The sequence below is a fragment of the Ketobacter sp. genome (assembly GCF_003671495.1).
Taxonomy (GTDB): domain Bacteria; phylum Pseudomonadota; class Gammaproteobacteria; order Pseudomonadales; family Ketobacteraceae; genus Ketobacter.
This window is the reverse complement of the sequence record NZ_RCHN01000036.1, coordinates 1-57,264: the sequence shown is the minus strand read 5'-3', so window position 1 is coordinate 57,264 and position 57,264 is coordinate 1. Positions and strand designations below refer to the sequence as shown.

Genomic DNA, 57,264 nt, shown 5'->3' with positions numbered 1-57,264 from the left:
ACTTGGTGTAGCGCTTCATGTACTTGAGGCGGCGTGGGTCCCGATACAGGTCGCGCCACTCCCGCGACAACGGTTGCAATTGCTTGGGCAGGTGGTTTTCCAGGTAGCGGGCCAGTTGGATTTTGCTGTTGGCCATGGCCAGGGCGGTGCGTTCCCAGGCCAGATCCCCGTACATTTCACCGGTGGTTTTCCAGACTTCAAACAGCGGGTCGCAGGCGTTGTCCTGGGAGGCCCCCACCAACCACAACTGGCGGGCACCGGCGAAGGCGGTTTCCCGGTCGCCCACTTTGTAGTGCGCCCAGTAGTAGTAGCAGTCGTATTTGGTGTCGTACTGGCCGAGGCGATATTCCTGCAGATAGGTGTCCCAATCTTTCTGCGAGGCCAGGTTGTTGATCCAGCGACGTCGCAACCAGCCGGAAAGGGGTGAGTCGGAGAATTCATCCATAAACTCATCCAGCTCCTCTTTACTCACGGAGCTGATGTAGCGGCTGTATTCCCGATACTTGAGATAGGGATACAGTGGGTAGTCCCGTAACGTTTCCGCCTGCTCCCGGAACCGTTCCCGCTGGCCTTTGGTCAGCAGTTTGAGGGTGTCGTTATAGTGTTCCCGCTGGGCTTGCCAAAGCTGTTCCTGATTGGCTTGAAAGGAGAGGGCGTAGTTGGCCTGGCTGATGCCGGCACTCAGACCTGTTGCCAGCAACAGGCAAAGACGAATCAATTTGCTCACACTGGGGTACCGCGAAACTCTGTTATCCGTATTCTATAGTTAATAGCAGATAAGGTCAGAATTTTCAGGTGGTTAAGGGGCTTCGCCTAAATCTTTTTCTGGTTTGAACAAAAAATATTCTAGTTGGTAAGTTTTTGATCTGAAGCGATTCTTCAAATTATCTCGGGGTTGCTGTTGAGGTCGTGTCAATGAAGGCTAAACTTACCTATTACCAGAACCAAATTTAGCTGTGAAAATTAACAGCACCAGAACGAAAAAATCGGGGATTATGGAAAAGCGAATCAGAGAAAAGCGTGTCATACAACGGCACCACTTAAAGTACTACCTCAGCGTATACAACCGTAAAACGGGCAAGCCCATCGGTTATATCGTGAATATTTCTACGGAGGGTTTACGCCTGGTGAGTCACATTCCTTTGCTGACCCACAGCGTATTCCAGTTCCGCATCAAGCTACCCCGGGAGATCGAAGGGGCCAGCAACATCGATTTTGACGCGCTGAGTTGCTGGTGTCGCCCGGATGTGAGCCCGGACTGCTTCGATACCGGCTTCAAGCTGATTGACCCACCCCAGGAGCTGATGCAGCTGATTGAGGGGCTCACCAGCTACTTCAGCTTTAAACTCGATTGATTCACAGATCCGCAGTTTGCGCAGCAGCGGATGGTTGCCCGCCGGCAGGGATGCTGTCAAACTCTTCCAGTGAAACTAACTCACTGATACGACTATGATAAAATCTGCCGCCTCCAGTATTGTATTGTCTTTGCTCTCATTGTCACTTCTGCTGTCCCTTTCGATCCGTCCGTTGTGGGCGTTGCCCGCGGATATGGAGGCGGACCGCTTGCTGCTGGCCGCGCAGGAGAAACTCTCGGACCAGAATTACGAGGCCGCCCGCACCTACCTGGGTCGTATCGACGCCCTTAAAGTCACACCCGCCCCCAAGTTTTACTACCTCTCCGGCCTGATTGCCCTGCACTATGGTGAACTGGGCAAGGCCAGTGACCTGTTGTCCCGCTATGTGGAAGAAGCCGGCCGAGAGGCCGAATTCTACGAGCCGGCCCTGCGTCGGATAACCGAAATTGAAGAGCAGCTCCAATCCCAGCAAGCGGTTTCCCAATCCCGGGACCAGATGCGGGAGATCAAGGCCAGCGGCGGCATTGAGCGGGATGATACAGCCGGCAAAGCCTATGATGATAAGGTTAGGAAACTCTATATCGCCCCCAGCCTTAAAGATTCACTGGTGCTGCACATCAATAGTCTGCTGACCTCCTACGAATACCTGGAAGGGCGTATCAAGAATCGCAGCACCTCTCCACGGCTGGAATATCAGGTGTCCGTACAGGCCCCATCACAGCTGTCTGTGGTGCGTAAGCAGGTTGACCCTGGGGCCGGTGGCCAGGCTTCCCTTTCCTCCTCCAGTCTCGATGCCTTTGGCGTCAATCCCTTTGTCAGCTACCGCTGCAGTGCCCCCTCTGATCAGTGTGTGATTCGCCACCCGGTGACCGGCGGGGATTGGATTGTCATTGCCCGGGATGAGTCCGCTGCCAAGGAGCTGGCACAAGCCCTGACTCGCCTGATCAAAGCATTACAAAGATAGTTTTGGCCATCGACTGATCGTTCACGTCATTGGAAAATACCGCAAAATAACTTCTAACTTGAGCCTTTTCCAGAAGGTTCAAGCCAGTTTTGGATTTTAGAAGCAGCCATTTTTGTTGTTTCCCAGAGGTGAATATGGATCTGTCTGTGAAGCCGGAATACCGGCAGTTTCGCGAAGAAGTTCGTGATTTCCTCAATGAATCGTTGACCGACGATATCCGCGAAGCGGGTCGGTTGGGCACCAGCGTGTTCCATGACAAGGAACGGGCCATGGCCTGGCAGAAAATTCTGCATGCCAAAGGATGGGCTGCGCCCCATTGGCCGAAGCAGTATGGCGGCACTGGATGGGATGTTGTGCAACGCTCCATCTTCGCCGAAGAGTGCCTCAAAGCCGATGCCCCGCAACTGATTCCCATGGGGCTGCACATGTGCGGCCCCTGCATCATCGGTTGCGGCACCGACGAGCAAAAAGCATATTACCTGCCGCGCATTCTCTCCGGCGAAGATTTCTGGTGTCAGGGCTATTCTGAGCCCGGTGCTGGTTCCGACCTGGCGGCGCTGCAGACCACTGCTGTTTCCGATGGCGACGATTACATCGTGAACGGTACCAAGATCTGGACCACCTACGCCCACTACGCCAACAAGATTTTCTGCCTGGTGCGCACCAACAAGGACTGCAAACCCCAGGAAGGGATCACCTTCCTGCTGATGGACATGGACGCCCCTGGTGTCACAGTGGAGCCCATCATCGGCCTGGACGGTGTGCGGGAACAAAACACGGTATTCTTCGACAACGTGCGCGTGCCCAAGAGCAATCGCATTGGTGAGGAAAACCAGGGTTGGACTGTGGCCAAGTTCCTGCTCACTTTCGAGCGCGGTGGACAGGAATACGCCCCTGGCCTGTATCACTATCTCAAGCAGATCAAGGCCATCGCTGAACAGGAAGGCGACGGCTTTGGTGGTCGCCTGGCGGATGATCCTCATTTCATGCGTCGTGTACACGAGGCTGAAATCGAAATCAGCGCCCTGGAATTCACCGAAAACCGCATCAAGGCGGCGCTCGGCAGCGGCCAAAGCCCTGGCGCGGTGGCGTCCATGACCAAGATCGTTGGCACGGAACTGAGTCAAAAGCTCACCGAACTGGCCATCGAGGCCGTTGGGGTTGCGGGTCTGCCCCTGCAACTGGACGCTTTGGAACCCGGTTCCGGCGTAGCACCCATCGGTCCGGAATATGCCCTCACGGCCATGCCCCGCTATCTCAATACCCGGGCCACCAGCATCTACGGTGGTTCCAATGAGATCCAGCGCGGCATCATCGCGAAAATGGTTTTGGGCTTGTAATTCCGGGTTAACAGGAGCGCATTATGAATTTTGAGTTATCTGAAGAACAACAAATGCTGGTGGACAGCATCAGCAAATTTCTGCAAAACGACTACGACTTTGAAACCCGGCGCAAGCTGGCGGTCAGTGAATTAGGCTACAGTGCCGACAACTGGAAAACCTTTGCCGAGCTGGGCTGGTTAAGTGTGCCGTTCGCCGAAGAGAATGGCGGCTTTGGTGGTACGGCCATTGATGTGATGCTGATGATGGAAGCCTTCGGCAAGGCGCTGATCACCGAGCCCTTTATACCCACCGTGATTCTGGGTGGCCGCCTGGTGGAGGTGCTGGGCAGTGCAGAACAAAAAGCAAGCCTGCTGGCGTCCGTGATTCAGGGTGAGCTGCAAATGGCCTTGGCCTATGATGAACCCGGTGCCCGGGGCAACCCAGCCTGTGTGGCCACTCAGGCTGAACAGAACGGTGAGGGCTACAGCCTCAGCGGCCAGAAAGTCATGGTGTTGAATGGCCATGCTGCAGACAAAATTCTGGTAACGGCCCGCACCAGTGGTGGCCTGACTGAGGCAGATGGCGTCAGTGTATTTGTAGTGGATGCGAAGGCTGCCGGCGTGACGGTGACGGCGTTCCCTTCCATGGAAGGCGGTCGTGCTGCCAACATCCAGCTGAACGGTGCCAAGGGTGAACTGCTGGGTGTGGCCGGAGCGGCGCTGCCAGCGCTGGAAACGGTGCTGGACGAAGCGGTGATTGCCCTGGGGTCGGAGGCTGTGGGCGCCATGGAAGTGCTGTACAAAACCACGGTGGACTACTGCAAAACCCGCAAACAGTTCGGCATCCCCATCGGCAAATTCCAGGTGCTGCAGCATCGCATGGTGGAAATGTTCATGGCCCACGAATTGACCCAGTCCTCCATGTATATGGCCGGACTGCGCAATCTGGAAGGGGGCGATGTGGCGAAAAAAGCGGCGTCTGCCTTTAAGGTACAGGTTGGCAAGGCGGGTCGCTACATTGGCCAGCAGGCAGTGCAATTGCACGGTGGCATGGGTATGACCGATGAACTGAACGTTGGCTTCTACTTCAAGCGCCTCACTGCCATTGATGCACTGTTGGGTAATCCAGATTATCACCTGAACCGGTATGCCACCGTCGCATAATCAGGATCGGGACAAAAAACCCGGCCAGCGAGCCGGGTTTTTTTTGGCTGTGTGGTACCGGCGGCTTGGCTTCTTCAGGCATTACCCTGTTTCAGGGATTTCGCCAGGGATTCGATGCTGGCCTCCAGCTCTTCTATTTCTTTGTTCAATTCGATGATGCGGGTGATGTCCTTCAGTGGCACGCCGATGAGTTCTTTGCGCAAATTGGTCAGTTTGCGTTTGGCCACCGCCAGCAGATCCAGATTTTTCACAATGTCGCTCTGATCATCGAACACATAGTGGGCCTGATCAAACAGGTCTTTCTGCGGCGAAGTCCCTTCGCTCTTACCAATAAAGACCCCTTCCTGATTGTAATAATGGTATTCCCGCACCGCGTCGGACTCGGTATCCCACATGGGTCACCTCACATTGTTAACCGGGTAATATTTCTTGTTAGCTGCGGATGACGAATAAGGCAAGTCAGCAGGGGGGCTTAGAAGGGATGGGTCTTTGGATCGCCACCGTTACTACCGGCGGCGATCAAAAATGGGGTTAAAACTCCAGTCGGGCGCCGGCGGATAGGGTGGCCAGGTCGGTGTCGGCGTAACCCAGCACCTGCTCATAACTGATAAAAGCGGAAATACCGTAGGGGAACACGGCGGAGAGACCGGCGCTGACTTCAAACCAGGAGGAATCCGGTTCATCAGGGGTGATGGTGAAGTCTTCGCCCGGGTTGACGCTGAAGCGGCCAACAATCAAGTCGCGTTCGTCTTCCAACTCATAGCGCCACACACCTTGGGCGTAGGGTAATACCACCCCCCAATTGAAACTGTGGGCGTAGGCAACCTGGCCGCCCATGGTGAAAATACTGGATTGGACATCCTGATCATCGAACTCCGCTTTCCAGGCGCTGTCACCTTGCTCTGCAAAGCCGTCGATCTGCCCATCCAGGTAGTCGAACTTGGCCAGGGGACCATAGGTCCAGCCGCCCTGGCTGAAGTCATAGGCCCCGGAAAGACTAACGTACATCATGTCGTTGTCGGTTGTGCCAGTGGCCAGGGCATCGGGTAGCTGGCGCTGGGTTTTGAACTCGCCGTTGGAATAGCCAACGGTCATATCCACAGCGAAGTTCCTTCGATACCAGCTGGCGTAAAGCAAGTAGTGGTCGGAGTCGTTTTCAGTGCGGTCATCAAACTCGCTGCTGTATTTCAGTTCTGTTTCTGTGGTCCCATAGGCCAGGCCCAGCAGCCACTCTGGATTCAGTTGCAGGTCCACTCCCAGGGTGTAGTGATCGGTGCTGAGGTCGTAACCCACTTCATAGTCGGTGTGGTCCTGATCACCGTCCACGGTGGAAGCGCTGAAGAATGCGCTGAGACGACTGTTGGCGAAGAGCTCACCACCAGCTGCTCCGCCGTAGTAGTTGGGCAGAATAGCCGCGGAGGACGCGCTGTTGGTGCTGCTGGCGTTACGCTGTCGACGCAGTCCCACCAGGTGATTGCTGACATTGCTGACCTGGTCGCCGCTGATCTGCACCAGGGACGTATAGAGCGCAGACTCTTCCTCCGGGGTCACTTGCGCGGTCACCGTGGAGTCACCGTCGGTGCGTGAAAAGCACACGTCGTCCTCGTTCTGGAACACTTCGTCGCAGACTGTGTCAATTTCCTGCTCGAAATTGTCCTGGTTCTGGTTGGCCTGGACGGTCTGGCTGAAGGTAAGAATCCCTAACAGGGCACACAGGGCGGTACGTGTGGTCATGGTGAAGTCCATTGTTCTCCCCGAAAAACTGTAGGTAAGTTGGTGGGGCGATTCTAGCGGGTTTTACCGGGGCTCGAAAGCTGGGTAGAGAAAAGCAGGGTCTGAAGTCGGGTATCGAAACCAGGGCGTCAAGAGAAGGGGGCGTTGCCCCCTCACCATTACTGAGCCGTGATGGTAAACATGAAATAGTGGTCTACCAACAGCACAATGAACAGGCACATCAGGTACACAATGGAGTAGCCGAAGGTTTTCATGGCGATACCAGGTGTTGGCGCGAATTTCAGGCGGATGGCGTAGTACAGGAACAGGGCGTTCAGGGCCAGGGTGCAGCCCAGGTAGATCAAACCGCTCATGCCGGTGAGATAGGGCAGGAGTGTGCACAGTGACATCAGAATGGTGTAGTGCAACACGGCCGATTTGGTGTACTCAATGCCGTGTGTCACCGGCAACATGGGGATGCCCGCTTTGGCGTAGTCGTCGCGGCGGTGGATGGCCAGGGCCCAGAAGTGCGGCGGTGTCCACACAAATACAATCAACACCAGCAACAGGGCATGGGGATCAATGCTGTTAGTGACGGCCGTCCAACCCAGTAGCGGTGGAATGGCCCCAGCCAGCCCACCGATCACAATGTTCTGGGGGGTGGCTCGTTTCAGGTACATGGTGTAAATAAACGCGTATCCGACGATGCCGAAGAGGGTCAAAAAAGCGGTTAGTGGGTTGATGAAGAACGACAGGATGAACATGGAGGCAACAGACAGGCCTGCCGCAAACAGGATCGCCCGTTGGGGACTGATTTTGCCTCGGGCAACGGGACGGTTCTCGGTGCGGGCCATGATGCTGTCAATGCGCTGATCCACCACATGGTTGACGGCTGCGGCGGCCCCCATGGCGAAAGCCATGCCCACAGAGCCCAATATAAGCACATCCAATGGCACCATTCCCGGAGTAGACATGAACATGCCCACAATGGCGGTCAGCATTAACAGCATCACCACCCGAGGCTTGGTCAGCTCCATATAGTCACGCCAGGATACGGCGCTGGTGAATTCCTTGCTGATGGCTCGACTCATGGTTTGATCCCCCTTGATCGATACAGGCTAAGGTTAAGAAACATTAAACTCATCATCAGAATGGCAGCGACCCCATTATGGGCCACCGCCACCAGCAGTGGCAGGTCCAGGACCACATTGGATATGCCGAGGGCCACCTGCAGGGCCAACAGCGACAGGGCAGCCAGGGCTGCCTTCCTGACCAGCGGTGTGGTACCGGATCGGGTCAGCAGCCAGATGAACAAGCTACCCAGGTACAGGGTTGTGATGATGGCCCCAATCCGGTGAGCCACATGAATGGTGATCTTGGCGTCTGCTGCCAGGTGCGTGGCAAACTCATAATCCTCCACCCCATGTCCCCAGAATTGAAAGGCATCCTCCAGATTCACATGTTGTTGCCAGCCACTTTGGCAGATGGGTAATTCACTGCACACCGTGGCCGCGTAGTTGGCAGCGGTCCAACCGCCCAGGGCGATCTGGAAAGCCAGCACGGCCATGCCGATGATGCCGAAGCGCAGGGCGGCCCGGCTGGGTGCTGGCGCGGCTGTGGGGGCCGCATCCGCTGGCGCATGCAGCTGCACTGCCAATAGAAACAACAGACACAAAGTGGTGAAGCCACCCAGCAGATGGGCCATCACAATGGTGGGGAACAGGCCCAGAGTGACCGTCCACATGCCCAGCAAACCCTGGAATACCACCAGGATGGCCAGAACAGCAGGAATACGGATGGGGATGTCGGGGTCGCGTTTTCGAGCCCTTATACACATGAACAGAATACTGAAGATCACCAGGCCCAATGTGGAGGCGAAATATCGGTGGATCATTTCAGGCCAGGCTTTGTGGGATTCCAAAGGCCGTTCCGGATAGGCCGCATTGGCGTTATTAATGGCCTCGCTACTCTGGGGTACCACCAGATGGCCATAACATCCCGGCCAGTCCGGGCAACCAAGGCCAGCATCCTTGAGGCGGGTATAAGCCCCCAATGCCACTACGCCACAGGCCAACAGAACCGCAAGAATTGAGAGTCGTTTCAGCCACATCTGCGCTTACCCGATCTTGGACAGCTTCAGAACTTTCTGTAGATCCTTCAGCATATCCCGTCCTTTTAGAATGGATTGTTGTTCATCGGCATAGGTGGGGTAGTACATGAACACAGCGCCCATGGTATCCACCAGATAAATAAAACCACTTTGCTCAGAGCGCAGCGCGTTGTTCTCGGTTTCCCGGAACCAGTTCTGCAGATCAGCGGGATGGGCATAGGCCACGGTCAAGTCCGGAAACTCCTGCTCAACCAGCGTCTGGTATTTTCCGCTCAAGGGCTGCGTCACAATCAGCATGGTGGCCACCCGGCTTTGCTCCGGCCCCAGCGCGGAGTGGATCTGGCGAATCTGGTAAAGGCTGTTCTCGCAGGACTCGTTGCAGGTTTCCGGCATGACGTAGACCATCCACCACTTTTTCTTCAGGGCGTCAGCGGGTATTGCTTGCGCATCTGCTGTGGCAAGTTCAAGGGATTCAAACGGAACCGGAGGTTGAATCAGCTCGCCCCGATTGGTGGTGCCAACGGATTTATACAGGCCGGTTTTATGCAGCATCAATGCAGCCAGGAACGGAATAACAAAAATGGCGAGGGCGATGAGGAATGTTCGGCGATTGGTATCCATACTAGACAACTGCATTTTTATTGTTTTCGTTTCGTGTTGACCACGAAATAGATCACCAGCAAAGCGGCAGCCAGGGAAAACCACTGTACTGCATATCCGTAATGCTTTTCTGGCCCCATTCGTTGGCTATGCCATTCGCGCACAAATTGTGAGGATTCGTCCGGTGACAAACGCAACACAAAAGGCATCAATGGATAATCAAACAGCTGGGCTGATTTTTCAAGGTCTATTTTCTGGATCAGGAAAGGCCAGCGTGCATGGCTGTAATCGTCTTCCTTGAGGACAAAAAAATCGGGGTTGGGGGTGTGGGCGTTGCCGTGCAGGGTGAGTTCGCCTGTCTCCTTCGGAATCGTGGGCGCTATCCGACGATCCGGGCCCTGGGCGATCCAGCCCCGGTTGATCAGCACTATCCGGCCTTCAGTCAAAAAGGCGGTGAGCACTTCATAGCCCGGCTGGCCTCGATATGGCCGGTTGTCCAGCAACAGGCTGCGATCATTCAGGTAGTGCCCGGTCATGTGTACAGGAAAATCCGTCATATCCGCGGCTAGCTCTGTTGCTGTGAGCGCATTGATATTGCGACTGGGTTGTTGGCTTCGGCTTTCCAGGCGTTCCACCATCTGTGATTTGAGTTCGGCTCGTCGCAATTGCCAGAATCCCAGGTTCATCAGCAGGGTAAGCACCAGGAGAGTGGCGATGGTGGGGATCAGGGTGGGTGTGAACAGGAACCCGGCGATGACAATCCCTTTGCGGCTATGTGCTATGGATTTGGTCATTGTTATACTGCATTCACTTCTGGTCCCATGGATATAGTTATGCTTGTTAAAATCGCGGTTATCGCTGTCTTGGTCGTTATTGTGTTCAGCTTGTTTGGTGCACTGAGATCGTTGGTGCGAAATCAGGAGGGGGACAAACAGCGTACCGTTAAAATGCTGGCCTACCGCGTCGGGTTTTCCGCACTGCTTCTGGTCATGTTGGGCGTTGCTTTTGCCCTGGGCTGGATTCAGCCCCACGGGTTGAAAGGCTGAGCTGCTGGCAGCTCAGCCAGTATGCCGGTTAGAGCCAGTACACGCACACAAACAGGAACAACCACACCACATCCACAAAGTGCCAGTACCAGGCAGAGGCCTCAAAGGCAAAGTGGTTATCCGGCGTTAGATTACCCTTTAAGGCCCGCAGGAACATGATGGTGAGCATCGTTGCCCCGATGGTAACGTGCATGCCGTGGAAACCGGTCAGCATGAAGAAAGTGGAACCGTATATGCCGGCGTCCAGGGTTAACCCCATCTCTGTGTAGGCGTGCACATATTCTTCCACCTGGAAAAAGAGGAAGGCAAAGCCCAGTACCAGCGTAATGAACAGGCTGACCAGCAACCGATTGCGCTGGCCCGCCACCAGTGCATGATGGGCAATGGTCAGCGTGATGCTGCTGCTCACCAGCAACACCGTGTTCAGGAACGGCAGTCCCCAGGCCGGCATGGCCTCCGTGGTGGCGCCACCGGGTGTCAGGGTCAGTGGCCACATGGCCTGGAAGTTGGGCCAAAGCAACTCGTGGGTCATGGCTTCTTCGCCGGCACCGCCCAGCCAGGGCACTGCCAGTATGCGGACATAGAACAGGGCGCCGAAGAACGCACCAAAAAACATGACCTCAGAGAAAATAAACCACAGCATACCCATGCGGTAGGAGCGGTCCATCTGGGCACTGTTCATGTTGGCCAGGCTTTCCCGGATGGTGTCGCGGAACCAGACGAACATCATCACCAGGATACCCAGAATCCCCAATGGCAGAATGTAGCTGCCGGATGAGCCTTCGTTGGTCACCAGCCCGGAGCCGGAGTTCTGTTGGATGAAATTGGCGGCGCCGAAGGCCACCAGGAACAAAGCAATGGCTGTAATGAATGGCCAGGGGCTTTGCTCAGGCACGTAATAATGTGTTGTTTTTTCTGCCATGACTGATCTCCTCAAGCGATCAAAATCCGGTTAGTTCGCGGCCAGGGGGGCGCCTTTCTCGGTTGATTTGGTGATGTCGTAGAGCTGGTAGGAAAGCGTAATCGTGCGCACGCTTTTGGGCAGCCCCGGATCGACATAGAAAATCAACGGCATATCCATTTCCTCGCCGCCATTTAGTTCCTGATTGTTGAAACAAAAGCACTCTGTTTTCTTGAAATAGGGGGTAGCCTGTGCCGGTGACACCGAAGGAATCGCCTGACCTACGATCAGGCGGCTGGTGGGATTGCGAACATGAAAGTCCACTTTCTGGATGGCGCCCGGATGTACCTTGATGCTGAAAATGTTGGGCTTGAAATCCCAGGGCATAGCCGGGTCCGTATCCGCCAGGAACTGCACAGTGACCATTCTGTCTTCTACCACCACGGCATCTTCAATATCCGCGGCCTCATTGGCGGTTTTGCCGTTGAGGCCGGTGATAGCACAGATGGCGTCGTACATGGGGGGCAACACGCCTACCGCAAACACGAACATGCCCACCACGATCAAAGACAATTTTTTGATCAGCTTGCGGTTGGCCTGTTGTACGGAGTGTTGCTCTGTCATCAGCTGGCTTCCCCTTGGCTTGTCACTTGATTACCGGTGGTGTGGTAAAGCTGTGATAAGGCACCGGCGAGGGCAGGGTCCACTCCAGACCTTCTGCACCATCCCAGACCTGATCGCTGACCGGCTCGCCTTTTTTGCGGAAGCAGACTTCAATCAGTATCCACAGCAGAATCAGCTGACTGAGGCCAAAGCCGAAACCACCGATACTGATCCACCAATTGAAGTCGGCGAACTGCAGTGAGTAATCCGAATAGCGCCGCGGCATCCCGGCCAAGCCCACGAAATGCATGGGGAAGAACAGCAGGTTTACGAAGATCAGGGAGCTCCAGAAATGGAGCTTCGCCAGCCCGATGTTGTACATGCGACCGGTCCATTTGGGTAGCCAGTAGTACACGCCGGCAACGATGGAGAACACGGCCCCGGTTACCAGCACATAGTGGAAGTGTGCCACCACGAAATAGGTGTCATGGTATTGCTGATCCACCGGTGTAATCGCCAGCATCAAGCCCGAGAACCCGCCAATGGTGAACAGCACCACAAAGGCGATGGCGAACAGCATAGGCACTTCGAACGTCATCGCGCCTTTCCACATGGTGGCCACCCAGTTGAACACCTTGACCCCGGTGGGGACCGCGATCAGCATGGTCATGTACATGTAGAACAGGTTGCCGGCCAGTGGCAGCCCCACGGTAAACATGTGGTGCGCCCAGACCACGAAGGACAGGAAGGCAATGGAGGCTGTGGCGTACACCATGGAGGCGTAACCGAACAAGGGCTTGCGGGCAAAGGTGGGAATGATGGCCGACACAATACCAAAGGCCGGCAGAATCATGATGTACACCTCAGGATGCCCGAAGAACCAGAACACGTGCTGGAACAACACCGGGTCGCCACCGCCAGCGGCGTCAAAGAAGCTGGTGCCGAAATGGCGGTCCGTCAGCATCATGGTGACCGCACCGGCCAGTACCGGCATGACGGCAATCAGCAGGAATGCGGTGATCAGCCAGGTCCACACGAACAGCGGCATCTTCATCAAGGTCATGCCGGGAGCACGCAGGTTGAAGATGGTAACGATAACGTTCACCGCACCCATGATGGATGATACCCCCATCATGTGCACTGAGAAGATAAAGAAGTCAGTGGAGGCCGGCCCATATTTTGTGGACAGCGGTGCGTAGAACGTCCAGCCGAAATTTGGTGCATCGGCAATGCCCAGGAACGACTGGATGATGGCGATGATCAGCAGGGAAAAGGCAAATGGCAGAATCCAGAAACTCCAGTTATTGAGTCGCGGAAGTGCCATGTCCGGTGCTCCGATCATCATCGGAACCATATAGTTAGCCAGCCCCACAAAGGCAGGCATGACCGCACCAAACACCATGATTAAGCCGTGGGTAGTGGTCATCTGGTTGAAGAAGTTGGGATCAACCAACTGCAGGCCAGGGTACATCAGCTCTGCACGGATGATCATGGCCATGAAGCCCCCGGTCAGGAACATGATGAAACTGAACCAGAGATACATGGCTCCGATGTCTTTATGGTTGGTCGCAAACAGCCAGCGCTTGATGCCCTTCATCGGGCCGTGATGTTCACCCATTTTTATTTCCCCCTATCCTTATTTCGCAACGTCGCGTGGTTGTACAACATCAACACCATCAGTGGGGGTGTTGCCCCAGGCGTTGCGCTCATAGGTAATGATTGCCGCGATTTCTTTCGGGCTTAGCATGGAGCCAAAGCCGGGCATGGCATTCTTGCCTTTTACCACGATGTGAATGTGGTCAGCGACAGGGCCGGTGGCCAGAGCGCTGCCGGCCAGGGCCGGGAAGGTGGGCGGCAGGCCTTGACCGTTGGCCTGGTGACAGGCAGAACAACGCGCCAGATAGGCTTTCTCACCTTCGGCCATCAGCTCGTCCTTGGTAAAGGTCTTGTCCAGGCTGTTGGCGGCGGCTTCCGCCTCTGCTTTCTGGGCAGCACGGGCATCTGCCAGCCATTGCTCGAATTCTGCCACCGGGCGTGCATCGACCACGATCGGCATAAAGGCGTGATCCTTACCGCAGAGTTCCGCGCACTGTCCGCGATAGATCCCGGGGTTGTCCTCCGGCACCAGCGTCCACAGTTCGTTGATGAAGCCGGGAATCGCGTCTTTCTTGATGGCAAAAGCCGGCACCCACCAGGAATGAATCACATCGTCAGCGGTGATCAGGAAGCGCACCTTGCGCCCCGTGGGGATCACCAGTGGCTTGTCCACATCCTGTTTGTAGAGGGCGGTCTGCTCAGGGTAATTGCCGTCGGCGCGATAACTGTCTTTAGCCGTTTTTTTGGGGAACAGGCCCGAGGCCAGGGCAGGGCGTATGATTTCTTCGGAGGGGGTGGAGAGTACGCTGTAATAATCCAGATCCAGATTGCCTTTGCCCTCCCAATCCAGATACTCATAGTGCCATTTCCATTGGGAACCGGTGATCTTTATGGTAAGTGCGGAATCTGAGGTGTCGTTCATGGCGATCAGCACTTTGGTGGCCGGTATCGCCATCAGGATCAGGATGATGAAAGGAACCACCGTCCACATGATCTCCACGCTGGTACTTTCGTGGAATTGGGCGGCTTCGTGGCCCTTGGACTTGCGGTGCTTGATCATGGAATAGAACATCGCCCCAAACACGACAATTCCAATCGCGACACACCACCACAGCATGGTGCGGTGCATATCAAAAACCTGCTGGCTGATGTCCGTGACACCTGGGGTCATATCCAGTTGCCACTCCGCGAACACCGAGCTGCTGGTAACAGTGGCTAGCGCAAGACCGATCGCCGAACATCGCTTTGCTAATGACTGCATTCTTTACTCCCTGATTCTTATTGTCGTCAGCCCGCCAATTAAGGTTAGTCGTTGGCGCACGGACTTTCTCGGTTTTGTAAACCACGGCAAGGCCAGCCGGTACGTTTGCTGGCTTTAACGTTTCTGGAGTAATCGAATGCTGGGAATGCAAGACACACAGGAATCCGCCTCCCACAATCATCCAGTGGAGGACCTGCCCAAAGTTGCGTTCAAGCCAATGCAATTACTGTTGCATCAGTCTCACACCTGCCATTGGAACTGCTTGGCGACATCTATGCGAAAGTTGATTTTGGTCACTATGGGACCATTGGGCGTCACTATAATGCTATGCCTAGTGACATGCGAAGATAGATTCGGATGTTATGGTTGTAAGCTATCGTCGCCGTCAGTAATTGTAGGCTGACTCAGAAAAAATCCCCCCGGTGTAGAGGTCCTTCTGCGCCCCTCTGTTTAGCCCACGTAAACTCTAAGTTCTCTCTATTCGGATGTCCAGTCATGGATGAAAAAAAGGTATACTTGACCGGACTTTAACTCCCATTATGAGGTATACAGTCTGAATCTGTTTGTGAGGACTGTTTGAGAGCATCGCATGAGCGCAGAACCCATTTACCGAGTGGTATTTCTCAACCAAAGTGAGATCTACGAGATTTACGTCAAGAACGTATACCAAAGTGATTTGTACGGCTTTCTGGAGATAGAAGGTTTCCTGTTTGGTGAGCGTCGGCAGATGGTGGTGGATCCCTCCGAGGAGCGTTTGAAAGCCCAGTTCCAGGATGTCAGCCGAACCTACATTCCCATGCACGCGGTGATTCGGGTGGATGAGGTGGAAAAGCAGGGCGTCGGTAAGATCACAGAGGTGAAGGGGGGCAATGTGACCCAGTTCCCGGGATTTCCTTTTGGCCCCGGCGGCGGGGGCAATAAGGCTGGTTGAAACATAATCAATACAGTAAGTGACTACTATTTAGCCGCCGTTCATCGTTAAAATGGGCACGCTTACAGGGAATTAGGTTGTCTATAACTGGAAAAAAGCCGTTAATAGACTATATGTGTCCGTGTTGGTTCGCTATTGGGGAATGTGCGAGCTAACCTAATTAGGAATGGATGTCGATGAAAAAAGTGAAGCGAAGCAGCCCGATCAGTTCGCGCTACAGCCTGGATAAGCTGGAGAGTATGGTGTTGCGGGATATCGCCCGTCTGGAAGAGCAGCTTGCTCGTGTTGAAGGGGATTCCAGCCACACTCGTCTGTCCACGGCCCGGACTTATCGGAACATGATCGCTGACCGTAAAAATTTGCTGGCTCAGATTAAAGAGCAATCGAGCGAATTTCTGGGGGAAGCTATCTGAGTCTAGTTCTAGACATAAAAAAACCGCCTGCCGGCGGTTTTTTTATGTCTGTAGTTTGAGCCTGGCGCTTAAACGCGAAACCCCGCACTGGGCGGGGTTTCCGGATATGGTGGCTATGCCCTGATTTGAACAGGGGACCCCATCATTATGAGTGATGTGCTCTAACCAGCTGAGCTACATAGCCTTTTCGAGGGCGCAAATTCTCGCAATTCAGCCCTCCCAAGTCAAGTGAAAGTGCGTTATTTATACGTTAAATCGGAAGTGAATAACGTCTCCATCCTTGACGATATAGTCCTTGCCTTCCAGTCGCCATTTGCCGGCTTCCTTCGCCCCCTGTTCTCCGTTATTGGCCACATAGTCGTCATAGGCGACGATCTCTGCCCGGATGAAGCCTTTCTCGAAGTCCGTGTGGATCACGCCAGCGGCCTGGGGCGCGGTGGCGCCTACCTTGACGGTCCAGGCGCGCACTTCTTTGACGCCGGCTGTAAAGTAGGTCTGCAGGCCCAGCAATTGGTAGCCAGCCCGGATCACCCGGTCCAGCCCGGGCTCCGTTATGCCCAGTTCTGCCAGAAATTCGGCCTTGTCTTCGTCCTCCAGCTCAATGATTTCTTCCTCGATCTTGGCGCAGATCGGGACCACCTGGGCGTTTTCGGATTGGGCCAGCTCGCGAACCTTGTCCAGCAGCGGGTTATTCTCAAAGCCGCCCTCAGCCACGTTGGCGATGTACATGGTGGGCTTGATGGTGAGCAGATTGAGGGAGCGAACCTGTTTCAGGTCCTCGGTATCCAGTTGGGCGGAGCGGGCCGGCTTGCCTTCATTGAGGAAGGGCATCAGCTTTTCCAGTACTTTCTGCCGGGCTATGGCTTCCTTGTCACCGCCTTTGGCCTGCTTGCTGGCTTTGGCCATGGCTTTTTCGACGCTGTCCAGGTCCGCCAGGGCGAGTTCGGTGTTGATGATTTCGATGTCCGAAAGCGGGTCCACTTTACCGGCCACGTGAATAATGTTGTCGTCTTCAAAGCAGCGTACCACGTGGGCAATGGCATCGGTTTCGCGAATGTTGGCCAGGAACTGGTTGCCCAGGCCTTCCCCTTTGGAAGCGCCTTCCACCAGTCCGGCGATGTCGACGAATTCCATGGTGGTGGGGACCACGCGCTCGGGCTTTACGATGTTCGCCAGGGTGTCCTGGCGGGGATCGGGCACGGGAACCACCCCGGTGTTGGGCTCGATGGTGCAGAAGGGAAAATTCTGCGCTTCAATCCCGGCTTTGGTGAGCGCATTGAACAGGGTTGATTTGCCTACATTGGGCAAACCGACAATACCGCACTTGATTCCCATAGGATGGTTCCACTCGTTGTTAGGTTAGGAAGACGCAGTGAAGCTGTGCAGACGGTTCATGGCTTTGTTGGCGTTGCCGCTCAACAGATCCGGCATAACCCGTAACGCTTCATCGATGGCGTCGTCAATGAGTTGTTGTTCTTTGGCGGGCGCTTTGCCCAGCACAAACCCGCTTACCTGATCGGCGCTGCCCGGGTGACCAATACCGATGCGCAGGCGGGCGAAATCTTTGTTATTGCCCAGCTTGCTGATGATATCCCGTAAGCCGTTGTGGCCGCCATGGCCACCGCCTTGCTTTAACCTGGCGACGCCCGGCGGCAAATCCAGCTCGTCGTGAGCCACCAGTATGCGTTCGGGAGGAATTTTGAAAAAGCTGGCAAAGGGTGCAACGGCCTGGCCGCTGACATTCATGTAGGTGGTGGGGATTAGAAAGCGGACGTCATGGCCATGGATGCTGGCCCGCCCGGTGAGGGCATGGTATTTGGTGTCGTTGGCAAGGTTGACGTTATGTTGGTGCGCCAACCTTGCAACGAACCAGGCGCCGGCGTTGTGGCGGGTGTCTTCGTATTGTCGGCCCGGGTTACCCAGGCCGACAATCAGATCAATGCCGTCTTTCAACTGCCTGGCCTCAGCGCTTATTCAGCGTCGTCAGCTGCGCTTTCTTCCTCGTCAGAGGCGCCGCCGCGAGGAGCGTTGACGATCACAACCGGCAGGTCGTGGTCTTCGCCCAATTGCAGTGCTTTCAGCTCTACACCGCTGGGCAGCGTCAGGTTGCTCAGGTGTACCACAGTGCCGATGTCGGCATCCGCCAGATCCACTTCAATGAACTCAGGCAGGTCTTTTGCCAGACACACAACTTCCACTTCAGACAGTTGGTGGGCAATCACGCCGCCATGCTGCTTAACGCCTACACACTTCTCTTCGTTGATGAAGTGCAGGGGCACGTTCATGTGCAGTTTGTGAGTGGTGTCAACCCGCAGGAAGTCCGCGTGCATGGGGATGGACTTGGAGGGGTGACGTTGCAGGTCTTTGAGTACCACCTGTTCAGAGGCGCCGTCCACGTCCAGGGTCAGGATGTGGGAGTAGAACGCTTCGTTTTCCAACGCCTTCACCAGATCCTTGAATTCCACAGAAATCTGCTGAGAAGGTTTGTCGGCGCCGTAGACGATGGCAGGGACTTTGTTTTCGAGACGACGCAGGCGGCGGCTCGCACCTTTCCCCGAGTCGGCTCGAGATGTTGCGCTAATGGTAAAATCACCGGACATGGGTGTTTCTCCTTTGATGATGACCTTTCGGGTTTCGCGACCAAACGCCGAAAGGGGTGGTTAAATGCCTTGTTCTTCCCAGGTTAGTCCTTGGGGGTGAACATGGCGCTCAATGATTCTTCGTTATTAATGCGGCGGATGCATTCCGCCAGCATGGGTGCCAGGCTCAGCTGGCGAATGCGGTCACAGGCTTTGCCGGCGGCAGACAGCGGGATGCTGTCGGTGATCACCAGCTCGTCCATCTTGGAGCCGTTCAGGTTGTCGATGGCCGGTCCGGAAAGCACAGCGTGGGTTACATAGGCGACCACTTTGGTGGCGCCATGATCCTTGAGGGCTTCGGCGGCTTTGCACAGGGTGCCGGCGGTGTCCACCATGTCATCCACCAGGATGCAGGTGCGGCCTTCCACTTCACCGATGATGTGCATGACCTGGGACATGTTGGCTTTCGGGCGCCGTTTGTCGATGATGGCAAGGTCACAGTCGTTCAGCTGCTTGGCCACGGCGCGGGCCCGAACTACACCGCCCACGTCGGGGGAGACCACCATCAGGTCCTGGTAGTTCTGTTTTTTGATGTCTTCCAGCAGAATGGGGGAGCCGTATACGTTATCCACCGGGATGTCGAAGAACCCCTGGATCTGGTCGGCGTGCAGGTCAACGGTCAGCAGGCGGTCAATGCCCACGGTGGTGAGCATGTCGGCCACCACTTTGGCGGTAATGGGAACCCGGGCCGAGCGTACCCGTCGGTCCTGGCGGGCATAGCCGAAATAGGGTACCACGGCCGTGATGCGGCCGGCGGAGGCGCGGCGCAGGGCGTCGGCAATGACCAGCAGTTCCATGATGCTGTCGTTGGTGGGGGCGCAGGTGGACTGGACGATGAAGACGTCGCTGCCGCGGACGTTTTCATTAATCTCAACGGAGATTTCGCCGTCACTGAACTTGCCTACCTCGGCGTCGCCCATGGGGACGTGGAGGTGCTTGGCCATTTTTGTGGCAAGCTCAGGGGTTGCGTTTCCCGTAAACAGGATAAGATTGGACACGCCAGTCACCTTGTAATTTCAGTCTGCAGAGAAAATCCAGGGAAATATGGCAGGGCCGCCAGGATTCGAACCTGGGAATGACGGGATCAAAACCCGTTGCCTTACCGCTTGGCGACGGCCCTACAACTTTGACAGATCCGGTGATCAGTCTGGGCGGCGAATCTTACCAGAAAATCACCAAATGTTTTAGAAGTTTTTTTCGGAATTTAGCGCTGATTGGCCAAGGCTCCGAAATACAGTGGGGAAAGGTTGCAACCCTTGGCTGTGTGCCACTTAAGGTCTTGATTTGTAATGCCAAAATCAGACATCTTAAGGGTTAGCCGGTGTCGCTTTGTCTCGGCGTCCACCTGATCTTTACAACTTATAAAGAGGCAGGCACCGCTTCCCGTCACTTTAGCTTGTCCTTCCGAGTTCATCAATGTCAGGCATCGATCAATGAGAGGAAAGCGTCTTCGCAGAACCGGTTCGAAATCATTGTGACCGACCCCGTTCAGGAAGTCGCGTATTCTGATGACCTTTGAATTTCTTGTCAATTGTTTTTCTTGGAAAAGTTCGGCGGTGCTGGCATGGCAATTGGGGGCTGCAATCAGGTACCAGGGTTCCGCAATGGTGACGTCTTCGAAGCGCTCCCCGACCCCCACCGCCAGCGCCGCATGGCCATGGACAAAGATGGGTACATCGGCCCCCAGGTGCAGCCCCAATTGGCAGAGTTGTGTGCGGCTTAATCCGGTTTGCCACAGGTGATTGAGCGCCACCAGGGTGCTGGCGGCGTTGGAGGAGCCGCCACCCAGGCCGCCGCCCATGGGCAGATGTTTTTCCAGCCGGATATGGGCGCCGTGCGGGGTTCCTGTGTGCTCTTTCAACAGGGTTGCGGCGCGGTAGACCAGGTTGTGCTGGGGCTCTATCCCGGGGATGGCCGGCACCACTTCAATCTCAGTCGTGGTTTTGGTATCGATGTGGAGGGTGTCGCACAGGTCAATAAACTGAAACAGGGTTTGCAGGTTGTGGTAGCCATCATCCCGCCGACCGGTGATGTGGAGGAACAGGTTGAGCTTGGCGGGTGACAGTACGCTGAGGCTCATGAAGCGGGTGTGGTCTCATCGTTGTTGGCAAGCGGCAGCCATTCTTTGATGATCAGGGTGACTTTCAGATTGTCTTTGGTGATCCTGATCTTCTGTGGCAGCAGTGTGCCCATGGCCTCTCCATAGCGGTCGAATTCCAGCGTCCACTGGTCCTGTCGCAGGGTCTTGAGGGTGCCGTATTCATTGTAAGTGGGCTCGCTTTTGCCACGGGGCGCCGGTATGCCTTTTACCCAGTAGAGCAGTTGGTGAATGGGAATGTCCCAGCCAGTGTGCTCCATTACCAGTTGTTCGGGGGAGTCGGATATAAAGGTGCCGTCGCTGTTTTCCAGGCGGGCGCCATAAGGGTTACCGCTGACCACGGTGGAACCCTGCCCCAGGGGGCCGGAGAGCAGAATATAGAAGCTGTCGAAGGACTGACTCCAATCCAGATAGGCGCTGCCGCCATCCTCTGCTGTACGCACACCGATTTTGCCGCGGATCTGCCATTCCTGCATCAGGGTGAGGGTGCGCACATGTTCCACCCAGTTGAGCTTGGGCTGGTCCGCTTTGGGGGGAGGCATTTCATGGGAAGTTTGCCAGATCTGGCAGCCTGATGTGATTAAGCTGGCCAGGAGGATGGCCAGCGTGATCAAGGTTCGGTTATGGGGCACGGTGTTCTTCAATACGGTCTATGGGGTTGGCGGCAGAAAGCGGTCCATGACTTCCTTCAGGATTTTGCTTTCCGGGTTTTTGTCCAGTGCGTTGCGCCAGATGATAGCAGCTTCTTTCTGCTGACCGGTAACCCAAAGTACTTCTCCCAGGTGGGCAGCGATTTCCTGGTCGTCGAATGCTTCATAGGCTTTGCGTAAAAAGTCCAGGGCAACCTGGGTTTCCCCCATGCGGTATTTGATCCAGCCCATGCTGTCGATGATGGCGGGGTCGCTGGGGTTCAGGTTGTAGGCTCGTTCGATCAGCTCCCAGGCCTCGTTCAGGCGTTGGTTGCGGTCGGCGAAGGTATAACCCAGGGCATTCAGGGCCGCGCTGTTGTTGGGTTGCAGGTCCAGCACCTGGCGCAGATCCTCTTCCATGCCGGCAAAGTCATCCAGTTGTTCTTTCAGCATGGCTCGGGTGTAGAGCAGGTTGGTGTCTTCCGGGGCATCCTGCAGGCCCTGATCCAGTACGGCAATGGCGTCTGCGGTGCGGTTGACGGAGTTGAGCACTTCACTTTTGGCCAAGGTGAATTTGGATTTTTCTGCCGGCATGGTGGCCATGGCCTGGTCCAGGGTCTGCAGGGCCGCCTCGATGTTGCCCTGTTCTTCCTGCATCAGGGCATACTGAATGCGGGCCAGAGCGTAGTGGGGGCCTGCGGTGACTTGCTGGAAATGCAGGCTGGCCAGTTCGAAATCCTCTTCGCTGCGGGCGATCCGTGCCAGATAGATGTTGGCCTCGTCGGTTCGGTGACCCATGTCCAGCAGCTGGTTGAAATACTGTTTGGCTTCTTCGGTTTGTTTGTTCTCCCAGCTCAGCAGGGCGAGGGAGAGCACCAGGTCGCCGTCCAACGGGAAGTTGCGGGACAGGCGATAGAATTGCTGTTGCGCTGCCACTAACTGGTTCTGCTGCATCAGGTAGCGGGCGTAGGCGACGCCGAGGCGTTTGTTCTCCGGCCAGAGGCTGGTTTGCTTGGCCAGGTACTTCATGGCTTCATCGTGCTGGTTCATGGCGATCATGGACTGAGCCCGGGCCAGGATGGCGCTGCCGTAACTGGGGGTGATCTTGAGGGCGCGATCGTAGTCCTTGATGGCTTGTTCGTGCATGCCGCTCATGGCTTCGAGGGAGCCTTTGGCATACCAGAGTTTGTCGTCGTTGATGGTTTTGGTGTATTCGGTGAGTTTGAGCAGGATGGCCTGGCGGGTCTCCTGGTTGGAGCTGCGGGCGGCCTGCAGCAGATATTCAAAGTTCATGCGACCGCCGTTGGCCATCAGCAGGTCGATCTGGGCCATGGCTTCGTCCAGTTTGCCAAAGCGGATCAGCTCAATGGCGGCCAGCTCTCGGGGAGCGGGGTTCTGGGGTTCGATCTCGGACCAGAGCATGGACGCATCCAGGGTGGCCTGGTGCGCCCCCAGGTAACGGGCAATAAAGGTGGCTCGCTCCACCACCTGGGGATCGCGGGTTTCGTGGGCCTGCTTGAGGTATTTGCCCAGGGCAACGTCGGCCCGGTTGCGTTTGCCGGCGAATTCCGCCAGCAGCAGTTCGAACAGGGTGTCTCCTTCAAAGGAGCGGGTGGCAACGGTCTCTTCCTGTTCGGTAGGCTGGTCAACCTGCTGAACCTGTTCGCTTTTGCCACTGCCAAGGGTGGTGCAACCATTTAGTATAAGAACGGTCACAGTGGAAATAACAACTAAAATTCGTTTATAAATCATACGTATGCAGGCGCGCCTGTCACTGAGTCAACTTCAATAAAAGCAGGAATGCAGGAACCATGCAAGGAAATTATCCACAGACTGCTCTTATCACTATAGATGCTAATGGCGGTCGGTTGTTCCCCTTTGATCAGTATCAAAGGTACCGTTCATCTCTCGCGGTGCCTCCCTGTGCTTGTGTTATAATCGCGCCACTTTTTAGAGAGGGTGGTGTTTAGCGGCTCCTGTTTGGGCCAGAACCGGTACCATGGCTTTACTCGCATACGGCATTAACCATCGAACCGCATCCGTCGATATGCGGGAGAAACTGGCATTTTCCCCGGAACGGGTCGGTAGCGCACTGAACGAAGTGCGGGAACAGGCGCGTCTGCGGGAGGTGGCGATTCTCTCCACCTGTAATCGCACGGAACTGTACTGCTCCGTGGATAACGAAGACTCCTCCTCTTTACTGACCTGGCTGGGTCAGCACCACGCCCTGCCCGTTGAGCAGATTTCCCGCTGTGTGTATGAGTTCTGGAACGAGGCGGCAGTGCGCCATTTGATGCGGGTGGCCAGTGGCCTGGATTCCATGGTGCTGGGTGAACCGCAGATTCTGGGGCAGCTCAAAACTGCCTATTCCGCCGCCCAGGAGGCCCGTACCGTGGGCCCGGAACTGGGGCGCCTGTTCCAGCATTCGTTTTCCGCGGCCAAACAGATTCGGACAGAGACGGGCATCGGCACCAATCCGGTGTCGGTGGCCTTCGCCTCGGTCAAACTGGCAAAGCGTATTTTCTCGGATCTCAGTGACACCAGTGCCCTCCTGATCGGCGCCGGTGAAACGGTGGAGCTGGTGGCCCGCCATCTGGTGGAGCAGGGCGTCAAGCACATTACCGTGGCCAACCGCACCCTGTCCCGGGCCAATGCCCTGGCGGAGGAATTCCGCGGCCATGCCATCACCCTGAGCGACATTCCCCTGGCGTTACCCCAGGCGGACATCGTGATTTCTTCCACTGCCAGCCCCCTGCCCATCCTGGGGAAAGGCGCGGTGGAGCATGCGTTGAAGCTGCGCAAACACAAGCCCATGTTTATGATGGACATTGCCGTGCCCCGCGATATTGAAGAGGAAGTGGGGGAGCTGGCAGACGTGTATCTTTACACCGTGGATGACCTGCAACAGGTGGTGGAGGAAAACCGGCGCCAACGGCAGGAGGCGGCCTCCAAGGCGGAAACTCTGGTGGACGCCTGTATGAGCCAGTACATGGATTCCCTCAAGAGTCTGGATGCGGTGGAGGCGATTCGCGGCTACCGGGAAAAGCTGGAGACTGTACGTCAGGCGGAGCTGGAACGGGCGCTGCAACAGATCCGCTCCGGCTCCGATCCGGAAGAGGTTATGCAGCGGATGAGCCGGGCCTTGATGAACAAGGTGATGCATGCGCCCACCACCGGCTTGAGGCAGGCGGCGGAGAACGGCCGCAATGATCAAATTGAGTGGGCCCAGCAATTGTTGGGTATCATCGAGCCCAATAAGCCGGATTAGCTGGGCCATATCGCGTTACTCCCTTTTATTACCTCTTATGCCGCCGGCGGGTCCACGCCGCAACAGGATATTTTGATATGAAAGACTCTTTGAAAATGAAGCTGGCCGGGCGCAGTGAACGCTACGAGGAAGTCGGCATGCTGCTGAGCCAGCCGGAAGTGATTGCGGACCAGAACAAGTTTCGCAAGCTGTCCCAGGAATACGCCGAAATTGAACCGGTAGTGCAGTGCTACCGTGAATACGATCAGGTGCTGAAAAACATTGATGAGGCCAGGAGTTGGCTCGCTGATCCGGATCTGAAGGAGATGGGCGAAGAAGAGCTGGCGGTGAATGAGGAGAAGCGGGAGCAGCTGGAAGTCGAGTTGCAGAAACTGATGCTGCCTAAAGACCCCTTCGATGGCAGCAACGTGTTCCTGGAAATTCGCGCTGGCACCGGTGGGGATGAGGCGGCGATTTTCTCCGGCGATCTGTTCCGCATGTATTCCCGTTACGCGGAAACCCAGGGCTGGAAAATTGAAGTGGTGAGCCAGAACGAAGGCGAGCATGGCGGTTTCAAGGAAATCATCTGTCGGGTGATTGGTGATCAGGTGTATTCTCGTCTCAAGTTTGAGTCCGGTGCCCATCGGGTGCAGCGGGTGCCGGCAACGGAATCCCAGGGCCGCATTCATACCTCCGCCTGTACGGTGGCCATTTTGCCGGAGGCGGATGAGGTGACGGACATCGAGGTGCGCAGTGAGGATCTGCGGATCGACACCTATCGTTCATCCGGCGCCGGTGGCCAGCACGTTAACACCACCGACTCGGCGGTGCGCATCACCCACCTTCCCTCCGGCGTGGTGGTGGAGTGTCAGGATGAGCGTTCCCAGCACAAGAACAAGGCCAAGGCCATGTCGCTGTTGAAGTCACGTCTGTTGCAACACGCCCAGGATGCGCAGCACAAGGAAACCAGTGACGCCCGTCGTAACCTGGTGGGCAGTGGCGATCGCTCGGAACGCATTCGCACCTATAACTATCCCCAGGGGCGGGTTACCGACCATCGCATTAACCTGACTTTGTACAAGCTCTCAGAAGTCATGGAGGGGGAGTTGGGGGATGTGATTCAGCCACTGATTAATGAATACCAGGCGGATCAATTGGCCGCCCTGTCAGAAGACGATTGATGGAAACCGTTGCCGCCTGTTTGCAGTGGGGAGAGTTGACGCTGGCGCAGGCTGCGCCGGAACTGCTGGCCAGTTGCAAGGTGGACAGTCAGTGGTTGTTAGCCCATGTGCTTCAGCGTAACAGTGCCTGGTTGCGGGCGTGGCCCGATCAGGCTGTGTCGGATGAGCAACGGCTGCGTTATCAGCAGTTGGTGGGGCGACGTGCCGCGGGGGAGCCGGTGGCCTATCTCACCGGTCAACAGGGATTCTGGAGCCTGGACCTGTGTGTGACAGAAGACACTCTGGTGCCACGACCGGATACGGAATTGTTGGTTGAGCAGGCTTTGCTGCTGTTCGGTGCCGAGCCCCGCTCTGTTGTGGACCTGGGCACCGGCTCCGGGGCCATTGCCCTGGCCCTGGCCCATGAGCGTCCGGCCTGGTCGGTGACGGCCACCGACATCCATGGTCCGGCACTGGCGGTGGCCGGGCGTAACAGTCAGCAGCTGGCAATACCGCTGCAACTGGTGGAAAGTGCCTGGTTTGAGAATTTGCCCGGCCAGCGTTTCCATTTGATCGTATCCAATCCGCCTTATATTGAAGCAGAGGATGAGCACCTGCAGGGTGTGGGGGTGCGCTATGAACCCTTGCGGGCATTGGTATCCGGTGTCGATGGGTTGGATGACATTCGGCAGATCGTGGCGCAGGCACCGGATCATTTGTATGCGGGTGGCTGGCTGTTGCTGGAGCACGGTTACAATCAGGGTGACGCTGTGCGGACCTTGTTGCTGGCGCGTGGTTTTGACAAGGTGCGTACGGTGCAGGATCTGGGAGACAATGACCGGGTGACCCTGGGGCAGTGGCGGGCACACACAAACGGAGGACAGACACATGCTGACGGATGAAGAGCTGCTGCGCTACAGTCGCCAGATCATGTTGCCGGAGCTGGATATCGCGGGTCAGGAAAAACTCCAGGCCGCGCATGTGTTGGTGGTGGGGCTGGGCGGCTTGGGCTCACCGGTGGCCATGTACCTGGCCGCTGCCGGCGTGGGGACGCTGACCCTGGTGGACCATGATCAGGTGGATTTGAGTAACCTGCAGCGCCAGATTGCCCATACCACGGATCGTATTGCCCTGGACAAGGTGGCGTCGGCGGCGCTGGCCATCAGCGCCCTCAACCCCCATTGTCAGGTGGCTCCGCTGGCAACCAAACTGACCGGGGACAACGCCGGGAGTCTGGTTGCGGCCTGCGATCTGATAGTGGATTGCAGCGACAACTTTGCCGTGCGGTTTCTGCTGAATCGGGTCAGCGTGAGTTTGCGCAAGCCGCTGGTGTCCGGTGCGGCGATCCGGATGGACGGGCAGGTCAGTGTGTATGATCCGCGCCTGGATCACAGCCCCTGTTATCGCTGTTTGTTTGAAGAAACCGGGGAGGAGGATCGGCGCTGTGCCACCAATGGCGTCCTGGCGCCGGTGGTGGGTCTGATCGGCAGTATCCAGGCGACGGAAGCACTCAAGGTGATCGCGCAAGTGGGCGAACCGTTGGTGGGGCGACTGCTGATCCTGGACGCGCTGTCCATGACCATGCGTAATGTCAAAGTGAAACGCAATCCGGAGTGCCCGGTCTGTTGCGGTGGCTGAATCAGGCCTGGGCGGTAGCGTAAAACGCGTAGTGGTTGCGGCCGCTTTCTTTTACCTGATACATGGCCACGTCTGCCCGCTGGATCAGGTCCTCAATCTGGTCGCCGTGATCGGGGAACAGGCTGATGCCGATACTGGCACCAATACTGGCCTGCTGGCCGTCACCCAGGTCGATGTCATCCTGCAGCGTTTTTAAAAGCTTTTCGGCAATGCGGGCAGAATGATTCACCTGCTCCACGATAATCAGGAATTCGTCTCCTCCCCAGCGGATGACGATGTCATGCTGGCGCAAGTGGCTGCTGAGTCGATGGGCCACTGTCTTCAACACCACATCCCCGGCATCGTGTCCATAGTTATCATTGATGGGTTTGAATTTGTCGAGATCCACCAGGATGAAGGCACAGCGGGAGCTGGTTTCCTTGGCCTGCTGCAGCGCAGTTTCAATTTTGCGAAAACCGGCCCGGCGATTGTATAAGCCAGTCAGTGGATCACGTTCGGCTTCAAACTGGGTTTGTTGCTCACGGGCGGTACGCTCCGAAATGTCGTAGAGAATGCATTCCACAATCATTTCGCCATCTTCGTCAGTGACTTTGGAGATCAGGCTGTTGAGCCAGCGGGTTTCATCATGGGTGGGTTTTAGCTGCAGATCTTTGGTGACGGGATTGTTGGCGTGGTGAGCCCGTTCCAGCAGGGTTCGCACCTGGTCGGGGTCGGCAAAAAAACTGTGGAACGTGGCGTTTTTTATATCAATTTGAGTGGATGTGATATTCAGCATGTGTTCCAGGGACGGGTTGTGCATGAGGATTTTGCCGTGCGCGTTCACCAGGGCAATACCGCAACTGGCTTTTTCGAAAATCAAACGGAACTGACGCTCAAGGGATTCTGCATATTCCCGCAGGCGGCGTTCTCCGTCCAGGGTGTTCTGGGTGGCCGTTAACAGGCGATTGGTATCCTTGATCAACAAACCGATCTCATCATGCTCATGATTGCGGGGGCATTGCAGGCGCTCCTTGCTGCCCGGGGGAATGATGTGAAGCTGTCCGGCCAGGCGTTTGATGGGGGCGCTGAGATTGCGGTGTACCAGAAAGATGGCCAGGGCCACCAGTGCCAGGGATTGGATCGACGTGATGAACACATGGCGCCAGGCGGCAGTTTGGGCAGAGGCTTTGATCAGGTCGTGGTTGGGCAGCATGGTGATGCTGCCCACCGTGTCGCCACTGATAAAGGGGGATTCCAGAGCAAAGGATTTGATGCCAGGGGAGGTCATGGACAACTCGGTTCCGCTGCTGGCCTGCATCCCGGTCAGGCTGGTGACCATGGCGGCGGAGACAATATCGTTTCTGGACAGGCCGCGGGCCACTTCCAGAGCGATCTCGTCGTTATCCAGGTAGGCTGCCACGGCGGCACTGTTTTCCACCGTATCGAACAGCTGCTGCAGTTGCTGGTCTGCGGTCTGCAATTGTTCCCGATAGGTGCGATCGTAGAAGTAAAACGAAAAGCACAAGGTCAGCAACAGAGCGCCCAACAAAATGGAGAGGCCTGCCTGATACGCCAATGAGGAACGGGTGTTAATCGACACGCCCAACCACCTTGACGCTGTCATCCAGGTTGCTTTCGTCGATGTAGCCAATGGCGTTGCGATTGTTGCGCACGGTATCCAGTAATTGCTCGCTGTCGCCCATCAGCAACGGTGGCGAGGCCCGACCGGTAAACAGCAGCTTGGCCCAGTAAGCGTTCATCTGGGCAACGGATTTCTTTACCAGGGTCTGGTAAAACTGTTCCCGCTCACCGGAGGTGGGCGGGTGATCCAGGCGCAGGGCCAGTTTGCCATCGGAGAAATACAGATTACGGCCCATGTAAAGATCGATGATTTCCCGCTTGCTCAGTTCGGACACCGGATTTTCATTATTCACAATGACCACGATGCCAGCCGGTGCCCGGGCCGCGACGAGGAGCAGTATGCTGAGCATTGCGATATTGAATAGCTTCTGCATCGTCAAAACACGTAGTTAAGGTTAATGGTAAAGGTGTCGATGGTGGCGTCTTCGGTGGGGATCGCTTTCTGATCCCAGAAGCCGCCACCGTAGGCCTCAACCCAGGTGCGATCCCATTGGGTTTTGGCCGCCAGGTTGTACAGGATGTTCCAGCGCAACCCCAGGGACGCGCTCTGCTGATTTACTTGGGTGGCGTCATAGACGTACTGGGTATTCACCTGGAGGACATCCAGCAAAGGTTGCAGGGGCGGGCCGACGGCCGGGGCGGGTTCGATTGTCTTCCGGTCTTCGCCCCGTTCAGCTTTGGCCAGCATTACATACGCGGTGGTGGGGCCAATGTGCCGGCCCACGCTCAGGTAGCCGGTACGCAGGGAGCCGTAGAGTTCCACGTTGGTGTCGATGTAGCTCATTTCAGATTGGATCTGCCAGTTTTCCGGAGTGTAGGCAATGCCGAAGGAGTAGTATCGGGTGTGCCTGCCATCGGATTCCATGCCATCCAGGTAACTCTGCGATGCCGGCCACAGCCCGCCAACGCCTTCCAGCAGCTCTGCCAATTGCTGGGTTCCGGCAACGTATTTGTCGCTGTCAAATTCGATCAGCGCAGCGCTCACCTGAGTTTGCCAAAGGTCATTTTCCCAAACCAGGGTGCCCAGATAGATCGGATTGATCTTGACGTCATAGCGGTTGTCACTGCGCGCGAACGTGCTGGAGGTTTTGCCTACCTGAAACTTGGCGGAGGCGGTGCCGGTTCCCAGGGGGGTGGAATACGCTACGTCCATTCCGTCTATGTAATCGAAGGACAGAATATTGTAAAACTCGGTGGGCGGTCGCACCCATAGATAGGCAAACCCGATATTGCGATAATCGGACAGCATAAAATTGCTGGGTCCTAGACGTCCCGCCCTGAGCGTAACGGATTGCGTGGCCCGGAAACGCAGGAACGCCCACTCCAGGCTTTCCTCAAGACCGTTTTCCACCCGCTCCTTGGCCACCAGCTGGAAAGTGGCGGAAAAGCGATTGTTGAAGTTGGCATCCAGTTGCAGGCCCAGATTGGAGTTGGATTTATAGGACCAATCGCCGTCGAAAACGCCTTCCTGGTACAAGCCCTGGGTGAAACCGAGAATTTCATCGCCACTTTTTACCGCACCGAGGGTGCCGAAGCCACTGATACGGAAGCGCTGTTGCTCAATGGTGTCAGCCCGGCTCAGGTCTGGCATGCTGGCCAGTAGCAGGGCGCAGATTAGGGTAATTGAGGATGTAGTGCGAGACATTCCATTCTGCTCATTTGATTAATTTTCGTGTTTGGGAACGAAAAAGGTGAATCCCTTATCTATTGAGTTTAGCATAGGGTTTAAATTTAACCGGTTGAAATGCACACTCCGGCTGGATCGGCGGTCACTGTTTATATAGTTGAAAAATAAAGAAAAAGGAGCCTGGTTGATGAAGACGAGAGCTGCGGTTGCCTGGGAATCGGGCAAACCATTGAGCATTGAGGAAGTGGAATTGCAAGGCCCCAAGGCCGGCGAAGTGATGGTGAAACTGGTGGCCACCGGCGTGTGTCACACCGATGCCTACACCCTCAGCGGTGCCGATCCGGAGGGGATTTTCCCGTCGATACTGGGCCATGAAGGCGCCGGTGTGGTGGTGGAGGTAGGCCCGGGCGTCAGCAGTGTGGCGGTGGGGGATCATGTGATTCCACTGTATACGCCAGAGTGCGGCAAGTGCAAATTCTGCCTGTCCGGGAAAACCAATCTGTGCCAGGCCATTCGTGCCACCCAGGGGCAGGGCCTGATGCCCGACGGCACTTCCCGCTTCAGCCAGAACGGCAAAATGATTCATCACTATATGGGAACCTCCACCTTTGCGGAGTACACGGTGCTGCCGGAAATCGCTGTGGCCAAAATCAACAAGGCGGCGCCTCTGGACAAGGTGTGTTTGTTGGGCTGTGGCATCACCACAGGCATTGGCGCGGTATTGAATACCGCCAAGGTGGAACCCGGCTCCACGGTAGCAGTGTTCGGGCTGGGGGGTATCGGTTTGTCGGTGATCCAGGGCGCGGTAATGGCGCAGGCAGAACGGATCATCGCCGTCGATCTGAATGAAGACAAATTCGAGATGGCAAAAATGCTGGGGGCCACGGATTTTGTAAACCCCAAAAACTACGACGCCCCGATTCAGGATGTCATCGTTGAACTCACCGACGGTGGTGTGGATTATTCCTTTGAGTGTATCGGCAATGTGAATGTGATGCGGTCGGCCTTGGAATGCTGTCATAAAGGCTGGGGTGAGTCAGTGATCATCGGTGTTGCCGGAGCGGGCCAGGAAATTGCCACCCGGCCGTTCCAGCTGGTGACCGGCCGGGTCTGGCGGGGCAGTGCCTTTGGCGGTGTAAAAGGCCGTTCGCAACTGCCGGACTATGTGGACCGCTACATGAAGGGCGAAATCAAAATTGATGAAATGGTGACGTACACGATGCCGTTGGACGACATCAACCGTGCTTTTGACCTGATGCACGATGGCAAGGCAATTCGTTCCGTGGTGATTTACTGATTTTGACTAAGGGGAGGCATACCTTGGAAATTTTGGAAGACGTCCGTTGTTTTGATGGCCGCCAGCTGCGCATCAAACATTACTCCAGCCGTTGTCAGTGTGAGATGGTGTTTTCCCTGTTTTTGCCGCCCCAGGCCGAGCAGGGGGCGGTGCCACTGGTCTGGTGGCTCTCCGGCTTGACCTGTACAGACCAGAATTTTGTCACCAAGGCTGGCGCGCAAAGGGTGGCGGCAGAATTGGGTTTAGCGTTAGTGGCACCGGATACCAGTCCGCGGGGTGACGGGGTGGCGGATGATCCGGATGGTGCCTGGGATTTCGGTTTGGGGGCGGGCTTTTATGTGAACGCAACCCAGCAACCCTACGCCACACATTATCGAATGTATGACTATGTACAGCAGGAACTGCCGGCATTGATTGGCGCGGAGTTCCCGCTGGATATGTCACGTCAAAGCATCATGGGCCATTCCATGGGGGGGCATGGCGCCCTGACCCTGGCACTGAAGAATCCACAGCAGTACAAGTCGGTATCCGCCTTTGCCCCCATCTGCGCGCCCATGCAATGCCCCTGGGGTGAAAAAGCCCTGACCGGGTATCTGGGGGAGGATCGTGCGCTGTGGTTGGAATACGACGCGGTGGCGTTGCTGGAGCAAAATGGTTTCGACAAACCCATCCTGGTGGACCAGGGGCTGGCGGACAACTTTTTGCACGGACAACTGAAACCGGAATTATTGCAGAACGCCTGTGACAACACCGGCGTCAGTCTGACGTTGAATCGTCGTGAAGGCTACGACCACAGTTATTATTTCATTGCCTCTTTTATGGAATCCCATCTCCGTTATCACCGGGGCTTTCTGCAGTAACCGGCGCAGTGGAGGCGGGCGGCGGTTGCGGTGATGGCTACGGTGATGGTTGCTCTGACGGCCGTTCAGGATAGTGCGTCTGCCGGTATTGCCCCGGTGGCACGCCAAACCAGCGTTTGAAGGCGCGGAAGAAATGGGCCGCATCCTGATAGCCCAGCAGAAACGCGATGTCTTCGCTGTTGAGCTCCGGGTTCGCGATGTGAGAGGCGGCAAGGCGTTGGCGCAGCGTATCCAATAATGCTCTGAAGGTGGTGCCTTCCCGCTCCAGGTGACGTTGCAGGGTGCGCGGGGTGACCACCAGCAGTTCTGCCAACAGGGTTTTGGTTGGCTCACCGTACAGCATCAGAATCTCCAACAGAAAATGACAGCGGTGCACCCAGGGCTCTGCGCCATGGTGCTGGTCCACTTCCCGGTGTTTGACCGCTTCCATCGCTTGAATTTGTTTGAATCCGGCAGCGCTCGGGTGCTGTGGCCTGCTGTGTTGATCCTGTCCCGGGTTTGCAAACTGGATGCGGTTGTAGGGTTGTTGAAAGCGAGGCGCCACACCCAAAGCCTGTTCATAGACAGCGTCACTGGCCCCCGCTTCGGGCTTGGCATGGTTGAACGTCACCACCTGCGGTGTGAGTCCGCGGGCGGTGCGAACGATATCGCAAATGGCCGCCGCAAACCCCTCTAGCTGGTGGATGCTCACCCCCTCTGGGCAATTGGGTACGATACCCAACGCAATGGCATCGTGGTCGGCGTCAACCCGGACTTGCATGACTTCCGAACTGATGCAGGCATAGCGGGCCAGAATACGAAAATAATCAAGTAGTGGCAGCTCCCGTTCCTGAAAGAAAAACGCCAGACGTTCTTGCATGCGAGTGGAATAGGGCGCCAGCTTCAAACCCAGGTTGGGTTCGTCAATCCACTGGGCGACGTGATCAATGTTGCGGGCGACAATGTCCACCGGCACCCGCTGTTGCGGATTAAAGCCTTCCAACGTTTGTGCCTGCGCTCCCCAGATCGCCAGCAGCTGATCGTAATCGCCCCGTTCCCGCAGAAAACACTCCAACGCCCTGGCATGGGAACGTAGGGTGTCCACCGATACAGTGAACGTTTTTTTGTGCGCGGTCTTCGTCATGGAATGTCTCAAATCGACATAAAGATTACATCATTCTGCACGCTAGAATCCGACTGTCCAGTTCCCATGACTTTGGATCAGCGGGAAGCGGGTGCTTCAGGGTGGATTCAAAAACACAGGCTTCGAAAATAAAAAGGTGGATGAGGATGGTGTTGGATTTTGTGAACCATTTATTGCGGGGGAACCTGCTGGTGCTGGCAGGCGTATGGGTTTGCGCCCCGAATGCGCTGGCCGGTGGAACCCTGTCGCTGGCCGCAGCGGGCTATGTTTATGGTTTCCCCCTGGTGTTGATGGAGGAAACCCTCAATGGCATGACCGGCGCGCAGCGGTCCTGTCAACTGGGCGCCGACCTCAATACCTTCGTGCATGTGTGGCAGCCACCCGGGCCGGAATTCAAGGCGGTGGTGCGGCCTAACGTGGACACCCTGTATTCATCCGCCATGCTGGATTTGTCCGGCGGCCCAATGTTGTTGGATATGCCGGCGGTGGCGGATCGTTATGTGTTGATGGCGTTGCTGGATGCCTGGTCCAACAATTTCGCCGGGGTGGGGACCCAGAATCAGGGGGTAGGTGAAGGGCACTACGTCATCGTGGGGCCGGGCTGGCAGGGTGAGGCAATGGCAGGCCTGCCACAACACTATGAGCGCATTGATGCGCCGACGGATCTGGTGTGGATCATCGGCCGCACGGAAGTGCGTGACGATGGGGATATCGCCGAGGTGAACCGCATACAGGCGCAATACACGTTGACGCGCCTTTCGTCTGTGCCAGAGCCATCAGTGCCAGAGTCATCAATGCCAGCCGATGCACAGGCTGCCCTGGACGAGGCTGCGGCCCCAGCAGGAAGCGAACACTGTGTGCCGGACGGAGAGAAAACACCACCGATAGAGGTGGTGCAAGCCCTGAGTGGTCGTGAATACTTTTCCCGGCTTTCGGAACTGATGGAGCGTTATCCGCCGCCGCCGGAGGATGACGCAATGGTGGAGGCACTGGCCCGTCTGGGAGTGGGGCCCAAGGCGCTCACGCCGATGCAGGCTCTTTCCTCCCGTCAGCAGCGACAGATTGAAGCGGGACGCACCCTGGGACTGGCTGCGCTGAACCTGGCCACCCGTTTGTTGGGATTGAATGGGTGGGGGCCGAATCCGGCGCTGGTGCCATTGGGGGATTTTGGCCAGCGCTATTTTATTCGGGCGGTGGTGGCGCAGGTGGGATTTGGCGCCAATCGCGGTGAGTTTGCGGTGTACCAGAATGCAGAGCGCGATTCACGCCGTCGGTTGTTGCGGGGCAATGCCGTGTATTCCATGACGTTTGCGGCAGATGACCCGCCGCCAGTGGCGGGGTTCTGGTCGGTGACGGTGTATGGTGAGGATGGATTCCTGCGGGACAATGCGGTGGCACATCAGCTGGGAATCCAGCGCCATGCATTGGGCAGTAACAGTGATCTGGTGGCGGATGAACAGGGCAACATAACACTGTATTTTGCCAACATGCCCCCTGTTGGCGTGCCTTTGAATAACTGGCTGCCGGTGCCAGAAGGACGCTTCCAGGCCACCATCCGCTTGTATGCGCCGGACGCTGCTATTTTAGATCACCAGTGGCGGACGCCCCCCTTGGTGAAGCGCCGGGATCTGGCGCCGTGACCTGTCTTCAGGTCACGGCGAGGGCCATTAGGAAAAGATTCTAAAGCGAGAGCAGACAAGTGAGGCCAAAAAGCTAAACCAGTTTTTTCGCCAGAATCTGGTTCACCATTTGTGGGTTGGCCTTGCCTTTGGAGAGCTTCATGGTTTGGCCGACGAAGTAGCCGATCAACTTTTTCCGCTTGTTGTCGTCAGCGGCCAGGTATTGGGCTACCTGATCTGCGCTGTCTGCAATCACCTGATCGACGATGGCTTCGATGGCACCGGTATCGGTTTCCTGCTTCAAGCCTTTGGCTTCGATGATCTGGTCCGCTGTGCCGCCGTTGTTCCACAGCTCTTCGAAGATCTGTTTGGCGATCTTGCCGGAGATGGTGTTGTCGGCGATGCGTTTTACCAGGCCGCCCAGCTGCTCGGCGCTGACCGGACTGGTATCAATATCCAGGTCGTTTTTGTTCAGCGCGCCCAGCAATTCCACGCTCACCCAGTTGGCACACAGTTTGGGTTTGGCGCCGGACTCTTTCACCACGGTTTCAAAATAATCCGCCAATACGCGATCGGCGGCCAGCACCCGGGCGTCGTAATCCGACAGCTCCAGCTCTGCCATAAAACGCTCGATCTTCTGGGTGGGCAGCTCTGGCAGATCCTGGCGTACGCGATTGATCACCGCTTCGGTCACTTCCAACGGCAGCAGGTCGGGATCGGGGAAGTAGCGGTAATCGTTGGCTTCTTCCTTGCTGCGCATGGCGAAGGTTTTGTCTTTGTTCACATCATACAAAACCGTTGCCTGCTGGATTTCGCGGCCAGATTCCAACTCATCCATTTGCCATTCGATTTCCGCGTTAATTGCCTTCTCCACGTTTTTAAAGGAGTTGACGTTTTTAATCTCGCGACGGGTACCGAATTTCTCTTCGCCCTTCTGGCGCAGGGATACGTTACAGTCGCAACGCATGGAACCCTGAGACATATCGCCGTCGGAAATACCCAGATAGCGAATCAGCGAGTGAATGGCTTTGGCGTAGGCCACGGCCTCTTTGGCGGAACGCATATCGGGCTCGGATACGATCTCCAGCAAAGGGGTGCCCGCGCGGTTGAGGTCGATACCACTCATGCCGTGAAAATCTTCGTGCAGGGATTTGCCTGCGTCTTCTTCCAGGTGGGCACGGGTGACGCCGATGCGCTTGGTGCTGCCATCTTCCAGGGTGATTTCGATGTGCCCCATACCCACGATAGGCAATTCAAATTGGGAAATCTGATAGCCCTTGGGTAGATCGGGATAAAAATAGTTTTTGCGGGCGAAGACGGATTTTGGCGTGATCTGGGCGTCGATACCCAGGCCGAATTTCACCGCTTTCTCGACGGCGTCAGCATTCAATACCGGCAGCACGCCGGGCATGCCCAGGTCAATCAGGGATGCCTGGGTGTTGGGCTCCGCGCCGAATTCGGTGGAGGAGCCGGAGAAAATTTTGGATTGGGTGGCCAGCTGTACGTGCACTTCCAATCCGATGACCACTTCCCATGACATGGCGGGCCTCCTTATACAAATGCCGCTGGCACTTGCGCATGCCAGTCGGTTTCTTGTTGATAGCGGTGGGCCACGTTCAGCAAACGGGCTTCGTCAAAATAGTTGCCAATGATTTGCAAACCCACCGGCAGGCTGTTGCTTAAGCCGGCAGGAATGGAAATGCCTGGCAAGCCAGCCATGTTCACGGAAATGGTGTAGATGTCCGACAGATACATGGAGACCGGATCGGAGGCTTTTTCCCCCAGTTTGAATCCGGCATTGGGGGAGGTGGGGCCCATGATCACGTCCACGTTTTTGAAGGCCTCATCAAAATCATTCTTGATCAGGCGGCGAACCTTTTGTGCCTTCAGGTAATAGGCATCGTAATAACCGGCAGACAACGCGTAGGTGCCGATCATGATGCGGCGTTTTACTTCTTCACCAAAACCTTCACCGCGGCTGCGCTTGTAGAGATCCTCCAGGTCTAAAGGATCCTTGCAGCGATAACCAAAACGGACACCGTCAAAACGGGACAGGTTGGAGGAGGCTTCTGCCGGGGCCACAACGTAGTACGCCGGGATGGACAGGTGCGTGTTGGGCAGTTCGATGTCCACCAGGGTGGCGCCGAGCTTTTCGTACAGGGCGATGGCTTCCTGCACCACTTGGCCAACCCCGGCATCCAGGCCGTCTTCAAAGAATTCTTTGGGCAGGCCGATGCGCAGGCCATCTAAAGGCTTGTTCAGGTCCGCCGTGTAATCCGGCACTTCAATATCGGTACTGGTGGAATCCTTGGGGTCGAAACCGGCCATGGCGTTCATCAGCAGGGCGGCGTCTTCGGCGGTTTGGGTCATGGGGCCCGCCTGATCCAGGGAGGAGGCGAAGGCAATCATGCCCCAACGGGACACCCGGCCATAGGTGGGCTTCAGGCCGGTGATGCCGCACAGGCTGGCAGGTTGGCGGATGGAGCCGCCGGTGTCGGTGCCGGTGGCGGCCGGGGCCAGGCGGGCCGCCACAGCGGCTGCGGAGCCGCCGGATGAGCCGCCGGGCACGCAATCCGTATTCCAGGGGTTTTTCACCGGGCCATAGAAGCTGGTTTCATTGGAGGAGCCCATGGCGAACTCATCCATGTTGGTTTTGCCCAGGGTCACGATGCCAGCATCGTTCATTTTTTCCACAACCGTGGCGTTATAGGGGGCGATGAAGTTGTCCAGCATTTTCGAGGCACAGCTGGTTTTCACGCCCCGGGTGCAGAAGATGTCTTTGTGGGCGATGGGCACACCGGTAAGCGCGGTGGCATTACCCGCAACTCTTTGTTCGTCTGCCGCTTTGGCCTGGGCCAGCGCCTGTTCTTCGGTGACGGTGATGAAGCTGTTGACGCCGGGATCGAGCTGTTTGATGCGATCCAGGAAATGCCGGGTCAGCTCCTGGCTGGATACTTCGCCCGCCGCCAGCGCGTTGGACAGGGCTTTCAGGGTTTTGGTATGCATGGAATGGGTTACCTGATCATTCAATCACTTTGGGGACTAGGTACAGGCCACCTTCGGTGGCCGGGGCGATCTGCTGGTACTCGTCGCGGTGGTTGGTTTCGGTGACCACGTCTTCCCGCAGGCGTTGCACCGCATCGGTGGGGTGGGCCATGGGCTCCACGCCGTCGGTGGGGGCGGCCTCCAGTTGTTCGATCAGGCCCAGAATGGAGGACAACCGCTCAGTGGTGGCCTCAATCTCGCTGTCGGCCACCTGCAGGCGGGCCAAATGGGCAATTTTGGTGACGTCTTCTTTGTCCAATGCCATGGGGTTCTCCGGCAGTGAATTCGGCAAAGGGCGTATGGTACCAGAATTTGGCTGCGGGTCGATCCCGACCCCGTGCAGCAGGGGGGCTGTGGCCAATGGTATGGAGCGGATCTAAGTGCATAAAAGATGTGGGAAAGTTAGACCGGTTCCCTTGCCGAACCGCCCCCGCACTGCTATTGTTCCCGCAATAGTGTAACTAATGTAACTACAAGAATTTCCAGAATCATTTAACCGCTCGATGGGTTGTCAATCCTTCTATGTTTAAACGTCTCCGTGGCATGTTCTCCACAGATCTCTCAATTGATCTGGGGACCGCCAATACCCTTATTTATGTAAAAGATCGCGGTATCGTCCTGGATGAGCCGTCTGTGGTGGCCATTCGGCAGCAAAATGGTGCCAAAAGCGTGGCTGCGGTGGGAATGGACGCCAAGCGCATGCTGGGCCGAACCCCCGGCAACATCACCGCCATCCGCCCTTTGAAGGACGGGGTGATTGCGGATTTTCACGTTACCGAGAAAATGCTGCAGCATTTCATCCACAAGGTTCACGAAAACAGTTTTATCACCCCCAGCCCCCGCGTGCTGGTGTGTGTGCCCTGCAAATCCACCCAGGTGGAACGCAAAGCCATCAAGGAATCCGCCCTGGGGGCGGGTGCCCGTGAAGTCTATCTGATAGAAGAGGCCATGGCGGCGGCCATTGGTGCGGGCTTGCCGGTGGAAGAGGCCAGCGGCTCCATGGTGGTGGACATCGGTGGTGGTACCACCGAGATCGCCATTATCTCGCTGAACGGTATCGTGTATTCCGACTCCGTACGGGTGGGTGGAGACAAGTTTGATGAAGCCATCGTCACCTATGTGCGCCGCAATTACGGTAGCCTGATCGGTGAGGCCACCGCTGAGCGCATCAAGCAGGAGATCGGATGTGCTTTCCCCGGTAAGGAACTGCTGGAAATCGATGTGCGCGGTCGCAACCTGGCAGAAGGGGTGCCCCGCTCCTTCACCCTCAACAGCAGCGAAATTCTGGAAGCCCTGCAGGAACCCCTGTCCCAGATCGTATCCGCTGTAAAAAGCGCGCTGGAGCAATCCCCGCCGGAACTGGCCTCTGATATCGCCGAGCGCGGCCTGGTGCTCACCGGCGGTGGTGCCCTGCTGAGGGATCTGGAGCTGTTACTGGCGGAAGAAACCGGCTTGCCGGTGATCGTGGCGGAAGACCCGCTTACCTGTGTGGCCCGTGGTGGCGGCAAGGCCATGGAAATGATGGACAAGAGCGGGTTTGATATGTTCTCAGTGGACTGATCGCTGTCCATGGGAGCCTTACACGCAACCCCGTTGCGCACACCCGCGTCCCACACCTTCGCTAAAGCCGGCCGGATTCTCACCAGGGCCGGCTTTCACGTTTTAAAGAACCAGGTAACCACACTGAATATTGTGATGGATAACAGGCATGGCATCGGCACGATCCCGGCTGGCGGGAGGGTAGCGCCATAAAACCGATATTTGGTCAGAACACAGCAAATCGCTACCGTTTGGTGCTGTTTTCCGTTATTTCCTTTGCCATGATTTTTGTGGATCACCGCTCGGATGTGCTCAATCCCCTGCGTTTCACCCTGGGCGTGGCCATCGCGCCGGTGCAATACGTGGCGGACATCCCGGCCCAGGTGGCGACCTGGTCCCAGAGCAGTGTGTTGTCCCGCAGTGAGCTGGAGGAGGAAAACGCCCGCCTGCAGTCAGAGGTGCTGGTGCTGAAGCGTCGGGTGCAGAAGCTGGCCTCCACCGTTGCGGAAAATACCCGCCTCAAGGAGCTGATGAACGCATCGGATCTGGTGGATGATCAGGTGCTGATCGCCGAAATCATTGGTGTTGATCCCGACCCCTATCGCCACGAAGCCATTGTGAACAAGGGGGCGGGGGACTCGGTGTTTGTGGGGCAGGCGGTGCTGGATGCAGAAGGCCTGATGGGCCAGGTCATCGAAGTGGGCCCGTTTTCCAGCCGGGTGTTGTTGATTTCCGATATTTCCCATGGCATTCCGGTGCACGTGAACCGCAATGGGGTGCGGGCCATTGCGGTGGGGTCGGGTAAGCTGGATCAGCTTAACCTGATCCATGTGCCGGACACGGCCGATATTGTACGCGGGGACCTGCTGGTGAGCTCCGGCCTGGGGGGGCGGTTCCCCAAGGGCTATCCGGTGGGGGTGGTGACCAAGGTGGAACACGACCCCGGGCAGCCCTTTGCGGTGGTGGAGGCCAAGCCCATGGCCAACCTGGACCGCTCCCGCCATGTGCTCATGGTGTTTTCCGAGGAGAGTCGCAAATTGGTGCCGTTACTGTTTGGTGCCGCCGAGCCTCAATCTGACCAGGAACCCCAAGCTGAACAGAAACTCACGTCAGAACAGGAACCTGTAACCAAACAGGAATCCCCCGCCCAGGAGGTGACCGATGGTGGACAGTAGAGTGGCCGCTGACGGCATCGGGGTGGTGATCTTCAGTCTGGTGCTGGCGGCAATCCTGGCGGCGGTACCCCTGCCGGAATGGGCCATTGGGCTGCGCCCGGCCTGGGTGCCCCTGGTGCTCATTTATTGGGTCATCGCCATGCCCCATCGCATCGGGGTGGTGAGTGGCTGGTTGGTAGGGCTGTTCCTGGATGTGCTCACCGGCGCCGTACTGGGTCAGAATGCGCTGGCCCTGGGGATGGTGGCCTATATTGCCTACGTCCTGCATTTGCGTATCCGGGTGTTCCCGGTGTGGCAGCAGTGCCTGTCCATTCTGGTGCTGGTGGGCATTTACCAGTTAGTGAGTATTCTGGTAATGCGGGCTGTCCAAATGACACCCTGGACGTTCTGGTATTGGGTATCGGTGGTCGTGTCTGCCTTGGTGTGGCCATTGGTGAGTCTGGCTTTGGGCTATTTGAGAGGTCACCGTGGCAGTTGATTGGGTTTATCTGGCGTCCGCCTCACCCCGGCGGCGGGAATTGTTGCAACAGATCGGGGTGCGTTTCACCGTCATGAGTGCGGCCGTGGACGAGGCTGTGCTGGCGGGGGAATCACCGTTGGACTATGTGTGCCGACTGGCCCAGGCCAAGGCGGATGCCGTATTGAGCCGGGTGGAAATGGAGGGTCAGCTGCTGCGTCCGGTACTGGGGGCAGACACCACCGTGGTGCTGGGGGAGCGCATTCTCGGCAAGCCCGCAGATGAAGCGGATGCCGTGGCCATGTTGCTGGCCCTTTCCGGCCAGACCCACCAGGTGATGACGGCGGTGGCGTTGGTGAGCGACGGTGCTGATTGCCCGGCAACCCAGTTGGCGTATTCGGTGACCGAGGTGCAGTTCCGCAGCATTGATGAGGCAGAGGCCCGTCAATACTGGCGCACCGGTGAGCCGGCAGACAAAGCCGGGGCCTATGGAATACAGGGCCTGGGCGCGGTGTTTGTGGAAAACCTGTCCGGTAGTTACAGTGGCGTGGTGGGTCTACCCTTATACGAAACAGCGAATTTATTGAAGCAGGCCGGTGTGAGCCTGTGGCGAACGCCAGAGACAGTATCCCATGAGTGAAGAATTACTGGTCAATGTGACTCCCATGGAAACCCGCGTGGCGGTGGTGGAAAACGGGGTGGTGCAGGAACTCTTTGTGGAGCGCACCGCCAAGCGCGGCCTGGTGGGCAGTATTTACAAGGGCAAAGTGGCCCGGGTGCTGCCGGGCATGCAGGCGGCGTTCGTGGATATCGGCCTGGAGCGTGCGGCGTTCCTGCACGCCAAGGATATCTGGCAGGCGGACAAGCCGGATGAAACCGGCGACGCCACACCCAATATTTCCGATCTGGTGGCAGAGGGTCAGCCCATTGTGGTCCAGATCACCAAGGACATGATCGGCACCAAGGGCGCGCGCCTCACCACCCATCTTTCGGTTCCCTCCCGGTTCCTGGTGTACATGCCCTATACCGATCACATCGGTGTCTCCCAGCGCATTGAAGACGACCAGGAGCGGGAGCGGCTGCGCTGCATCATGGACACCATTCTGGAAGAGCGTGATGACATCCCCAAGAAGGGGTTCATCTTAAGGACTGCGGCGGAAGGGGCCGACGAGGATGCCCTGCGTCGGGACGTGGACTTCCTGCGCCGGCTGTGGCGCTCCATCAACGACAAGATTGCCCGCTCCAACCCGGTGACGCTGATCCACCGTGACCTGGCCCTGGCCATGCGCACGTTGCGGGATGAGGTGCGCCCCGGCGTGGAAAAAGTGCGCATCGATTCCCGGGAAACCTACGGCAATGTGATCGAGTTTGTGCGTGAATACATCCCGGATGTGGAGTCCCTCATCGAGCATTATCCTGGCGAGCGTCCCATCTTTGACCTGTACAGTGTGGAGCAGGAAATCCAGAAAGCCCTGGCGCGGCAGGTGCCGTTGAAATCCGGCGGTCACCTCATCGTGGACCAGACCGAAGCCATGTCCACCATCGATGTGAACACCGGGGCGTTTGTGGGGCATCGCAACCTGGAAGAAACCATCTTCAAAACCAATCTGGAAGCCACCCAGGCCATTGCCCGCCAGCTGCGGCTGCGCAATCTGGGCGGCATCATCATCATCGACTTTATCGACATGGAAGACCCCGAGCACCGCCGTCAGGTGTTGCGCATGTTTGAAAAAGCCCTGGAGCGGGATCACGCCAAAACCAAGATCACCCAGGTGTCTGAACTGGGGTTGGTTGAGATGACCCGCAAGCGCACCCGCGAAAGCCTGGCCCGGGTGATGTGCGAGGATTGTCCTACCTGCAGCGGCCGCGGCATTGTCAAAACGCCGGAAACCGTCTGCTATGAAATTTTCCGCGAGATCCTGCGTCAGTTTCGCGCCTATGAGGTGGAGTCGTTTCTGGTGATCGCATCTCAGGCCGTGGTGGACCGTCTGTTGGATGAGGAATCCGCCAACGTGGCAGACCTGGAAATTTTCATTAAAAAAACCATTCGCTTTCAGGTGGAAACACTCTACTCCCAGGAGGAGTTTGATGTGGTGCTCATGTAGCGGGAGCGCCCTGTGAAGCGAGTGGCGTCCGGAGTTCTGCGTGGGCTCCTCAGCCTGCTGGTGGTGTTGGTGGTGCTGGTGGCCATCTTCGTCGGCGTGGCGCGAGAGCTGGTGGACCAGGTTGACGACTTCAAGCCGGAGTTGGTGAGCTGGGTTAACGAGCGTTTTTTTGTGCACCTGGAACTGGGTTCCATTGCCGGCAGTTGGACCGGTCTGGCCCCCCGTTTCACCCTGCGTGATGTGTCCATTCGCCTGGCGGATGCCAGCGGGGAAGCACCGCACATCGATACCCTGGATCTGGAAATTCTGCTGCTGCGCTCGCTGTTGAGCTTGCAACCCCGGGTCCGTTTGCAGGTGGAGGGGGCCACGGGAAGTGCCTCATTCAAGGATGGGCGCATTCAGGTGGCGGGCTTTGAGTCCCTCTCCCTGCAGCAGAATGCCAATAACAACCGCCCGCCGACTGCTGCGGCTGGCGTGAACAACACCTCCTCGCGGCTGGATCAGTTGCTGGCACAACCGCTCATTGAATTGCGCAACAGTCAGTTCAGCGTCACCGGCCTCTACCGTGAACCGGTTGCCCTCACTGTGCATGAATTCCGCACCGAGGCAGGCAAACGCCGCCGCTATATTCTGGGGGAACTCACCGCCCAGGGCCCCAGTGATGTGCGCTTTTCACTGAAAGGCCGGGTCACCGGTTCCGTGTTCAGCAAGGGCAGTTTGCACGGTGGTGTGTATTTGCGGGCGGAAGATGCCAACTGGTTGCCCTGGGTGCCGCCGTCGCGACGCACCAGCGCCAATGCCACCCTGGACAGCCTACAGGGAAGTGCCAGTGTCTGGCTCAATTTCAAGGCCGGTGAACTGCAGGAGATCCTCACGGATTTCGCGGTGGAGGACCTGTCGCTGACCAGCAAAAACGACATCAAGCCCCCCCATATCGAGAGCCTCACGGGCAAGGCCCGCTGGGCTGGTGATGCCAGTGACTGGCGCCTGGATCTGCAGGACATCCGTATGCAGACCGCGCGTTTTTTGTGGATGCCCAGCTTTATGAACCTGCATGCCACACAGCAGGATAACGGCCGGACCCGTTACCGCATCAAAGTGGATGACATGGACATAGAACCCTGGGTGAATTACTACCTGGGAACCCAGGCGCGGGATTCCAAACTGCATCAGACCCTGAGTAAATTGCGTCCCGCCGGTCAGTTACAGGATGTAGCCATAGAACTGTTGCTCAAGGATCGTAAGGTGGAGGACTACCGCTTCGCCTTGAACCTGAATGCATTTCAAAACCGACCCTGGAACGCAATACCGGGGCTCTATGATCTGGACCTGCGGGCATGGGGCAAAAAAGGCGTAACCCTGTTCAGAGTGGACGAAACCTACCTGGAATTGAACTACCCGCAACTGTTTCGCGATGTGCTCACCCTCAATTACGTGGACGCCAATATCATTCTGCGGGATCTGGATGATCAATTGTTGTTGCAGTCCGGCCCCATGTACCTCAATTCAAAACATGCCCAATCCGCCACCCAGATGTCACTGTCCATCCCCAAAGACACCAGCATCAGTCCGTTCCTGCAACTACAGGCCACCCTGCGCAATGGGGATGGCAAACACAAGTCACTGTATCTGCCGGCCGGTGTGATTGACGATGCCCTGCTGCGCTGGTTGGATGATGCCATTGTTGATGGCCACCTGATGCGTGGGGATATCCTGGTGCACGGCCCGGTGCGTCGGGATCAGGAGGAACCGCGGGGTGTGGTGCTTGGCTTTACCGTACGTGATGCCGAGATGAGATTCCTGCCGGACTGGAAAGAGCCGGTGAAGCAGGGTGTTGCCGATGTGGTGGTGGATCGGGGGGAAGTGGATGCCCGCATTCTGGCCGGTTCCTATTACGGTCAGGCGCTGCAGTCCGGCTCGGTGGCGCTGCCGCGTTATGACCCGTCGCAGGCCCATGTCTTGAGTGTGCGGGCCCAGACTTCCGGTCCGGCGGAGCAGGCTTTTTCCATCCTCACCCAGTCCCCGTTGCGGGAGCAGATCGGTGGGTTTGTGGAGAATGTCGTCCTGCAGGGGGAAGTGGACGTGGGCTTTTCCCTGGATATTCCCTTGCAAAAAGAACATGCCCATCAGATTCGATCCACCACCGACGTGATGCTGAAGCACGGCCGGGTGGCACTGACCAGCCAGAACCTTCAGGTGAAGGATGCCCAGGGGGAATTGCAGTTTGATTTGCAGAAGGGGCTGTCCGCCAAACGCCTGGAAGGCACCTTTCTGGGGGGCAAGCTGAAAGGCGACATGAAAACCGTTGCCAAGGGCAAAGGCCAGTGGACGCAGCTGGATCTGACCGGCAATACCACCATCCAGGCGTTGCAACGCTGGCGGGACATCCCGTTCCTGGGCTACGCCAGCGGACCATTGCAATACCAGACCCAGATCCTCATCCCCATGGGGCAGTCGGATAAAACGCTGTCACCCCAACTGGTGGTGCACAGCCAGCTGGAGAATGTGGAGGTCAAACTCCCGGAACCGTTTGGCAAGCCGGTGCGCCAGCCACAACCCTTTGCGCTCACCCTGGATCTCGGTGTGTCCCCCTTTGAGTTGGGTGTGCAGTATGGCGAGTTGGCCAACGTGGCGCTGCTGTTTGATGACAATGGCTTGCGCCGCGGATCTGTACTGTTGGGCCAGGGCGATGCCAGCCTGCCAGAGCGGGACATACTGCGTGTGACCGGCAGTGTGTCCCGCGTTGATGATCAGGAATGGAAGGCACGACTCTCCGCCGGGGCGGATGTCAAAACCGTGCCAGGCGCGCCGGGGGCGAAGGCAGGGGCCGGTGCGAACCTGGGTGCCGGTGTCGCTGCTGCCGAAAATCCTGCTGCGGCCGTGCTCACCATGCTGGACGACTCTGAGCTGAGAATCCAGGATCTCACCCTCCAGGGGCAGGCCCTCGGCCAGACCGATTTACGCCTGACCCGCGGCCAGGGCTACTGGAATCTGTGGCTTAACAACGATCTGGCCAGTGGCCACGCGAGTTTGCCGGACTACCTGCTGGGTCCACCACAGAACTATGCCCGGCAGACCCGGCCCGTGGAGGTCAACCTGGATCGTTTGCAGGTCAACACCGGCAAGGGCGGGGCAAGCGCCACGGGGGGCGTGGCCCCGGCAACGGCGCAAGACTGGCAGCCGGCTGATGTGTCTCCCCTGCTGATGCCACCACTGGACGTTACCGTCGCGGCGTTCAGTGTGGGTGATGCCCAGTTCGGGCGTTGGGTCTTTCAGGCGCGCCCGGTTGCAGACGGCTTGCAGGTGAAAAGTCTTAGCGCCCAGGTGGACGGCGTTTCCCTGGTGGGCAGTGGGCGCTGGAGCGAGACCGAAGGCGTGCGTTCGACCAGTTTCAAAGGCAAAGCCAACGCCGCCAATGCCGCAGACGCCATCAAAGCCATGGGGGGAACCCCCACCCTCAGCAGCAAAACCGCCGAGGCCAAAGGCAGCCTGACCTGGCCGGGAGCGCCCTTTGAATTCGCCTTGCCCCGGCTGGCGGGGAATGTGTCGGTGAAACTGAAGAGTGGTGTGTTCTATAACGTCAGTTCCAATGCTGCCGGCAAACTCTGGGGTCTGCTGAATTTCGAAACCCTGATGCGCCGATTGCAGCTGGATTTTGATGATCTGAGTGAGTCGGATATGGTGTACGATGAATTCAGTGGCAGCATCAGGCTGGACAACGGCGTGCTTGACCTTTCCCAGGTGAAGCTGAATTCCCCTGCCATCAAAATGAACGCCGAGGGCAAGGTGGACCTGCAACAGGATCGGCTGGCGCTGGGGCTGGATGTGACCTTGCCGGTGACCCGCAATCTGGTGCTGCCCGCGGCCGTGATCGGTGGGGTGCCGGCGGCGGCGACCGCATTTGTGGTGGAGAAAATGTTCGGCGAGCAGTTCGATAAGCTCACCACCATCAAGTACGATATCCAAGGTACCTTTGAGCAACCGGAGATCTCGGTGAAGGATTCCTTCAGCATCATTCCCAAGCAAGTGGGTGAGGCGGTCATGCGCAATGAGAAAGCGGCGGACAAAACTGCACCGCTGCAACCCCAGTCGCCACCTGAGGGGGTGACGCCATGACCCTGGTGCGGGTGGCGGCCATCCAGATGGTCAGCAATTTCGATGTGGACAATAACCTGCGAACGGCGGAGCAACTGCTTGCGCAGGCGGCGGAACAGGGTGCGGCCCTGGCGGTATTGCCGGAGAATTTTGCCGTGCTGGACAGCGATAACCTGTTGCGCTGGGGGGAAGAGGAAAGGGCTACGCAATTGTTCTCGGGCTTTCTCCAGCAACAGGCGTCCACTCTGGGATTGGAAATTGTGGGAGGCACCATTCCTATGCGGGTGCGCCCGGATGGCCACGCCGTTAGCGGCACCCGGGTAACGGCGAGCTCACTGCATTTCAATGCCCGGGGTGAGCTCTGTGCCCGTTACGATAAGATTCACCTGTTTGACGTGGCGGTGCAGGACCAGCAGGGACAATACCGGGAATCCCGCGTGATTGAGCCTGGGGCGCAGTGGGTGACCACGGATTCAGTGGCCGGTTCCCTGGGCTTGACGGTGTGCTACGACCTGCGCTTCCCCGAACTGTATCAATGTCTGGCAGCAGCCGGCGCCAGCCTGTTTTCGATTCCCTCCGCGTTCACCTATCGTACCGGGGAGGCCCATTGGGAAACTCTGCTGCGGGCGCGGGCCATTGAAAACCAGGCCTTCGTGATTGCCCCCAATCAGGGTGGGCAGCATTCGGAAAAACGCCAGACCTGGGGGCACAGCATGATTGTCGACCCTTGGGGTACGGTACTGTCGCAACTGGAATCCGGCCCGGGAGTGGTGCTGGCGGACCTGGATCTGGACTGGCAGCGGGAAATTCGCGACGCCATGCCCGTCCTGCAACACAAACGATTTGCCAAAACGGAGCTGACATGAGTTCACATTCCCGATTGCAGCAGGGCCAGTTGCAGCAGGCCCAGGAGACATTGTGGGTGCCCGGCGCACTGGATGAGCGCTGCCTGGTTCCGGTGTTGGAGTCCATGTTGGGACAGGGGGCGGACTTCGCCGATCTTTACTTTGAGAAAACCATCTCGGAGTCCTGGAGCCTGGAAGACAGCATCGTCAAAGACGGCAGCTTCAGCGTCGGTGGTGGTGTGGGGGTACGGGCCCTGTGCGGTGAGAAAACCGGTTTTTCCTATTCCGATCAGGCGGATCTGCAATCCATTCGCAAGGCGGCTGCGGCGGCCGCGTCCATCGCCGGTGGTCCCGGCGGCCAGGTGCAGCCCATCCAAAGCAGGCACCATCATCCCCTGTACAGAATGACCAACCCCCTGGACACCCTGGGCCCGGATGCGAAAGTGGCCTTGCTGCAGCAGGCCGATACCCTGGCCCGACGCATGGACCCCCATGTGGTGGACGTCAGCGTCAGCCTGGTGGGTTCATGGAAAACCGTGCTGATACTGGCCAGCGACGGCACCCTGGCGGCGGATGTGCGCCCCCTGGTGCGCTTCAGCGTCAGCGTGGTGTTGGAAAAAAATGGCCGTAAGGAGCGGGGCAATGGCGGCGGTGGTGGTCGTACCGGCTATGCACTATTCGACTCGACGACGGTGACCCGGTATGTGGAGGATGCCATCAAAATGGCCCAGGTGAATCTGGAAGCCATTGACGCCCCGGCGGGCACCATGCCGGTGGTGCTGGGCTCCGGCTGGCCCGGTGTCTTGCTGCACGAAGCCGTAGGGCACGGGCTGGAAGGGGATTTCAATCGCAAAAGCACCTCCAACTACTCCGGTCGCATCGGCACCTCGGTGGCCAGTGAATTGTGCACCATCGTCGATGACGGCACGTTGCAGGACCTGCGCGGGTCATTGACGGTGGATGATGAGGGAACGCCAACCCAATACACCACTCTGGTGGAGAAAGGCATTCTGCAGGGCTATATGCAGGACAAGCACAATGCCCGGCTGATGGGCCATGGCCTTACCGGGAACGGACGCCGGGAATCCTATGCCCACCTGCCTATGCCGCGCATGACCAACACCTATCTGCTGGCGGGGCAGGATGAGCCGGAAGATATCATTCGGTCCGTGAAAAAAGGGCTCTATGCGGTGAATTTCGGCGGTGGTCAGGTGGACATCACCTCCGGCAAGTTTGTGTTTGCCGCCAGCGAGGCCTACCTGATCGAGGATGGCAAGATCACCGCGCCGGTGAAAGGGGCCACCCTGATTGGTAACGGCCCAGAGGCCATGTCCAAAGTGTCCATGCTGGGCAATGACCTGGCCCTGGACAAAGGGGTAGGCACCTGCGGCAAGGAAGGTCAGTCCGTTCCGGTGGGGGTGGGGCAGCCGACCCTGAAACTGGATGAGCTGGTGGTGGGCGGCACCCGCTAGGGTGCCAGGCTAGTTGCCTCCGGCTTCCCGCAGGAAACGGAACAGCTTGCGGGCATGGGCGCTCTCCGGTTTATCCTGGGAGCGGGCATTGGCCTGCTGTTCTTTCTTGGCATTGCGCACCAGCTGACGTAACTTCTGGGTGTCCACACCGGGAAAGCGTTCAATCACCGTGCCCACTGTGCTGTTATCCCCGTTGATCAGTTCATCGCGCAGGGTTTCCAGTTCATGGAAGGCGCGGGTATTGAGGGTGTGGGCGTTCTCGATTTCCTGCAGCCGGGTTTCCAGCGCCTCCGTGTCCACGTCCCGCATGACTTTGCCGATGTACTGTTTGTGGCGCCGCAGGCCTTCCCGGCTCTTGATGCGCTTGCCTTCGGCAATGGCCTGGGCCAGTTTGTCATCCAGCTTGAAGCTTTCCAGTTGGGCGTCGCTCATCTCCAGCAACTTCTCGCCGATTTTTTTCAGGCGTTCGGCTTCCCGTTTGATGGAGGATTTGCTGGGGCTTGGATCGTCTTCGTCAAAAGACTCGATGTCGTCGAATTTGGCCATATCTCAGGGTGTTGCGGTTATACTGTTCAGACCGGGCATCATATCACAGCTGTCTATCATCTACCGAGGATGTTAATGGATATTGAACGCGAGCTAGACACACTGCAGGATCGAATTCGACTGGCGTTGCACATCGCGGAGCAACATCAGGCCACCGCGGAAGTCGGTGCCTACCAGGACCAGGGATTGTCGGTGAGTGTGCGCAACGGTGACGTGGACAAAGTGGAATTCACCCGTAACCACGGTTTTGGCATTACCGTATACCGGGGCCAGTGCAAGGGCAGTGCGTCCACCTCGGATTTTTCCGACGCCGCCATTGAACGGGCGGTAAAGGCAGCCCTGGATGTGGCCACCCACACCGCCCCGGATGCGTGCTCCGGTCTGGCGGACGCAGCCCTGATGGCCCGGGACATCGCGGACCTGGATCTGTATCACCCCTGGGCAATCGATCCGCAGCAGGCCATTCAAATGGCGCAGGCCTGTGAAGCTGCCGGCTTGTCCCAGCCTCACATCAAAAACAGTGACGGTGCCTATGTGGGGACGTCCGCGTCGGTGCGTGCCTATGGCAACAGTCATGGCCTGGTGGTGGCATACCCCCAAAGCCGTCACGGGATCAGTTGTGCCCTGATTGCGGCGGAGACAGGGCCCAAGGGCGAGACCATGGAACGGGGTGGCTGGTCCTACTCCCACCGGGTGCCCGGCCAGTTGCAGGAGGGTGCAGACGTGGGCCGCAAAGCCGCCGAACGGGCTGCCCGCAAGCTGGGTAGTCGCGCTGTTCCCACCGGTGAGTTCCCAGTGCTGTACGCCCCTGAAATTGCCGGTGGCCTGCTGGGTCATTTTATCGGCGCCATCTCCGGCGGCAGTCTGTATCGACATTCCTCGTTCCTGGAGAACAGCCTGGGGCAAACCCTGTTCCCTGACTGGATGAACATTTTCGAGTTACCGCACCTGCCCCAGGGGCCCGCCAGCGCGCCTGTGGATGGGGATGGCCTGGCGACCTATGGCAAACATTTTGTCGAGCAGGGGATACTCAAACACTATGTGCTGGGCACCTATTCCGCCCGCCGCCTGGGCTTGCAGAGCACGGCCAATGCCGGCGGCGTGCGCAATCTGCGCTGCAGTTCCACCCATTCCCTGGATGAGTTATTGAGCATGATGGGCACCGGCCTGCTGGTGACCGATGTCATGGGGCAGGGTGTTAACCTGGTGACCGGTCATTACTCCCGGGGGGCGGCGGGTTTCTGGGTCGAAAACGGCACCCTGCAGTTTCCGGTGTCTGAGGTGACCGTGGCGGCCAATCTGCGGGACATGTTCCGTAACCTGCGTGGCGTCGGCAGTGACGTGGATGCCCGCGGCAATGTCCAGGTGGGCTCCATTCTGGTGGACAGCATGACCGTTGCAGGAAAATAGGCCAGGGAAACGGCTTTTTTGATAGAAGTTATTATCTTTTAACGTTAGAGGTATCAAGGATGATGTACTTGTCTGACTTTCGTGCTCACCTTCGTGCTGACCCACGGGGACTTATTCCGGCCAGCCTTTATCTGGCCAATCATAATCTGGCCAATCACAAAAAGAACGCCTTCATGAGCCGCGGGTTCCTGCTTGCCTTCGTGCTGCTGTTGAGCGGTTGTTTGCCGAAAGAACCCCTGGTGCAGATTCCCTCCGCTGAAAACATCCGCCAGCTGAGTGACGGTCGTATATTCATCACCGGAAAGGATGCGCTCTACCAGTTGCAGCAGGATGAGCAGGGCTTCAGGACGGTTCCGGTGGCGCGGGATACCCGGTGTTCCTATTTTGCCGGCCTGGCGGAGCTCAACCAATGGTTGTTCTTCGTGTGCGCCCAGTCCTCCGGTTTGCGTCTGGGGGACCTGAAATTCGACCAGGCCGGTGTGCTCAAGGCGTACTCCCTGGAAGACGGTCGCCTGATCGACGTCATGGCACTTAGCGGCTTCCAGTTTCCCAATGGCCTGGACGCCCTGCCTGAACAGAATGCCATCCTGATTGCCGATGAGGATTTCTTCGTGGCCCAGGGTGGTGTCAGCAAAGCGGTGTTTGACTTCAGTGCCGGTGAACCGGTGTTGTCCGACTATGTTCAGCACTGGATCGGGCCGCAACAACAGGTTTACGCGGCCAATGGTGTGCGGGTGTGGGAGGGCGATATCTACCTGACCGACATTGGCTTCTTCAAACGGGTGCCGCTGCAGGTGGATGGAACGCCGGGTGCGGCGCAGATTCTTTATCGCAATCTGACGGTACTGGACGACTTCGACCGTTACTGTGATGGGTTTTTGATTACCGACTTTGTGAAAGGCCGGCTGGTGTATGTGCCTGTGGATGGCTCCGCTGTGCGGGTGTCTCCGCCCGGGTTGAGCAGCCCGTCGGCCATCCTCGCGCAGCCCGGGTCCGGGTTTCAGGCAGGTTCGGTATTGGTGACAGAGAGCCGTGGCGTACAGGCCGGTCAGGGCAATCAGCTGGTGATGGTGGATCTGGCGGCTTTGGGCGTGGAGACGTGTTCGGAAGCGCCGTGAGCGCCTCCGAAACCGGTTTAGAATGTGGCGATGACCTTGACGCTGTCGTCCACTTCGCTGGAATCAATGTAGCCGATAATGTCGGGGTTACGGGAAACCAATTCTTTCACCTCCTGCCCCGACTCCACGATTTTGGGCGGAACACCCTTGCCGGTGAAAATCAGCCGCGACCAGTAGGATTTCATCTTGGTTTCATCTTTGCCCACGGTACTTTCCAGAAACTTGATGCGTATGTCCGAACCTTCGGTACGGTCCAGTGGGATGGCCAGGTTGCCGTTGGAAAAACGCTTCATCTTACCCAGATAGATCTTGGCGATGTCATCGGCTTCCAGTTGGGCGTCGTTACCGGGGTTGACGATCACCGCCACATCGCTGAACGCGATGTTTGATAGGAGCGCAAGGGTGATCCCCGCGGCCATGGCTTTTATCCGATTGAGTCGATTCATAGTTGTCCCTCTCCGAATGTCTGGGGTTACTCACCCTTTATGGTCATCCGACCGCTAACGGAATCGTTGATCTTTACATCATATTGAGCTTCTTCACCCTGGCCGATGGTGAACTTCACCGGATCGTAGCCCGGCATCAGGATGTATCCGGTTTTCCCCGTGCCGGGGTTTGCCAGGTTGATGTTCAATGACTGGGAATTTTCATCAAAAGCCAGTTGCGAAAACTGGGTGGAGGTCACATTGGCCACATAGGATGGTGCGACCCGTTCCTGGTTGCTTTTCAAAGTGGCCACGGTGTTGGGTTGCCAGCTCACCGCCGCAGTGCCCCGCTGACGATAGCGGAGCTGTGCCAACTTTTCGCGATAATTCAGTTGTTCCACTTCTGCAAAAATCTGGTTGGTGGAGAAGTCCCCGCTTCTGAATTTGAGCGTGGTCTTGGGGGTGGCGATGTAGAGCGGTTTGCCGAATCCACTCTGCAGCAACTCAATGTCCACTGACTCAATACTGGCCCCGGTCTCTTCCCAATAGGCCAGTACCCATTCCGGTGTCAGGCCTTCCATGTCGAGGCTGATGACCGCTTTGGTTGCAGGAGGGGTGGCTTTGGCTTCCGCCTGGCTGGCGCTGGTTTTGACGGGCACACTGGCGATGGCCACAGGCGCCGGCCGGGGCGCCGCCACAATCACCGCTTTCAATTCCGATTCGGCGTCGGCCAGGCATCGGTTCAAGCTGGCCAATTGCTGCTTGATGTCGGCGTTGGAAGGGCCTTCTGCGCTGTTGTACAGCGGGTCCTTGGCCAGCCGGCGTTGTACCGCTGTGCGCGATGAGCGGGCGGATTCATAGCTGGTTTTGGCTTTTTGATAGGCGGCTGTGTTGTTGGGGGGGATTTTGCCGATGGTCTTGCATACATTACCCGCGTCCGCCAGCTGCGTGGAGTATTTCTGCAAAGTGGCTTCTGCTGCCACCATCTCGCTTTCTTTTTTATTGACTGCCGCAGACAGTTTGCCCAGGCATTGCTGACCACTGGCCAACTTGCTGGTGAGGGAGCTGATGGTGGCAGGGTCATTGGCCTCTGCTTTCAGCCCATTGAGTTCCTTGACGGCGGTCTGCTCCAGTGAGCGAGCGGTTTTCAGTGTGCTGTTGGCGGCTGTAATGGCGGCGTAGCTCAGCGGTGAGCCGGTGGTTTCCTTCAAGCCGTTGTCGCAGTAAGCATTGAAGTTCACGATGTCCTCGTCCACGCTCTTGATCAGCGCTGCCACGTTCTGGCTGGAGTTCAAGCGGCCGATTTTTTTCTCCGCCCGCTCGCAGCGGCGGATCTGGCTGGTAATACTGAATACGGATTTCAAGCTGGGCGCCGCCTCGACCGCTTTATCCTTCAGCTCAATAAACTGCTGATGATACATATTGGCCTGATCCACGTTCTTCTGCTCAATGGCCGAGAAGGTCTGTTCACAGGCGGCAAAGGCTTCTTCGATCATGGGGGTGCCGATGATGATTTCCATGTCGTGGCGGACCCGGTCACAGAACTTCAGGTTGCTGTCCATTTCCCGTCGGGAAGAGCCAATGATGGAGCTGTCGATGGCCTTGGCTTTATCCAGAAAATCCAGGTAGCGGCCGAACTCGGATTTCGCTTTCTGCACGTTGTTGGAACCAACGGCGTTGCGAGCCTCGACACAGTGGTCAAAGCCTTTCAGGTACAGATTGACGGCATCATCAAAACTGTCCGCCTGAAGGGAAGAGGAGAGAGCAACGGAAATTATCGCACACGCGCTGATAGCAAGATTTCGTTTAACCATGTTGAACCGGACTACCCAATCTATCTATGTAAGTGCAACCTGCGTATTGCGGATGATACTGTCCGACCCCGCACAGCGCAGGGCCGGACTGCAGCAGCACTAGAACGTCAGCACCACTTTCACTGTATCATCCACTGAGGTTACGTCGATGTAACCAATGGCGCCCGGATCCTTGGCAACGAGTTCCTTCACTTCCTTATCTGAATCCACAGCATTGGGGGGAACCCCTTTACCCGTGAAAATCAGACGAGACCAGTATGCTTTCATTTGCGATTCGCTTTTGTCCACAATTTTTTCCAGGAACTGGAGACGAATCGCACTGCCTTCTGAACGTTCCAGCGGCGTGGCGGGTTTACCGTTGGAGAAGGTTTTGGTTTTTCCCAGGTACAGTTTTGCCACATCATCTGAAGTGATCGGAACGTCATTGCCGGGGTTTACCACCACGGCGGTTTCAGCCCAAAGTGCGCTGGATACCAGCAGGATGGCAGAACCCAATACACCGGAGACAAGCTTGCGTGTTATTGATTTTTTCATTGGCCATCTCCCCTTAGAATACCAGGTCTACGCCGATGCGAACCAGTTCAGGCTCACGGCTGGTGGTGTTGCCGTATACGTCGAAGTAGTCGGCTTCCTGCTTGGAATAGTCAAACTTCAAAGCAGCAGAGGGGTGGAAGTCATAACGCACGGTGAAGTTGTAGGTGTCCACGTCATAACCGGCGATGAGGGTGCTGTTGATGGCGTCCACCAGCTGTTCGGTACTGTATTCAGCGAAGGTGTCCGGTGCTCCGGCGATGGCTTGATCCAGGAAGAACATCACATTCTGATCCCCGGGTGCCGCCGGAATCAGGTCATCGGTTAATGTGTCGACGGTGTCCGGGTTGTTGGGCAGATCCGCATTGCTCACAGTCAGGCTGTAGGTGAATTTGCCGGTGCGGAAACCGCCGGATACGTACCAGGACTTTTTCTGGTTGTTGAGTGGGGAATCGTCAACACCCACGTCGGTGTATTCCGCAGAAGCAAAGAAAGTACCCCAGTCTGCTGCCAGGCCCACCCCGCTGAAGTAACCCCGGTCACGATCCATACTCAGGCTGTTCAGCTGATCGCTGGTCAGGGGGAAACCGGACGCAGTCATAATTTCGTTGACACCGTCGGCGATCAAGTTGATGCCATCTACGGTAACCTCGGATTCACTGTAGGTGGCCTGGAACGTCAGCCAGTCCCAGTTCATGTTCCAGCTGATAACCCAATGGTCTTCACTGGATACGGCCAAATCCCCTGAGGTGGTGGAGGTGGCACCGGCAATCAGGTTGATTCGGGAAATCACCGGTCCCCAGTCGCCGTAGTATTCCAGGTTGACCCCGTCGATGTTGTCGAAGCCGCCCAATTCATACACTTCTGATGGTGGCGCGATCCAGTGGTACGCGTAACCCACATCAAGGAAATCGGAATACAGGAAGTAAGGCAGGCGCTGACGTCCGCCTTTTACGGTAAAACTGTCACTGAGCTGGTAAGTGAAATACGCCCAGGCGATTTCAGCATCATAATCCTCCGCGCCTTTACCTAAGGAACCTCTGAATAACTTGGTAATTGGCCTGCAAAATACCAACTGGCACCAATCTCAAGAAAACAAGCCAAGCATCTCTTCATTTTTGGCCATTTGATGGCCCAATTTGCACCAAACGG

Annotated in this window: 54 protein-coding genes and 2 tRNA genes (1 of these 56 only partly in view); 24 read left to right on the top strand and 32 right to left on the bottom strand. The window is 57.1% G+C overall.

All coding sequences use genetic code 11. The features are described from left to right. On the bottom strand, positions 1-727 hold the 5' end (the start) of the coding sequence (locus tag D9N14_RS17440; RefSeq protein WP_290582081.1) for a transglycosylase SLT domain-containing protein. Its footprint begins 1,397 nt before the window's first position; only the first 727 of its 2,124 coding nucleotides appear in the window; its start codon is at positions 725-727; the stop codon falls past the left edge of the window. 268 nt (positions 728-995) lie between these two features. Here D9N14_RS17440 and D9N14_RS17435 point away from each other — a divergent pair, with 268 nt between their 5' ends. From D9N14_RS17435 to D9N14_RS17420, 4 genes are all read left to right on the top strand, one after another. After that, positions 996-1,355 (top strand): PilZ domain-containing protein, encoded by a 360-nt coding sequence (locus D9N14_RS17435; RefSeq protein ID WP_290582079.1) that lies wholly within the window; start codon positions 996-998, stop codon positions 1,353-1,355. 94 nt (positions 1,356-1,449) lie between these two features. Beyond that, positions 1,450-2,319 (top strand): hypothetical protein, encoded by an 870-nt coding sequence (locus D9N14_RS17430; protein WP_290582077.1) that lies wholly within the window; start codon positions 1,450-1,452, stop codon positions 2,317-2,319. 134 nt (positions 2,320-2,453) lie between these two features. Beyond that, positions 2,454-3,659: an acyl-CoA dehydrogenase family protein gene (locus D9N14_RS17425; RefSeq protein ID WP_290582075.1), complete on the top strand. Its 1,206-nt coding sequence runs from the start codon at positions 2,454-2,456 to the stop codon at positions 3,657-3,659. A 23-nt stretch (positions 3,660-3,682) separates the two neighbouring features. Next, positions 3,683-4,804: an acyl-CoA dehydrogenase family protein gene (locus D9N14_RS17420; RefSeq protein ID WP_290582073.1), complete on the top strand. Its 1,122-nt coding sequence runs from the start codon at positions 3,683-3,685 to the stop codon at positions 4,802-4,804. Positions 4,805-4,878: 74 nt separating this feature from the next. Here D9N14_RS17420 and D9N14_RS17415 read toward each other — a convergent pair whose 3' ends face one another. From D9N14_RS17415 to D9N14_RS17390, 6 genes are all read right to left on the bottom strand, one after another. Continuing rightward, on the bottom strand, positions 4,879-5,199 hold the full coding sequence (locus tag D9N14_RS17415) for a hypothetical protein (RefSeq protein ID WP_290582071.1): 321 nt from the start codon (positions 5,197-5,199) through the stop codon (positions 4,879-4,881). A gap of 136 nt (positions 5,200-5,335) precedes the next feature. Next, positions 5,336-6,538 carry an autotransporter outer membrane beta-barrel domain-containing protein gene (locus D9N14_RS17410; protein WP_290582069.1) on the bottom strand — a complete coding sequence of 401 codons (1,203 nt, stop codon included), beginning with the start codon at positions 6,536-6,538 and terminating at the stop codon, positions 5,336-5,338. A gap of 158 nt (positions 6,539-6,696) precedes the next feature. Continuing rightward, on the bottom strand, positions 6,697-7,608 hold the full coding sequence (gene cyoE, locus D9N14_RS17405) for a heme o synthase (protein WP_290582067.1): 912 nt from the start codon (positions 7,606-7,608) through the stop codon (positions 6,697-6,699). Next, positions 7,605-8,627 (bottom strand): COX15/CtaA family protein, encoded by a 1,023-nt coding sequence (locus D9N14_RS17400; protein WP_290582065.1) that lies wholly within the window; start codon positions 8,625-8,627, stop codon positions 7,605-7,607. The genes cyoE and D9N14_RS17400 overlap by 4 nt, the downstream gene beginning before the upstream one ends. 6 nt (positions 8,628-8,633) lie before the next feature. Further along, complete coding sequence (locus tag D9N14_RS17395; RefSeq protein WP_290582063.1) at positions 8,634-9,248, bottom strand: SCO family protein; 615 nt, start codon at positions 9,246-9,248, stop codon at positions 8,634-8,636. Between the two features lie 17 nt (positions 9,249-9,265). Then, on the bottom strand, positions 9,266-10,021 hold the full coding sequence (locus D9N14_RS17390; RefSeq protein WP_411267953.1) for an SURF1 family protein: 756 nt from the start codon (positions 10,019-10,021) through the stop codon (positions 9,266-9,268). Here D9N14_RS17390 and D9N14_RS22715 point away from each other — a divergent pair. Beyond that, positions 10,001-10,273: a twin transmembrane helix small protein gene (locus tag D9N14_RS22715; RefSeq protein WP_411267952.1), complete on the top strand. Its 273-nt coding sequence runs from the start codon at positions 10,001-10,003 to the stop codon at positions 10,271-10,273. The two genes, D9N14_RS17390 and D9N14_RS22715, sit on opposite strands and share 21 nt — an antisense overlap. Before the next feature lie 28 nt (positions 10,274-10,301). On the opposite strand, the gene D9N14_RS17385 is transcribed toward D9N14_RS22715, so the two are convergent. From D9N14_RS17385 to coxB, 4 genes are read right to left on the bottom strand one after another with little or no spacing between them, the layout of a single operon-like run. Further along, on the bottom strand, positions 10,302-11,195 hold the full coding sequence (locus D9N14_RS17385) for a cytochrome c oxidase subunit 3 (protein ID WP_290582060.1): 894 nt from the start codon (positions 11,193-11,195) through the stop codon (positions 10,302-10,304). 30 nt (positions 11,196-11,225) lie between these two features. Then, positions 11,226-11,798: a cytochrome c oxidase assembly protein gene (locus D9N14_RS17380; protein WP_290582058.1), complete on the bottom strand. Its 573-nt coding sequence runs from the start codon at positions 11,796-11,798 to the stop codon at positions 11,226-11,228. A 22-nt stretch (positions 11,799-11,820) separates the two neighbouring features. Further along, the gene (gene ctaD / locus D9N14_RS17375; protein WP_290582055.1) at positions 11,821-13,395 is read right to left on the bottom strand and encodes a cytochrome c oxidase subunit I; all 1,575 of its coding nucleotides are present in this window, start codon (positions 13,393-13,395) and stop codon (positions 11,821-11,823) included. Positions 13,396-13,413: 18 nt separating this feature from the next. After that, positions 13,414-14,634 (bottom strand): cytochrome c oxidase subunit II, encoded by a 1,221-nt coding sequence (gene coxB / locus D9N14_RS17370; protein ID WP_290582053.1) that lies wholly within the window; start codon positions 14,632-14,634, stop codon positions 13,414-13,416. 589 nt (positions 14,635-15,223) lie between these two features. Here coxB and D9N14_RS17365 point away from each other — a divergent pair. Continuing rightward, positions 15,224-15,565 (top strand): DUF1820 family protein, encoded by a 342-nt coding sequence (locus tag D9N14_RS17365; protein WP_290582051.1) that lies wholly within the window; start codon positions 15,224-15,226, stop codon positions 15,563-15,565. Positions 15,566-15,741: 176 nt separating this feature from the next. Next, a complete protein-coding gene (locus D9N14_RS17360; RefSeq protein WP_290582049.1) occupies positions 15,742-15,978 on the top strand; it encodes a hypothetical protein in 237 nt (78 codons plus the stop codon). Between the two features lie 107 nt (positions 15,979-16,085). On the opposite strand, the gene D9N14_RS17355 is transcribed toward D9N14_RS17360, so the two are convergent. The 9 genes from D9N14_RS17355 to D9N14_RS17315 all read right to left on the bottom strand — a co-directional run bounded on the left by D9N14_RS17355 (position 16,086) and on the right by D9N14_RS17315 (position 23,060). Beyond that, a tRNA-Met gene (locus D9N14_RS17355) sits at positions 16,086-16,162 on the bottom strand. Positions 16,163-16,221: 59 nt separating this feature from the next. Then, the gene (gene ychF, locus D9N14_RS17350) at positions 16,222-17,313 is read right to left on the bottom strand and encodes a redox-regulated ATPase YchF (protein ID WP_290582047.1); all 1,092 of its coding nucleotides are present in this window, start codon (positions 17,311-17,313) and stop codon (positions 16,222-16,224) included. A gap of 24 nt (positions 17,314-17,337) precedes the next feature. Beyond that, positions 17,338-17,931 carry an aminoacyl-tRNA hydrolase gene (pth, locus tag D9N14_RS17345; protein ID WP_290582045.1) on the bottom strand — a complete coding sequence of 198 codons (594 nt, stop codon included), beginning with the start codon at positions 17,929-17,931 and terminating at the stop codon, positions 17,338-17,340. A gap of 17 nt (positions 17,932-17,948) precedes the next feature. After that, positions 17,949-18,578, bottom strand: a complete 630-nt coding sequence (locus D9N14_RS17340; RefSeq protein ID WP_290582043.1) for a 50S ribosomal protein L25/general stress protein Ctc — start codon at positions 18,576-18,578, stop codon at positions 17,949-17,951. An 83-nt stretch (positions 18,579-18,661) separates the two neighbouring features. Next, positions 18,662-19,603 carry a ribose-phosphate pyrophosphokinase gene (locus D9N14_RS17335; RefSeq protein ID WP_411267955.1) on the bottom strand — a complete coding sequence of 314 codons (942 nt, stop codon included), beginning with the start codon at positions 19,601-19,603 and terminating at the stop codon, positions 18,662-18,664. Positions 19,604-19,662: 59 nt separating this feature from the next. Continuing rightward, positions 19,663-19,737 (bottom strand) — tRNA-Gln (locus D9N14_RS17330). Between the two features lie 84 nt (positions 19,738-19,821). Then, positions 19,822-20,697: a 4-(cytidine 5'-diphospho)-2-C-methyl-D-erythritol kinase gene (ispE, locus tag D9N14_RS17325; protein ID WP_290582039.1), complete on the bottom strand. Its 876-nt coding sequence runs from the start codon at positions 20,695-20,697 to the stop codon at positions 19,822-19,824. Further along, entirely contained in the window at positions 20,694-21,347 is a 654-nt protein-coding gene (gene lolB, locus D9N14_RS17320; protein WP_290582037.1) for a lipoprotein insertase outer membrane protein LolB, read from the bottom strand. Before lolB ends, ispE begins: the two co-directional genes overlap by 4 nt. 18 nt (positions 21,348-21,365) lie before the next feature. Further along, complete coding sequence (locus tag D9N14_RS17315; RefSeq protein WP_290582035.1) at positions 21,366-23,060, bottom strand: tetratricopeptide repeat protein; 1,695 nt, start codon at positions 23,058-23,060, stop codon at positions 21,366-21,368. A gap of 283 nt (positions 23,061-23,343) precedes the next feature. Here D9N14_RS17315 and hemA point away from each other — a divergent pair, with 283 nt between their 5' ends. The 4 genes from hemA to D9N14_RS17295 all read left to right on the top strand — a co-directional run bounded on the left by hemA (position 23,344) and on the right by D9N14_RS17295 (position 27,389). Beyond that, positions 23,344-24,612 (top strand): glutamyl-tRNA reductase, encoded by a 1,269-nt coding sequence (gene hemA, locus D9N14_RS17310; RefSeq protein ID WP_290582033.1) that lies wholly within the window; start codon positions 23,344-23,346, stop codon positions 24,610-24,612. A 77-nt stretch (positions 24,613-24,689) separates the two neighbouring features. Continuing rightward, positions 24,690-25,772 carry a peptide chain release factor 1 gene (gene prfA / locus D9N14_RS17305; protein WP_290582031.1) on the top strand — a complete coding sequence of 361 codons (1,083 nt, stop codon included), beginning with the start codon at positions 24,690-24,692 and terminating at the stop codon, positions 25,770-25,772. Further along, positions 25,772-26,653 carry a peptide chain release factor N(5)-glutamine methyltransferase gene (gene prmC / locus D9N14_RS17300; protein ID WP_290582029.1) on the top strand — a complete coding sequence of 294 codons (882 nt, stop codon included), beginning with the start codon at positions 25,772-25,774 and terminating at the stop codon, positions 26,651-26,653. Before prfA ends, prmC begins: the two co-directional genes overlap by 1 nt. Next, the gene (locus D9N14_RS17295) at positions 26,640-27,389 is read left to right on the top strand and encodes a HesA/MoeB/ThiF family protein (protein WP_290582027.1); all 750 of its coding nucleotides are present in this window, start codon (positions 26,640-26,642) and stop codon (positions 27,387-27,389) included. The genes prmC and D9N14_RS17295 overlap by 14 nt, the downstream gene beginning before the upstream one ends. Before the next feature lies 1 nt (position 27,390). Here D9N14_RS17295 and D9N14_RS17290 read toward each other — a convergent pair whose 3' ends face one another. Genes D9N14_RS17290 through D9N14_RS17280 form a run of 3 tightly spaced genes read right to left on the bottom strand, consistent with a single transcriptional unit; the run spans position 27,391 to position 30,654 of the window. After that, positions 27,391-28,968, bottom strand: a complete 1,578-nt coding sequence (locus tag D9N14_RS17290) for a sensor domain-containing diguanylate cyclase (RefSeq protein ID WP_290582025.1) — start codon at positions 28,966-28,968, stop codon at positions 27,391-27,393. After that, entirely contained in the window at positions 28,958-29,383 is a 426-nt protein-coding gene (locus D9N14_RS17285; RefSeq protein WP_290582023.1) for a hypothetical protein, read from the bottom strand. Before D9N14_RS17285 ends, D9N14_RS17290 begins: the two co-directional genes overlap by 11 nt. A 2-nt stretch (positions 29,384-29,385) precedes the next feature. After that, a complete protein-coding gene (locus D9N14_RS17280) occupies positions 29,386-30,654 on the bottom strand; it encodes a hypothetical protein (protein WP_290582021.1) in 1,269 nt (422 codons plus the stop codon). 166 nt (positions 30,655-30,820) lie between these two features. Between D9N14_RS17280 and D9N14_RS17275 the strand changes: the two genes are divergently transcribed. Beyond that, positions 30,821-31,933, top strand: coding sequence for an S-(hydroxymethyl)glutathione dehydrogenase/class III alcohol dehydrogenase (locus D9N14_RS17275; protein WP_317622640.1), 1,113 nt, complete (start codon positions 30,821-30,823; stop codon positions 31,931-31,933). 23 nt (positions 31,934-31,956) lie between these two features. Next, positions 31,957-32,793 carry an S-formylglutathione hydrolase gene (fghA, locus tag D9N14_RS17270; protein ID WP_290582017.1) on the top strand — a complete coding sequence of 279 codons (837 nt, stop codon included), beginning with the start codon at positions 31,957-31,959 and terminating at the stop codon, positions 32,791-32,793. Positions 32,794-32,830: 37 nt separating this feature from the next. On the opposite strand, the gene D9N14_RS17265 is transcribed toward fghA, so the two are convergent. After that, complete coding sequence (locus D9N14_RS17265) at positions 32,831-33,916, bottom strand: AraC family transcriptional regulator (protein ID WP_290582015.1); 1,086 nt, start codon at positions 33,914-33,916, stop codon at positions 32,831-32,833. A gap of 146 nt (positions 33,917-34,062) precedes the next feature. On the opposite strand from D9N14_RS17265, the gene D9N14_RS17260 reads away from it, so the two are divergent. Next, positions 34,063-35,556, top strand: coding sequence for a DUF1254 domain-containing protein (locus D9N14_RS17260; protein ID WP_290582013.1), 1,494 nt, complete (start codon positions 34,063-34,065; stop codon positions 35,554-35,556). 73 nt (positions 35,557-35,629) lie between these two features. On the opposite strand, the gene gatB is transcribed toward D9N14_RS17260, so the two are convergent. From gatB to gatC, 3 genes are read right to left on the bottom strand one after another with little or no spacing between them, the layout of a single operon-like run. Then, positions 35,630-37,075, bottom strand: coding sequence for an Asp-tRNA(Asn)/Glu-tRNA(Gln) amidotransferase subunit GatB (gene gatB / locus D9N14_RS17255; RefSeq protein ID WP_290582011.1), 1,446 nt, complete (start codon positions 37,073-37,075; stop codon positions 35,630-35,632). 11 nt (positions 37,076-37,086) lie between these two features. Continuing rightward, positions 37,087-38,541 carry an Asp-tRNA(Asn)/Glu-tRNA(Gln) amidotransferase subunit GatA gene (gatA, locus tag D9N14_RS17250; protein WP_290582009.1) on the bottom strand — a complete coding sequence of 485 codons (1,455 nt, stop codon included), beginning with the start codon at positions 38,539-38,541 and terminating at the stop codon, positions 37,087-37,089. A 16-nt stretch (positions 38,542-38,557) separates the two neighbouring features. Beyond that, on the bottom strand, positions 38,558-38,845 hold the full coding sequence (gene gatC / locus D9N14_RS17245) for an Asp-tRNA(Asn)/Glu-tRNA(Gln) amidotransferase subunit GatC (RefSeq protein ID WP_290582007.1): 288 nt from the start codon (positions 38,843-38,845) through the stop codon (positions 38,558-38,560). Between the two features lie 257 nt (positions 38,846-39,102). Here gatC and D9N14_RS17240 point away from each other — a divergent pair, with 257 nt between their 5' ends. From D9N14_RS17240 to tldD, 8 genes are all read left to right on the top strand, one after another. Continuing rightward, entirely contained in the window at positions 39,103-40,140 is a 1,038-nt protein-coding gene (locus D9N14_RS17240) for a rod shape-determining protein (protein WP_290582005.1), read from the top strand. Positions 40,141-40,328: 188 nt separating this feature from the next. After that, complete coding sequence (gene mreC / locus D9N14_RS17235) at positions 40,329-41,294, top strand: rod shape-determining protein MreC (RefSeq protein WP_317622641.1); 966 nt, start codon at positions 40,329-40,331, stop codon at positions 41,292-41,294. Then, a complete protein-coding gene (gene mreD / locus D9N14_RS17230) occupies positions 41,281-41,772 on the top strand; it encodes a rod shape-determining protein MreD (RefSeq protein ID WP_290582003.1) in 492 nt (163 codons plus the stop codon). Before mreC ends, mreD begins: the two co-directional genes overlap by 14 nt. Then, positions 41,762-42,391 (top strand): Maf family protein, encoded by a 630-nt coding sequence (locus D9N14_RS17225; RefSeq protein ID WP_290582001.1) that lies wholly within the window; start codon positions 41,762-41,764, stop codon positions 42,389-42,391. The genes mreD and D9N14_RS17225 overlap by 11 nt, the downstream gene beginning before the upstream one ends. Beyond that, the gene (gene rng / locus D9N14_RS17220) at positions 42,384-43,856 is read left to right on the top strand and encodes a ribonuclease G (protein ID WP_290581999.1); all 1,473 of its coding nucleotides are present in this window, start codon (positions 42,384-42,386) and stop codon (positions 43,854-43,856) included. Before D9N14_RS17225 ends, rng begins: the two co-directional genes overlap by 8 nt. Positions 43,857-43,868: 12 nt before the next feature. After that, complete coding sequence (locus D9N14_RS17215) at positions 43,869-47,972, top strand: YhdP family protein (RefSeq protein ID WP_290581997.1); 4,104 nt, start codon at positions 43,869-43,871, stop codon at positions 47,970-47,972. Beyond that, positions 47,969-48,817, top strand: coding sequence for a carbon-nitrogen hydrolase family protein (locus tag D9N14_RS17210; protein ID WP_290581995.1), 849 nt, complete (start codon positions 47,969-47,971; stop codon positions 48,815-48,817). Before D9N14_RS17215 ends, D9N14_RS17210 begins: the two co-directional genes overlap by 4 nt. Continuing rightward, positions 48,814-50,268, top strand: a complete 1,455-nt coding sequence (tldD, locus tag D9N14_RS17205) for a metalloprotease TldD (protein WP_290581993.1) — start codon at positions 48,814-48,816, stop codon at positions 50,266-50,268. The genes D9N14_RS17210 and tldD overlap by 4 nt, the downstream gene beginning before the upstream one ends. 9 nt (positions 50,269-50,277) lie before the next feature. Here the strand turns inward: tldD and yjgA are convergent, their stop codons facing one another. Further along, complete coding sequence (yjgA, locus tag D9N14_RS17200) at positions 50,278-50,814, bottom strand: ribosome biogenesis factor YjgA (protein WP_290581991.1); 537 nt, start codon at positions 50,812-50,814, stop codon at positions 50,278-50,280. 75 nt (positions 50,815-50,889) lie between these two features. On the opposite strand from yjgA, the gene pmbA reads away from it, so the two are divergent. After that, positions 50,890-52,224 carry a metalloprotease PmbA gene (gene pmbA, locus D9N14_RS17195; protein WP_290581989.1) on the top strand — a complete coding sequence of 445 codons (1,335 nt, stop codon included), beginning with the start codon at positions 50,890-50,892 and terminating at the stop codon, positions 52,222-52,224. Positions 52,225-52,292: 68 nt separating this feature from the next. Next, positions 52,293-53,342, top strand: a complete 1,050-nt coding sequence (locus D9N14_RS17190; RefSeq protein ID WP_290581987.1) for a hypothetical protein — start codon at positions 52,293-52,295, stop codon at positions 53,340-53,342. Positions 53,343-53,359: 17 nt separating this feature from the next. Here the strand turns inward: D9N14_RS17190 and D9N14_RS17185 are convergent, their stop codons facing one another. The 4 genes from D9N14_RS17185 to D9N14_RS17170 all read right to left on the bottom strand — a co-directional run bounded on the left by D9N14_RS17185 (position 53,360) and on the right by D9N14_RS17170 (position 57,013). Continuing rightward, positions 53,360-53,788: a phosphate ABC transporter substrate-binding protein gene (locus tag D9N14_RS17185; RefSeq protein WP_290581985.1), complete on the bottom strand. Its 429-nt coding sequence runs from the start codon at positions 53,786-53,788 to the stop codon at positions 53,360-53,362. Positions 53,789-53,814: 26 nt separating this feature from the next. After that, positions 53,815-55,581, bottom strand: a complete 1,767-nt coding sequence (locus tag D9N14_RS17180; protein ID WP_290581983.1) for a hypothetical protein — start codon at positions 55,579-55,581, stop codon at positions 53,815-53,817. A 99-nt stretch (positions 55,582-55,680) separates the two neighbouring features. Beyond that, on the bottom strand, positions 55,681-56,115 hold the full coding sequence (locus D9N14_RS17175) for a substrate-binding domain-containing protein (protein WP_290581981.1): 435 nt from the start codon (positions 56,113-56,115) through the stop codon (positions 55,681-55,683). Between the two features lie 13 nt (positions 56,116-56,128). Next, on the bottom strand, positions 56,129-57,013 hold the full coding sequence (locus D9N14_RS17170) for a hypothetical protein (protein ID WP_290581978.1): 885 nt from the start codon (positions 57,011-57,013) through the stop codon (positions 56,129-56,131). Positions 57,014-57,264: the final 251 nt, after the last annotated feature.

Bases quoted from the DNA above. Each gene is read 5' to 3' on its own strand.
- D9N14_RS17435 (WP_290582079.1), top strand. From the start codon at position 996: ATGGAAAAGCGAATCAGAGAAAAGCGTGTCATACAACGGCACCACTTA.
- D9N14_RS17430 (WP_290582077.1), top strand. From the start codon at position 1,450: ATGATAAAATCTGCCGCCTCCAGTATTGTATTGTCTTTGCTCTCATTG.
- D9N14_RS17425 (WP_290582075.1), top strand. From the start codon at position 2,454: ATGGATCTGTCTGTGAAGCCGGAATACCGGCAGTTTCGCGAAGAAGTT.
- D9N14_RS17420 (WP_290582073.1), top strand. From the start codon at position 3,683: ATGAATTTTGAGTTATCTGAAGAACAACAAATGCTGGTGGACAGCATC.
- D9N14_RS17415 (WP_290582071.1), bottom strand. From the start codon at position 5,199: ATGTGGGATACCGAGTCCGACGCGGTGCGGGAATACCATTATTACAAT.
- D9N14_RS17410 (WP_290582069.1), bottom strand. From the start codon at position 6,538: ATGACCACACGTACCGCCCTGTGTGCCCTGTTAGGGATTCTTACCTTC.
- cyoE (WP_290582067.1), bottom strand. From the start codon at position 7,608: ATGAGTCGAGCCATCAGCAAGGAATTCACCAGCGCCGTATCCTGGCGT.
- D9N14_RS17400 (WP_290582065.1), bottom strand. From the start codon at position 8,627: ATGTGGCTGAAACGACTCTCAATTCTTGCGGTTCTGTTGGCCTGTGGC.
- D9N14_RS17395 (WP_290582063.1), bottom strand. From the start codon at position 9,248: ATGGATACCAATCGCCGAACATTCCTCATCGCCCTCGCCATTTTTGTT.
- D9N14_RS22715 (WP_411267952.1), top strand. From the start codon at position 10,001: ATGTGCTATGGATTTGGTCATTGTTATACTGCATTCACTTCTGGTCCC.
- D9N14_RS17390 (WP_411267953.1), bottom strand. From the start codon at position 10,021: ATGACCAAATCCATAGCACATAGCCGCAAAGGGATTGTCATCGCCGGG.
- D9N14_RS17385 (WP_290582060.1), bottom strand. From the start codon at position 11,195: ATGGCAGAAAAAACAACACATTATTACGTGCCTGAGCAAAGCCCCTGG.
- D9N14_RS17380 (WP_290582058.1), bottom strand. From the start codon at position 11,798: ATGACAGAGCAACACTCCGTACAACAGGCCAACCGCAAGCTGATCAAA.
- ctaD (WP_290582055.1), bottom strand. From the start codon at position 13,395: ATGGGTGAACATCACGGCCCGATGAAGGGCATCAAGCGCTGGCTGTTT.
- coxB (WP_290582053.1), bottom strand. From the start codon at position 14,634: ATGCAGTCATTAGCAAAGCGATGTTCGGCGATCGGTCTTGCGCTAGCC.
- D9N14_RS17365 (WP_290582051.1), top strand. From the start codon at position 15,224: ATGAGCGCAGAACCCATTTACCGAGTGGTATTTCTCAACCAAAGTGAG.
- D9N14_RS17360 (WP_290582049.1), top strand. From the start codon at position 15,742: ATGAAAAAAGTGAAGCGAAGCAGCCCGATCAGTTCGCGCTACAGCCTG.
- ychF (WP_290582047.1), bottom strand. From the start codon at position 17,313: ATGGGAATCAAGTGCGGTATTGTCGGTTTGCCCAATGTAGGCAAATCA.
- D9N14_RS17340 (WP_290582043.1), bottom strand. From the start codon at position 18,578: ATGTCCGGTGATTTTACCATTAGCGCAACATCTCGAGCCGACTCGGGG.
- ispE (WP_290582039.1), bottom strand. From the start codon at position 20,697: ATGAGCCTCAGCGTACTGTCACCCGCCAAGCTCAACCTGTTCCTCCAC.
- hemA (WP_290582033.1), top strand. From the start codon at position 23,344: ATGGCTTTACTCGCATACGGCATTAACCATCGAACCGCATCCGTCGAT.
- prfA (WP_290582031.1), top strand. From the start codon at position 24,690: ATGAAAGACTCTTTGAAAATGAAGCTGGCCGGGCGCAGTGAACGCTAC.
- prmC (WP_290582029.1), top strand. From the start codon at position 25,772: ATGGAAACCGTTGCCGCCTGTTTGCAGTGGGGAGAGTTGACGCTGGCG.
- D9N14_RS17295 (WP_290582027.1), top strand. From the start codon at position 26,640: ATGCTGACGGATGAAGAGCTGCTGCGCTACAGTCGCCAGATCATGTTG.
- D9N14_RS17285 (WP_290582023.1), bottom strand. From the start codon at position 29,383: ATGCAGAAGCTATTCAATATCGCAATGCTCAGCATACTGCTCCTCGTC.
- D9N14_RS17280 (WP_290582021.1), bottom strand. From the start codon at position 30,654: ATGTCTCGCACTACATCCTCAATTACCCTAATCTGCGCCCTGCTACTG.
- D9N14_RS17265 (WP_290582015.1), bottom strand. From the start codon at position 33,916: ATGACGAAGACCGCGCACAAAAAAACGTTCACTGTATCGGTGGACACC.
- D9N14_RS17260 (WP_290582013.1), top strand. From the start codon at position 34,063: ATGGTGTTGGATTTTGTGAACCATTTATTGCGGGGGAACCTGCTGGTG.
- gatB (WP_290582011.1), bottom strand. From the start codon at position 37,075: ATGTCATGGGAAGTGGTCATCGGATTGGAAGTGCACGTACAGCTGGCC.
- gatA (WP_290582009.1), bottom strand. From the start codon at position 38,541: ATGCATACCAAAACCCTGAAAGCCCTGTCCAACGCGCTGGCGGCGGGC.
- gatC (WP_290582007.1), bottom strand. From the start codon at position 38,845: ATGGCATTGGACAAAGAAGACGTCACCAAAATTGCCCATTTGGCCCGC.
- D9N14_RS17240 (WP_290582005.1), top strand. From the start codon at position 39,103: ATGTTTAAACGTCTCCGTGGCATGTTCTCCACAGATCTCTCAATTGAT.
- mreD (WP_290582003.1), top strand. From the start codon at position 41,281: ATGGTGGACAGTAGAGTGGCCGCTGACGGCATCGGGGTGGTGATCTTC.
- rng (WP_290581999.1), top strand. From the start codon at position 42,384: ATGAGTGAAGAATTACTGGTCAATGTGACTCCCATGGAAACCCGCGTG.
- D9N14_RS17210 (WP_290581995.1), top strand. From the start codon at position 47,969: ATGACCCTGGTGCGGGTGGCGGCCATCCAGATGGTCAGCAATTTCGAT.
- tldD (WP_290581993.1), top strand. From the start codon at position 48,814: ATGAGTTCACATTCCCGATTGCAGCAGGGCCAGTTGCAGCAGGCCCAG.
- yjgA (WP_290581991.1), bottom strand. From the start codon at position 50,814: ATGGCCAAATTCGACGACATCGAGTCTTTTGACGAAGACGATCCAAGC.
- pmbA (WP_290581989.1), top strand. From the start codon at position 50,890: ATGGATATTGAACGCGAGCTAGACACACTGCAGGATCGAATTCGACTG.
- D9N14_RS17185 (WP_290581985.1), bottom strand. From the start codon at position 53,788: ATGAATCGACTCAATCGGATAAAAGCCATGGCCGCGGGGATCACCCTT.
- D9N14_RS17180 (WP_290581983.1), bottom strand. From the start codon at position 55,581: ATGGTTAAACGAAATCTTGCTATCAGCGCGTGTGCGATAATTTCCGTT.
- D9N14_RS17175 (WP_290581981.1), bottom strand. From the start codon at position 56,115: ATGAAAAAATCAATAACACGCAAGCTTGTCTCCGGTGTATTGGGTTCT.